Genomic DNA, 57671 nt, shown 5'->3' with positions numbered 1-57671 from the left:
TCCGGGCGGCGCCACCGCCGCCTCCGCCACCCCCGAGCCGGGCGAGCAGAGCAGCGCCGAGGACGGCAGCTGGGAGATCCCGCCGGACGGCCGCGCCCGCCGCCGCAACCCGTGGCTGCGCCGCAGCGCGTTCGGGGCGCTGGCGCTGTGCGTGCTGGGCGGTGCCGCCTACGGCGGCTGGCGCTGGACGCAGTCGCAGTACTACGTCGGCGCCGAGGACGGCCATGTGGCCATCTACCGCGGGGTCGACCAGAGCCTGCTGGGCCTCAACCTCTCCAGCGTCGAGCAGTCGTACCCGACGGCGAAGCTCTCCGACCTGCCGCAGTACAACCAGCAGGCGGTGAAGAGCACCATAGGCGTCTCCAGCCTGGCCGAGGCGAAGACCAAGGCCGGTGAGCTGGAGCACACCGCGGACGTCTGCCGCACGGCGCGCGCCGAGCAGGCCGACAAGGCCAGGCAGAAGGCCGCGGGCGGCGACAAGTCGGGCGCGTCCTCGGGGACTTCGTCCCGCAGCACCACCACGGCGAAGGGCACCAAGAGCCCCAGCCCCTCCCCTTCCGCGAGCCCGACGCTATCGTCCCAGGACCAGCAGACCGCCAACAGCTGTCTGAGCAACCAGCCGTAGGGGGCCGTCTCCACTCGTGAGTAGTTTCGGGATCGGCCGGAGTATCACCAACACCGGCGCCACCACGACCATTCAGCCGCAGGAGGCACCGAACCGCCGCAACACCGAGCTCTTCCTGCTGGTGTTCGCGGTCGCGATTCCGGTGTTCGCCTACGCCAACGTCGGCCTCGCCAAGAACGGCGCACTGCCGGGCGGGATGTTCGCGTACGGGCTGGGCCTCGGGGCGCTGGCCGCCGTCGCGCACCTGCTGGTGCGCTGGCGCGCGCCCTACGCCGACCCGATCATGCTGCCGGTGGCCACGCTCCTCAACGGCCTGGGCCTGGTGATCATCTGGCGGCTCGACAACGTCAAGTCGCTGGGTGCGGCCGGCGCGCCCAACCAGCTGATGTGGTCGGCGCTCGGCGTGATCGGCTTCGGCCTGGTGGTGTGCCTGCTGCGCGACCACCGCGTGATGCAGCGCTACACCTACATATCGATGATCGTGGCGGTGGTGCTGCTGGCCGCGCCGGCGTTCTGGCCGGCGTCGGCGGCCAACTTCGGCGCCAAGATCTGGATCCGGGTGGGCGGGTTCTCCATCCAGCCGGGCGAGTTCGGGAAGATCGTCATCGTGGTCTTCTTCGCCGGCTACCTGATGGTGAAGCGGGACGCCCTGGCGCTCGCCAGCCGCCGGATGCTCGGCGTCTACCTGCCCCGCGGCCGCGACCTGGGCCCGATCCTCGCGGTCTGGGCGATCGCGATGCTCATCCTGGTCTTCGAGAACGACCTGGGCACCTCGCTGCTGTTCTTCGGCGTCTTCGTGGTGATGCTCTACGTCGCCACCGAGCGGACCAGCTGGGTGCTGTGCGGGCTGGCGCTCACCGGCGTCGGGGTCTTCGGCATCGCCCAGATCTCGCCGCACGTCCAGGCCCGCATCACCAACTGGCTCCACCCGATGGCCTCGGTGGACGCCGGCAAGGGCGTCGACCAGACCGCGGCCGCGCTCTTCAGCTTCGGCTCCGGCGGGATCGTCGGCACCGGGCTGGGCCAGGGCCACTCCTACCTGATCGGGTTCGCCGCCAAGAGCGACTTCATCCTCACCACCATCGGCGAAGAGCTGGGCCTCACCGGGATGATGGCGCTCTTCATGCTCTACGCGCTGCTGGTGGAGCGGGGGCTGCGCACCGCGATCGCCTCCCGCGACCCGTTCGGCAAGCTGCTGGCGCTGGGCCTCTCCGCGGTGATGGCGCTGCAGGTGTTCGTGGTGGCCGGCGGTGTCACCGGGCTCATCCCGCTCACCGGCATGGTGCTGCCCTTCATCGCGCAGGGCGGCTCCTCGGTGGTCACCAACTGGGCGCTGGTGGCGATCCTGTTGAGGATCAGCCACTCGGCGCGGCGGCCGGCGCCGATGCCGGCGCCGATGGACGCGCAGGCCACCCAGGTGGTGCGGCGTCCCGACCAGCCCGAGCCGCAGCCCCGGGCCGAGCCGGTGCCGCCGACCCCGGCGCAGCCGTCGCCGTCGCCGATGCCGCCGACCTCGGAGCCGGGTCCGACGCAGACGTCCCCCACGTCACAGCCGTCGCAGCAGCCTCCCCGGCCCCAGCAGGCGCCGCCGCTCCCGCAGCAGACGCCCGGTCAGGGACAGGATCAACAAGGTCCTTACGCCGAGCCGCGTCCCCCTCAGCAATACTGAGCGGAGGGGGACGGGCCCCGGGATGACCATCACCACATTCACTCGCGGAACCGTGCGGCCCCCCAGCCACGTCCGAACCGGCGAGGAGCCCAACGCCGTCGTCCACCACCCAGCCTGAGGTACACAGACAATGAACAAGCCGCTGCGCCGGGTCTCCATCTTCTGCCTGGTCCTGGTCATGGCGCTGATGGTGCGCGCCAACTGGGTGCAGGCGGTCAAGGGCCACGCGTACGCCAGCAATGTGCACAACCAGCGGGTCGCGTACGAGCGCTACTCGCATCCGCGCGGCAACATCATCGTCGGCGGCAAGCCCATCACCGGCTCGGTCGAGGCGCACGGCAAGGACTCCATCCCGGAGTACAAGTACAAGCGGACGTACACCGACGGACCGATGTACGCGCCCATCACCGGGTACTCCTCGCAGGTGTTCGGCAGCAGCCGGCTGGAGACCCTGGAGGACCCGATCCTCTCCGGCACCGACGACCGGCTCTTCTTCCGCAACACGCTGGACGAGCTGGAGGGCAAGGAGCGGCAGGGCGGCTCGGTGGTCACCACCATCGACCCCGCGGTGCAGAAGGCCGGCTGGGACGCGCTGCAGGGCAAGAAGGGCGCGGCCGTCGCGATCGACCCGAGCACCGGCAAGATCCTCGGCCTGGTGAGCTTCCCCTCCTACGACCCGTCCTCGATCGCCGGCAGCGGCAACGAGTCGGCGAAGAACTGGAAGTCGCTCAACACCACCGAGAAGTCCCTGATGCAGGACCGCGCGATGCGCGAGCTGTACTTCCCGGGCTCCACCTTCAAGATCGTCACCGCCGCCGCGGCCCTGGAGAACGGCCTGTACACGAGCGCCGACCAGAAGACCGACACGCCGAAGAACTGGACGCTCCCGGGCACCACCACCCCGCTGCCGAACGAGTCCGAGTTCGAGCCCTGCCAGAACGCCACCCTGGCGGTCGGGCTGGCCGTCTCGTGCAACACCGTCTTCGGCAAGATGGGCTACGACATCGACCACAAGTACGGCAAGGGCACGATACTCAAGGAGGCCGAGAAGTTCGGCTTCAACCAGTCGAACCTGGACACGCCGATCGCGCCGTCCACGAGCAACTTCGACAAGAACATGAACGACTCGCAGACCGCGCTGTCGTCCATCGGGCAGTTCGACACCAAGGCCACCCCGCTGCAGATGGCCATGGTGGCCGCGGCGGTCGCCAACAACGGCACCCTGATGAAGCCGTACCTGGTGGACAAGCTGCAGGCGGCGAACCTGTCGACCGTTCAGCAGACCCAGCCGCAGGTCTACAGCCACCCGCTGAACGCCAAGAACGCCTCCGTCCTCCAGCAGATGATGGAGGGCGTGGTGAACAACCCGCTGGGCACCGGCGCCGCCGCCAAGATCTCCGGCGCGGAGGTCGGCGGCAAGACCGGTACCGCGCAGAACGGCCTCAACAACAGCGGCACCCCGTACGCCTGGTTCATCAGCTACGCCAAGGTGAACGGCAATGCCAAGGTCGCGGTGGCCGCGGTGGTCACCTCGTCCAGCACGGTCCGCGGCGATGTGGCGGGCGGCAAGCTGGCCGCCCCGGTGGCCAAGGCGATGATGGAGGCGGCCATCAACAAGTGAGGCGACGCCGCACGTCGGCGGGGGTCGGGGCCGGTACCGTGTTCCCTTGCGGGACCCAGTCCCCGGGCGGGAGCCGCGGACCGGCTTCCGCACCGCCGACGGGCAACCGCCGCCACGCCTCCGCACCCGTCCGAGCCGGCACGAGAGAGAGCAGGGAGCCATGGAAGAACCGCGTCGCCTCGGCGGCCGGTACGAGCTGGGTGCCGTGCTCGGCCGCGGTGGCATGGCCGAGGTGCACATCGGCCATGACATCCGGCTCGGCCGCACCGTCGCCGTGAAGACCCTGCGCGCCGACATGGCCAGGGACCCGGTGTTCCAGGCCCGCTTCCGGCGCGAGGCCCAGTCGGCCGCGTCGCTCAACCACCCCTCGATCGTCGCCGTCTACGACACCGGCGAGGACTACGTCGACGGGGTGTCGCTGCCGTACATCGTCATGGAGTACGTCGACGGCTCGACGCTCCGCGACCTGCTGCACTCCGGCCGCCGGCTGCTGCCGGAGCGGGCCATGGAGATGACCGCGGGCATCCTCTCGGCGCTGGAGTACAGCCACCGCAACGGGATCGTGCACCGCGACATCAAGCCCGCCAACGTGATGCTGACCCGCCAGGGCACCGTCAAGGTGATGGACTTCGGCATCGCCCGGGCCATGGCCGACACCGGCGGCATCACCATGACGCAGACCCAGTCGGTGATCGGCACCGCGCAGTACCTCTCCCCGGAGCAGGCCCGCGGCGAGACCGTGGACGCCCGCTCCGACCTGTACTCCACCGGCTGCGTGCTCTTCGAACTGCTCACCCTGCGGCCGCCGTTCGTCGGCGACACCCCGGTCTCGGTGGCCTACCAGCACGTCCGCGAGATGCCCCAGCCGCCCTCCGCGTTCGACCCGGAGATCACCCCGGCGCTGGACGCCATCGTGCTCAAGTCCCTCGCCAAGGGCGCCGACGAGCGCTACCAGTCGGCCGACGAGTTCCGCGCCGACCTCGAACGGGCGCTGGACGGCCTCCCGGTGGAGGCCGCCGCGGGCATGGGCGCCGGCGGCTACGGCGCCGAGGCGGCCACCGCGATGATGTCGCCGCAGGCGGCCACCGCGATGATGCCGCGCTCCGACGGCGGTCCGGGCACCGCCATGATGCCGCCCGTCGAGGACGACGGCGACGGCTACGGCGACGGCGGCCGCTCCTCGCGCCGCCAGCAGAAGAAGAAGGGCCGCGGCTCCACGGTGCTGCTGGTGATCGCCGCCCTCCTGGTGATCGCCGGCGCCTATCTGGTCGGCCGCACCTTCCTGTCCGGCAACAGCCCGGCGGAGAACAACGTCAAGGCGCCCAACCTGGTGGGGGAGTCGCTCTCGGACGCCCGCACCTCGGCCGTCAACACCGGCGTCAAGCTCGCCCGGGGCAGCGAGGAGTACTGCGCGCAGGACAAGGGCGCGGTGTGCCGCCAGTCCCCCGCGGCCGGCGCCGACATGAAGCGCGGCGGCACGGTCACGGTGGTGGTCTCCAAGGGCTCCCGGCCGATCTCGATGCCCGACCTCAAGGGCAAGACGGTCGACGAGGCCATGCAGATCCTCGCCGACAAGGGCTTCGACTCCGGCAGCATCACCAAGAACACCCAGGAGAACACCACCGTCCCCAACAACACGGTGCTCAGCTCCGACCCGCCGGCCGGCCAGCAGGTCCCGAAGGGCTCGAAGATCACCCTGACCGTGGCGACCCAGCCGGCCACCTCCCAGGTGCCGGACGTCACCAACCAGGACAAGGACACCGCGGCCCAGGCGATCCGCAAGGCGGGCTTCACCCCGGCCTTCGTCTACGCCCAGGCCAACGACCCGACCAAGGTCGCCAACACGGTGGTGTCGGAGAACCCGGGCCAGGGCAGCACCCAGCAGAAGGGGACGACGGTCACCCTGACGCTCAATCCGCCCGGCAACTCGCCCAACCCGACGAACCCGACGCCGTCGCCGACCCCGACGGACACCTCGGGCGACACCGGCGGCATCCTGGGCGGGCTCCCCGGCGGCAACAACGGCAACGGCAACGGGAACGGCGGCTGACGGCCGGCGTCACCGGACGAGCAGTGCGGCGCGGCCGCCGGCGGGTCTCCCGCCGGCGGCCGCGGTGCTCACTGCCGCAGCTCCGCGGGCGGCGTCCGCTGGGCGTTCACCGGGACGATGCGCGTCAACTCGCCCCACACCGCCATCCGGTAGCGCGAGGTGTACATCGGGGTGCAGGTGGTCAGCGTGATGTAGCGCCCCGGCTCGGTGAACCCGGACCACTGCGGCACCGGCTTGATCACGCCCGTCTCGTACTGCGAGAACGGCGACTTGGTGTTGGCGACCGTGTAGACGTACCAGTCGTCCCGGGTCTCCACGACCAGCTTGTCGCCCTTGCGCAGTTCGGCCATCTGATGGAACTTGGCGCCGTGCCCGTCGCGGTGCGCGGCCATGGTGACGTTGCCCTTCTTGTCCCAGGGCATCGCCGAGGGGTAGGGCTGGGTGTAGTAGCCGGCGACGCCCTGGTTGAGGACGTCGGTGGAGGTGCCCCGCTTGATCAGGACCGACCAGTCCTTGCCGAACCGCGGGATGTGCAGGAAGCCGATGCCGCCCCGGGTGTCCAGCGCGCCGGGCTTCGCGGCCGCGGGCGCCTTCCAGGCCTGCCGCAACGCGCTGCCCTCGTGGGAGGCCTGACGGTCCGCCTGGACGTTCGTCCACCACAGCTCGTAGGCGACGAAGAGCCCCAGCAGCAGGCCCACGGTGATGAGCAGCTCGCCGATGACGCTGAGGACGGCGGACACCGCCCCGCGGGCGGGCCGCCCGCGCTGTTCACTGCTCACCGTGCCGCCCCGACCCGTCGCTCTCGTTCTCCGGTGGTTCTCGTGGTGCTGGTGGTGCCTGTGGTGCTCATGCGGTGCTCAACGCCTTCTCAGCCGTGCATCAGGGCGTCCGGCTTGCCGTCCTTCCGGGGGCGGGTCTGCGTCAGGTCGCCCCAGACGATGAGCCTGTTGAGCGAGGTGAACTCGGGGGTGCAGGTGGTGAGGGTGATGTAGTGGCCCGGCTTGGTGAAGCCGGAGCCCACCGGGATCGGCTTGATGGCGCCGATGTTGGTGGGCGGGGTGACGGGCAGCGTGCTGGTGACCGTGTAGACGTAGTAGGTGGCGGCCGTCTCCACCACCACCTGGTCGCCCTTGGCGAGCTTGTTGATGTACCGGAACGGCTCGCCGTGGGTGTTGCGGTGCCCGGCGAGCGCGAAGTTGCCCGTCTGCCAGGGCATGGCGCTCTGCAGGCCGGACGGGTTGTCCGGGCTCTCGGGGCCGGAGTAGTGGCCCACCATCCCCTTGTTGAGGATGGTCTCCTTGTCGACGCCCTGCGCGATGGGCGCCTTCACGTCCAGCTTGGGGATGTAGATGATGGCGAAGCCCTGGCCGGGCTTGAACGCCCCAGGGTCGCGCGGGTCCTTCTGGGTCTTCTGCCCGTTCCAGGACTTCTCCAGGGAGTTGACGTCGTGTCCGGCCTGGGCGTGGGCGCGGATGTTCGTCCACCACATCTGGTAGGCCACGAAGAGCAGCAGGACGACGCCGAAGGTCATGAAGAGCTCGCCCGCGGTGCGCGCGGCGAGGATGCCGGCGCTCGGCTTGGGCTTCGCCCGCCGGCCGCGGCCGCCGCGGCGCGCGCCGCCCGGGGACGGCGCGGGCGACGCGGATCTGGCGGCGCGCCGCCGTCCACCGCCTCCACCGCCACCGCCGGCGGCCCGCCGGCCGTCGGCTCGGTGGCTGCCGCCGCGGGCCCGTCCCGCCTCCGCCTCGGCGCCCGCGGCGGGGGCCGGCCCGGCGGGCACGGCCATCGGATAGCGGTCCGGCTCCTCCTGGAGCTGCGCCGCATGGGCCCCGGCCGCGGGCATCGCCGCGCCGCCGGCCACCGTCGGCCATCCGCCCTGCCCCGCGGCCGGTGCCGTACCGCCCGCGCCCGCGGCCTGCGGGCCGTAGCCCGCCGGGGGCGGGCCGAAGCCCTCGGGCGCCGCGTGCCGCCCGCCCGTCGCGGGCCGCGCCGCGGCCTCGTCGTCCGCCATGGGTGTCCCCCTCCCGTCCGCGGCCTACTCCGAGACGACGGGCGCCAGGCCCGCCGAACGGGCCACGGCCCCCGTGTCCCCGCACTGCGCCAGCCAGTTGGCGAGCATCCGGTGCCCGCCCTCGGTGAGCACCGACTCCGGGTGGAACTGCACGCCCTCCACCGCGAGATCCCGATGGCGCAGCCCCATCAGCACCCCGTCCTCCGTCCAGGCCGTCCGCTCCAGCTCGTCCGGCAGCGTCCCCTCGACGACCGCCAGCGAGTGGTAGCGGGTGGCGGTCAGCGGCGAGGGCAGCCCCTCGAAGACGCCGGCGCCCTCGTGGAGGACGGACGACGTCTTGCCGTGCAGCAGTTCCGCCGCGCGCCCCACCCGGCCGCCGAAGACCACGGCCATCGCCTGCATCCCCAGGCAGACCCCGAAGACCGGCAGCCCGTTCTCCGCGCAGTGCCGGACCATCGCCGGGCACACCCCGGCGTCCTCCGGGGTGCCGGGGCCGGGCGAGAGCAGCACGCCGTCGAAGGCGGACGGGTCGGCCTCCTCGACGGCCACCGCGTCGTTGCGCCGCACCTCGCACTCCGCGCCGAGCTGCTGCAGGTACTGCACGAGGTTGTAGACGAAGCTGTCGTAGTTGTCGACGACGAGGATCCGCGTGGCCATCGCGCTGCTCAACTCCCGTTCCCGTGGCCGACCGTGCCGCCCCCGCCGTCCCCGCCGCCGCCGAACGGCACATGCGGCTCCAACCAGGGGAAGGCGTACTGGAACAGCAGGTACACCACCAGCACCACCAGCAGCACCGCGATCACGGCACGGACGGCGGTGTTGCCGGGCAGGTGCCGCCAGATCCATGCGTACAACGCCCGCTCCTCCCGATCTGCCGGTCTCCGGCCCGTGCGCCCCACCGTCCCTGCGGGGCCCCGCACCAACTCTAGACGGGCCTGACCGCATCCCGATCGTTATCCACCATTGCGCTGCGCCTTATCTCTCCACGACGATGACTGCCACTACCCTGGGCGGACACATCGAGTGCCGTCGCGGGCCGCTGCCGACCCCGCGGCCGGGCGCTCCGCAAGCCCAGACCTGGCCGACAGGAGAGACCCCTCGTGCCGAAGTCACGTGTCCGGAAGAAGGCCGATTACACCCCGCCGCCGGAGAAGAAGGCGACACCGGTCCGCATCGACAGCCTCGGGCGCCGCTGGGTCGCGCCCCTGATGCTGGCGATGTTCCTGATCGGCCTGGTGTGGATCGTCGTCTTCTACGTCACCGGTGCCGAGTGGCCGATCGGCGCGCTGCACAACTGGAACATCGTGGTGGGCTTCGGCTTCATCGCCCTGGGATTCGTGGTCTCCACCCAGTGGAAGTAGCGGGCCGCGGCTGGGGATAACCCGGCCCCAGCCTGTGGATAACCGCGCCGTCCGTCCCCGGGCCGGCGCCCCCGCTTCCCCCCTTCCCGATTCCCGTCGCCCGGGCTAATCGGCATAAAGGACGACAATCACAGGTGGCCGCCGCCCTTGTCCCAAGGGCGGCGGCCACCTGTGGATAACTCGTTCGAGGCGTCCCCGGTCCGGGGGGCGTCCTCAGGAGAAGACGGCCGCCAGCACCGCCAGCAGCAGCGCCCCGGCGAAGGTGAGCCCCTGCACCAGCGGACGCACCCGGCGCGGCGGGAACACCAGCCCGGCGGTCACCAGGATGCCGACCACCAGGCCGCCCACATGCCCGCGCCAGTCGATGGAGCTGCGGAAGCCGAAGGTGATCGCCAGGTTGATGGCGATCAGGATCAGCACCGGCTTCAGGTCGTAGTGCTGGCGCCGCGTCAGCACCAGCACCGCCCCGAAGAGCCCGAAGATGGCGCCCGAGGCGCCCAGCGAGGAGAGCCCCGGCGCGGCGGTCAGCACGAAGAGCGCCGCCCCGCCCAGCCCGCTCGCCAGGTACAGCCCCAGGAAGCGCGCCCGCCCCAGCAGCACCTCCAGCTGGGGGCCGACGGTCCACAGCGCCAGCATGTTCATGCCGATGTGCCACACCTGCTGGTGCAGGAACATCGCGGTGAGCATCCGGTACCACTGCTCCGGGCCGACCGCGGTGCCCACCACCTGGGCGCCCCCCCAGGCGTTCGGGTCCAGCGCGGGGCCGCGCACCAGCGAGAGCTCGGAGACGAAGCCGTAGCCGAAGGCGTAGGTGAGCAGCCAGACCACCGCGTTGACGGCGATCAGGGTGATCGTCACCGCACCGGGCCGGCCCAGCGGGACGCGCCCGCCGTAGACGGTGCGGGGCGCCCGCACCTCCTTGCGCCCGGCGGCCACGCAGTCGGGGCACTGGAAGCCGACCGCCGCCTGCTGCATGCACTCGTGGCAGATCGGCCGCTCGCAGCGGTTGCAACGGACCCCGGTCTCGCGGTCCGGGTGGCGGACGCACGTCGGGGGCCCCGGCTGCCCGGAGGCCGCTCCGCCGGGATCGCCCGACGGACCGTCAAACCGCTCGTACGAGGTCACAGCCCCTCCTCGGGCCCGCCGCCGGCCGCGGCCGGGGTCTCAGCGCTCGCTGATGGTGATGGTCTCGATGACGACGTCGTTGGCCGGACGGTCCTGCGGGCCCGTCGGCAGCTCGGAGATCTCCTTGGCCAGCTGCTGGCTCTTGGGGTCCTCCACCACGCCGAAGATCGAGTGACGGCGGTTGAGGTGCGGCGTCGGCGCCACGGTGACGAAGAACTGCGAGCCGTTGGTGCCCGGCCCGGCGTTCGCCATCGCCAGCAGGAACGGCTTGTCGAAGCGCAGCTCGGGGTGGAACTCGTCCTCGAACTCGTAGCCGGGGCCGCCCATGCCGTTCCCCAGCGGGTCGCCGCCCTGGATCATGAAGTTGGGGATCACCCGGTGGAAGACGGTGCCGTCGTACAGCGGGTCCTTGGACGCCTGGCCGGTGGCCGGGTTCTTCCACTCCCGCTCGCCGGTGGCCAGGCCCACGAAGTTCGCGACCGTCTTCGGCGCGTGGTTCGGCAGCAGCTTCACCTCGATGTCGCCGCGGTTGGTCTTGATGGTGGCGTACAGCTCGTTGGCCACGTCCCTCTCCTCGCTGCAGTGCGTGTGCGGGTTGCGGCCTCACATCCTCGCACGGGCCCAGGGCCGAACGGCACTGCGGCGCGAAAGGCCCCCGGTGGCATCCTCGGAGCGGTACCGCGGGCCGACCGGGCGAATCCGAACCGCCCGAACGGCCCCTAACTGGCATGGTCTGTAAATAGGTGGATAGGCGAGAGAACGAACACTGCCCACAAGGAGGTTCCCGTGACCCGCATGGACACCGTGCGCCGCACCGCACGGCAGGCCAGGAGCCAGGCCGCGCCGTACGTCCGGCGGGCCGGCGAGGAGTACCGCGCCCGCGTCGCCCCGCATCTGGAACATGCCGTCGAGGCCGTGCCGCCGCGTCTGGAGCACGCGGCCGCGCAGGTCGCCGCGCGGACCCGCGCGGCCGCCCACGACGCGGCCGTCGCCGCCCGGCCGCGGATCGACGCCGCACTGCACGAGGCCCAGGCGCGCGGCAGCGCCGCGGCCCACCACACCGCCGAGCTGGCCCGTGCCCGGGTCGAGCCGGTCCGCGAGGAGGCGATGGCCCGCGGTGCCGCCGCCGCCCAGGTGCTGCGCGGCGTCGTGCCCGCCGAGGCCGTCGAGAAGCTCGCCGTCCAGGCCGAGCGCCGGCAGCGCCGGGGCAGGACGCTGCGCCGCGTCGGCATCGCCGTGGCGGTGCTGGGCGTCGGCGCCGCGGCGTGGCAGTGGTGGCGCCGCCAGTCGACGCCCGACTGGCTGGTCGAGGAGCCGCCGGCCACCGAGGTGGCGGCGACCGGCTCGACCGCGGCCGCGGACACCGAGCCGGAGGACGCCAAACCGGCCGACGCCTTCATCGGCGAGTCGGAGGACCGCCGCGCCGAGTAGGCCGCCGCGCCCGTAGAGCCGAAGGGACCGCCCATGGGGACGGCCCCTTCGGCTTTACCCGTGTGATGCGGAACACCACGGCAAACGGAAGGTCAAAGACAACGCCTTGTGCAGGTCAGGGGTCTGATCCGGTGGCACTTCGGTCCCACCTGTCCCCCTTACCTCATGAGGTTCCCATGAAGCTTCGCTCCTCCCTGGCCGCCGTCGCCGCGACCGCGGCGCTGGTCCCGGCCGTGCTGCTGGCGGCCCCGACCGCCTTCGCGGAGGACGGCGGTCCCGCGGCGACCGCCTCGGCAACCGTCGGCACGACCCCGTCGGCCTCGCCGACCGGTACGCCCGGCTCCGGTTCGACGGAGTCCGCGTCCCCGACCGCGACGCCCGGCGGCAGCGGGACGCCGGCGCCCACCGAGGACCCGAGCACCACCCCGTCCGCGACCCCGACGAAGACCCGGGCCGGCACGCCGTCCACTTCCCCGAGCGGCTCCGCGTCCGCCAAGGCCTCCGCCAGCGCCTCGCCGTCGAAGTCGCCCCAGGAGTGCACCGACTCCGACGAGGAGAAGACCGACTCCCGGCTGCGCACCGCCCTGACCGGCCTGCCCTCGAAGATCGTGGCGGGCAGCGGCTTCCACACCTTCCGGCTGGATGTGCGCAACACCGGCGACGCCGCCTACAAGAGCGTCGACCTCGGCGTCTTCGCCGGCCGGCTCGACGCCGACTACTTCGTCGACACCCGCTACCTGACGATGCAGTTCCAGGACCCGGCGAGCGGCCGCTGGACGCCGATCTCGCTCGCCGAGTCGGACCTGTCCGCCGGCTACCTGGGCTCCACCGGCATCCGCCCGCACGAGTCGTTCTCCGTGAAGCTGCGCCTCGCGGTCTCCGCCGCCGCCCCGGCCGGCCAGGCGTTCGCCTTCACCGTCGGCATCTACGCCGACGGCGAGGGCAACTGCGTCTACACCGCCGACGAGTTCTACGAGTTCCGGATCGTGAAGGCCGGCTCGCCCACGCCCCCGAAGGACGACACCGCCAAGCCGCAGGGCGGCGCCAAGCCGCTGCCGAGCACCAAGCCGGCCGGCTCCACGAAGATCGCTCCCAAGGGCACCCTCGCCGAGACGGGATCGAACTCCGCCCTCCCGGCGATCGGCCTCTCCGCCGCCGCGGCCGTCGCCCTCGGCGCCGGCACCCTGTACACGGTCCGCCGCCGCGCCGCCCGGCGCGCCTGACGCCCCGTGACGCACGAGGGGCGTGCCCGCGGATCCTCCGCGGGCACGCCCCTCGACTGCTCTCCACCTGCTGTGGAGCCTAGGGGAGTCGAACCCCTGACATCCGCCATGCAAAGACGGCGCTCTACCAACTGAGCTAAGGCCCCTCGGCGCCCGGTGAGCGCCGCCCACAGCCTACCGGGTCACCGGGGTGATCCCTAAGCCGGTTTCACGTCAAACGGAACCGGAGCGGGCCCCGGACCGAGAGGGTCCGGGGCCCGCACCGTGCAACGTCGCCGATGCGCCGTCAGGAGTTGGAGGACGGCACCGGGTCGGTGGCCTCCGTCCACAGGTCCTGCTCGGCACGGTCCGCCTGGATCTGGCGGTACACGAGGAAACCACCGATAGCGGCCAGTGCGACCAAAAGAAGCTTCTTCACAGCGCGACCTCGTCCTTCTGCGTAGGTTCGTTCTCCCGGGCGTCCCTGCCGCTGGGGGCCAGTCCGAAAAGGCGCCTCGCGCCCGATAATACACAGCCGTCCGGCGGCGATCGGGGGCCCGTGGGCAATTCAACACGCTTGGCGGCACGGCGAGTCCGCCGCACCGCCGCGCGACCGTCAGAGCCGCTCCGGGGCCTCCACCCCGAGCAGCCCCAGCCCCAGCTCCAGCGCCCGTCCCGAGAGCCCGCAGAGGCCCAGCCGCGCCGCCCGCACCTCGGGCCGCTCGGCGCCCAGCACCGGGCAGGACTCCCAGAACCCGGAGAAGGCCTGGGCCACCTCGAACAGCTGCCGGCACAGCCGGTGCGGACGCAGCGTCTCCGCCGTCTCCAGCACCGCACCGGGCAGGCCCAGCAGGGCCAGCGCCAGCGTCCGCTCGGCCGGCTCGCCGAGCGCGTCCGCGGTGATCGGGCCCTCCGGGACGCCGGCGGCCGCGCCCCGGCGCAGCACGCTGCCCATCCGGGCCCGGGCGTACTGCAGGTACACCCCGGTGTTGCCGTCCATGGCGAGCATCCGGTCGAAGGAGAAGACCGCGTCCCGCTCCCGATCCACCGACAGGTCCGCGTACTTGACGGCGCCGATGCCCACCGCCCGCGCGATGTCCTCGATGCCGTCGGCGGTCTCCTCCCCGGTGCTCCGCCCGGCGTTCCGCTCGGCGATCATCGCCGCGGCCCGCCGCACCCCCTCGCGCAGCAGGTCCAGCATCTCCACCGTGCCGCCGGCCGACCGGGTCTTGAGCATCCGCCCGTCCGCGCCCAGCACCGAGCCGAACGACACCTGCCGGAAGTCGGCGTCCGCGGGCAGCACCCCGGCCTCCCGGGCCACCGCGAAGACGGTGGCGAAGTGCTGCTGCTGGGGCGCCCCCACCACGTAGTAGGAGCGGTCCGCCTTGAGCTCGTCCACCCGGTACTGGACGGCCGCCAGGTCCGTGGTGTCGTAGGTGTAGCCGCCGTCCCGCTTGCGCAGCATCACCGGGACGGGCGCGCCGTCCCGGCCGGCGAAGCCCGCGGGGAAGGCGCAGAGCGCCCCGTCGCTCTCCTCGGCCAGCCCGGCGGCCTCCAGCCGCTCCACCAGCGGGCCCAGCAGCGGCTGGTAGAAGCTCTCGCCCCGGACGTCCTCCGGGGTGAGCCCGACGCCCAGCAGCGCGTAGACCTCCTGGAGGTGCGCGACCGAGGCGTCCATGACGGACCGCCAGATCCGCCGGCTATCCGGATCGCCCGACTGCAGCTCCGCGGTGCGCCGCCGGGCCCGGTCGGCGAACTCCGGATCGCCGTCGAACCGCAGCCGCGCGGCCCGGTAGAACTCGGTCATGGCGCCCGGCTCCGGCCCGCCGCCGGTCTCCACCGCGTGCTCCACCAGCAGGCCCATCTGCGTGCCCCAGTCGCCGAGGTGGTTCTGCCGCACCACCTCGTGGCCGAGGAACTCCATCAGCCGGGCGATCGCGTCGCCCAGCACCGTGGACCGCAGGTGGTGCGCCTGCATCTCCTTGGCCGCGTTGGGGGCGCTGTAGTCGACCACCACCCGCTCCCGCCGCTCCGCCTCGGGCACCCCCAGCCGCGGGTCGGCGGCGAGCGCGGCGAGCCGGCCGGCGAGGAAGGCGGGCCGCAGCACCAGGTTGAGGAAGCCGGGCCCGGAGACCTCCGGCGGTTCCAGCACCCCGTCGGCGAAGAGCGCGGCCGCCACCCCCTCGGCGACCTCCCGGGGCGGCCGTCCCAGCCGCTTGGCGAGGCCCATCGCGGCATTGGACTGGAAGTCCACCCCGGCCACCTGGGAGGGCCGCAGCAGCGCCTGAGCGGGCGTCAGGGAGACGTCCCAGGCGGCCCGCACCGCGTGCGCCACCCGCTGCGCCAGCAGGCCCTCGACGGTCGCGCCGGGCAGCGCCCGGACCATCCGCGCCACCCGGACCGCCCCGGACGCGTCCGACTTCAGCGGCTCCTCGGAGCCGTCCGCGGCGAAGCCCAGCCCGGTGTAGAGCCGTTCGGCGGAGGAGTTCCCCACGGTGACCCCGAGCGTGCAGCGGACCGCCCCGTGGGCCGCCGCGTCGTCCATGGCCGCCTCGGCGAGCAGCCGGCCGGTGCCGGCGCCCCGGGCGGCGGGGGCCACCCACATCGCGAAGAGATGGGCGTTCCCCGGCTCCTCCGGGAGGACGTACCAGCCGACGGTGCCCAGCGCGGCGCCCCCGTCCGCCGGGAAGGCCGCCAGCAGCCCGTTGGCGGGCCGCGACAGCCGCTCCCGCCACTCCGCCTCGCCCAGCCGGCTCTCGTCGGCCAGGGTCCCGCCGAAGGCCGACGGGGACTCGGCGAGCGCGGCCAGCCTCAGCCCGCGGAACAGCTCCCAGTCCTCGGGCTGCAGTCGACGGACCGTCAGCGGGGCGTGGGGAGCGGTTCCGGGCGCGGGAGAAGCGGGTTCGTCTGCCATGGACGGATACTGGCGAGCCGCGCGCGCCGCAGCAAGGCATTTACCCTCCGGGGCGCCCCACCGCCCCGGCTACTCCACCGCCGCGCGCCGCCGCCCCGGCAGCACGGCCGCCGCGAACCACAGCACGACCGAGCCGGCGAGGGTCGCCCACAGCCCGGAGTCGAAGTCCGTCACATTGAGCCCGTGCGCGGAGCCGTTGGCCTTGGTGCGGAAGATCGCCCAGAGCACCACCATCGCGATGCCGGCGAGCCCGGAGAGGCCCAGCAGCATCCGCGACTGCGCCAGGATCCCGAGCACCCCCACCGCGGCCACCACCAGTGCCGCCACGAACATCGAGTGCCACAGGCTGCCCGTCGCGTACGTGCTGCCGCCGAAGAGGAACCCGACGTCGATACGGCGCTCCTCGACGCCCTTGTACCAGGGCTGCCAGACGTTGACGACGACGGCCGCGATACCGACCAGAGCCAGCAGATTCCCTATGAATCGCCTCATACCTTGAGGATTGGTGACGGAGCCGCCCCGCGCCAGGTGGCGGACCCCCCAATCTCCCCTGAGGCGCACCCCCCGAATGGGGGCGCATCGCAGCGCCGCGCGCCCGTTCTGGGATGAAAATCGCCGTTAGCGGAAAAACACCCCATGCGGGGACACACCCCTGGAACGAGGGATCGGGACCATGAACATCCTCTGGGCCGTCATCGAAGGGGCGATCATCGGCTTCCTCGCCCAACTCATCATCCCGGGCCGTTCGCAGACCAAGTGGTGGATGACGCTGATCCTCGGCATCGGCGGCGCCATCCTCGGCAACTACATCGCCGGCTGGATCGGCGTCCGCCACACCCGCGGCATCGACTGGATCCGGCACCTGCTCCAGCTCGGCTGCGCCATCGTCCTGATCGCTCTCGCCTACCCGGCCTTCGCCAAGGCCTCCGGCGGCGTCGGCACCAAGGACAAGCTCAAGGAGGGCGGCCAGCACCGCGGCTGACGCCGCGGCAGCGCGCCCCGGGAACGCCGAAGGCCCGGACGGGGATCCGTCCGGGCCTTCGCGGCGGTGGGGCTAACAGGACTTGAACCTGTGGCCTCTTCCTTATCAGGGAAGCGCTCTAACCGTCTGAGCTATAGCCCCTTGCTGGCGCGAGAAGAAGATTACCCCACCCCGCGCCGTGCGCCCAAATCGTTTGGCCGGACGCTCACTCGTCCTCGGCGAGCGTCAGCTCGACGCCGCCCACGAACGAGGACGAGATGTTGTAGATGAACGACCCGAGCGTGCACAGCGCGGTCACCAGGATCACGTCGATCACCGCGATGATCGCCGTGAAGCCCAGCACCCGGGGCAGCGACAGGAACGACTGCAGATCGAAGCCGCCGCCCGAGGAGCCCTGCGTCACCTCGACCATGGTCTTGCTCACCGTGCTGAAGACGCCGATGGCGTCGAGCACCATCCACAGCACCGCGACCGCGACCATCGTCACGACGCCCAGCGCCAGCGACAGCAGGAAGCTGATCTTCATCACCGACCACGGGTCGGCCTTCGCCACCCGCAGCCGCGCCCGGCGGGTGCGCGGCGCCGAGCGCCCCGGGAGCGGCGCGCCGCCCCGCGGCGGCGCCACGCCGGTCTGCGCGGACGGAACCTGCTGCGTCATGCCCGGCGCGCCCTCCGCGCCCTGCTGCGGATAACCCTGCATCTCCTGCTGCACCTCGGTTCGCCCCCCAGACCGCACGTCCTGCGCCGGCCGGTCGGTTGCACCGCCGACGGGACCATCCCGCCGACCGGGATCGATGGTACGGGCGGCGGCGGCACCGGTGCCGCCACCGGCCTCCGGAGCCGCCGCGTCGCCGAAACCGCCACGCGCCTCGTTCACCTCATGCCTCCCGCTGACGGTGGCTCATCGTCGCACCGCTGTTGTTGCCGCCGACCGGGGGGACGCGCGCGCCGCGGCCGCGGTTCACTCGTCCGTGTCAGGCTCGTCGGCCGCCGGAGCGCTTCCGCCCTCGGCACCGGCGTCCTGCGCGGCCTCCGCACCCTCCACCGGACCCTCGGAGTCCGCCGGACCCTCCGGGCCTTCCGGCTCATCCTCCTCGGCCTCCGCGTTGCGGGCGATACCCACGACCGCGTCCTTCTTGCCGAGATGGATCAGCTGAACGCCCATGGTGTCACGACCGGTCTCCCGGACCCCCTCGACCCGGGTGCGGATCACACCGCCGCCCAGCGTGATGGCGAGGATCTCGTCGGTCTCCTCGACGACCAGGGCGCCGACCAGCTCGCCGCGGTCCTCGACGATCTTGGCGGCCTTGATGCCCAGACCGCCGCGGCCCTGCACCCGGTACTCCTCGACGGGGGTGCGCTTGGCGTACCCGCCGTCCGTGGCGGTGAACACATAGGTGCCGGGGCGGACCACCTGCATGGACAGCAGCTCGTCGCCGTCCCGGAAGCCCATCCCCTTGACGCCCGAGGTGGCCCGGCCCATCGGCCGCAGCGCGTCGTCGGTCGCGGTGAACCGGATCGACTGCGCCTTCCTGGAGACCAGCAGCAGGTCGTCGGCGGAGGAGACCAGTTCGGCGCCGATCAGCTCGTCGCTCTGCCCGTCGCCGTCCTCGCGCAGGTTGATGGCGATCACCCCGCCGGCCCGCGGCGAGTCGTAGTCCTTCAGCGCGGTCTTCTTCACCAGGCCGGCCTTGGTGGCGAGCACCAGGTAGGGGGCCGCCTCGTAGTCGCGCACCGCCAGCACCTGGGCGATGTGCTCGTCCGGCTGGAAGGCCAGCAGGTTGGCGACGTGCTGGCCGCGGGCGTCGCGGCCGGCGTCCGGCAGCTCGTAGCCCTTGGCGCGGTAGACCCGGCCCTTGTTGGTGAAGAAGAGGATCCAGTGGTGCGTGGTGGTGACGAAGAAGTGGGAGACGATGTCGTCCTGCTTCAGCTGGGTGCCGCGCACCCCCTTGCCGCCGCGCTTCTGCGAGCGGTACAGGTCCGTCCGCGTCCGCTTGACGTAGCCGCCCCGGGTGATGGTGACGACAATGTCCTCCTCGGCGATCAGGTCCTCCATGGACATGTCGCCGTCGTGCGGGATCAGCGTGGAGCGCCGGTCGTCGCCGTGCTTCTCGACGATCGCCGCGAGCTCCTCGCCGACGATCTGCCGCTGCCGGGCCGGCGAGTCGAGGATCGCCTGGTACTCGCGGATCCGGGCCATCAGCTCGTCGTACTCCGCCGTCAGGTTCTGCCGCTCCAGGGCGGCCAGCCGGCGCAGCTGCATGTCGAGGATGGCGCGGGCCTGGATGTCGTCGATCTCCAGCAGGTCCATCAGGCCCTGGCGCGCGACGTCGACCGTGGCCGACGCCCGGATCAGGGCGATGACCTCGTCGATCGCGTCCAGCGCCTTGAGCAGCGCGCGCACGATGTGGGCGCGCTCCTCGGCCTTGCGCATCCGGAACTTGGTGCGGCGGACGATGACGTCCAGCTGGTGGTTGACCCAGTGGCGGACGAACTGGTCGATGGAGAGCGTGCGCGGCACCCCGTCGACGAGCGCCAGCATGTTGGCGCTGAAGTTGCTCTGCAGGTCGGTGTGCTTGAAGAGGTTGTTGAGGACGACCTTGGCAACGGCGTCCCGCTTCAGCACGATGACCAGGCGCTGGCCGGTGCGCGAGGAGGTCTCGTCGCGCACGTCGGCGATGCCCTGGATCTTGCCGTCCTTCACCAGGTCGGCGATCTTCAGCGCCAGGTTGTCCGGGTTGACCTGGTACGGCAGCTCGGTGACGACCAGGCACTGCCGGTTCTGGATCTCCTCGACCTCGACCACCGCGCGCATGGTGATCGAGCCGCGCCCGGTGCGGTAGGCCTCCTCGATGCCCCGGTGGCCGACGATCAGCGCGCCGGTCGGGAAGTCGGGGCCCTTGATGCGCAGCAGCAGCTCGTCGAGGAGCTGCTCGTTGGAGACGTCCGGGTTGTCCAGCAGGTACTGGGCGCCGGAGGCCACCTCCCGCAGGTTGTGCGGCGGGATGTTGGTGGCCATCCCGACCGCGATCCCGGACGAGCCGTTGACCAGCAGGTTGGGGATGCGGCTGGGCAGCACCTCCGGCTCGCTGGAGCGGCCGTCGTAGTTCGGGACGAAGGCGACGGTCTCCTCGTCGATGTCCCGCACCATCTCCATGGCGAGCGGGGTCATCTTGCACTCGGTGTACCGCATGGCGGCCGCCGGGTCGTTGCCCGGCGAGCCGAAGTTGCCGTTGCCGTCGACCAGCAGCATCCGCATCGACCACGGCTGGGCGAGCCGCACCACGGTGTCGTAGATCGACGAGTCGCCGTGCGGGTGGTAGTTGCCCATCACCTCGCCGACGACGCGGGCGCACTTGAAGAACCCGCGGTCGGGGCGGTAGCCGCCGTCGTACATCGCCCACAGCACGCGGCGCTGCACCGGCTTGAGGCCGTCCTTCACGCTGGGCAGCGCACGTGCCGTGATGACGCTCATCGCGTAGTCGAGGTACGACTGCTGCATCTGCGTCTCGAGGCCGACCGCCTCTACCCGGCCGCCGCCCAGCTGCGGCTCCTCCTCCGGGGTCGCGCCGTCGCCGGGGCCGTTCTCGTCAGCCACGTGGATTCAGGTCCTTTCACGTGCAGGGTGATGCTGCGGGGAAGATGTGCCGGAGGTGCGACGGGGTGTCAGATGTCCGGACCCCTCAGATGTCCAGGAAGCGGACGTCCTTGGCGTTGCGCTGGATGAACGTCCGGCGCGCCTCGACGTCCTCGCCCATCAGGACGGAGAACAGGTTGTCCGCCTGCGCGGCGTCGTCCAGCGACACCAGCTGCAGGACCCGGTGCTCGACGTCCATCGTGGTGACGCGCAGCTCCTCGGCGGGCATCTCGCCCAGGCCCTTGAAGCGCTGGATGTCGCCGTCCTTGAGCCGCCGGCCGGCCTGGGTGCCCAGCTCGATGAGGGCGTCCCGCTCGCGGTCGGAGTAGGCGTACTCGACGTGGTCGCGCGTCCACTTCAGCTTGTAGAGCGGCGGCTTGGCGAGGTAGACGTGGCCGGCCTCGATCAGCGGGCGCATGAAGCGGAACAGCAGGGTGAGCAGCAGCGTGTTGATGTGCGCGCCGTCGATGTCCGCGTCCGCCATCAAGATGATCTTGTTGTAGCGGAGCTTCTCGATGTCGAAGTCGTCATGGATGCCAGTGCCGAACGCCGAGATCAGCGCCTGGACCTCGTTGTTCTGCAGCACCTTGTCGATGCGCGCCTTCTCCACGTTCAGGATCTTGCCGCGGATCGGCAGGATGGCCTGGGTGAAGGGGTTGCGCCCCGCCTTGGCCGAGCCGCCGGCCGAGTCGCCCTCGACGATGAAGATCTCGCACTCGGACGGGTCCTTGGACTGGCAGTCCGAGAGCTTGCCCGGCAGCGCCGCCGTCTCCAGCAGGCCCTTGCGGCGCGTCAGGTCGCGCACCTTGCGGGCCGCGACGCGCGCGGTGGCCGCCTGGATGCCCTTGCGGACGATCGCGTTGCCCTCGTTGGGGTTGCGGTCCAGCCAGTCGACGAGGTTCTCGTAGACGACCTTCTGCACGAAGGTCTTCGCCTCGGTGTTGCCCAGCTTGGTCTTCGTCTGGCCCTCGAACTGCGGGTCGCCCAGCTTCACCGAGATGATCGCGGTGAGGCCCTCGCGGATGTCCTCGCCGGTGAGGTTCTCGTCCTTGTCGCGGAGCAGCTTCTTCTCGCGGGCGTACCGGTTGACGAGACCGGTCAGCGCGGCGCGGAAGCCCTCCTCGTGGGTGCCGCCCTCATGGGTGTGGATGACGTTGGCGAAGCTGTAGACGCTCTCCGAGTACTGCGTGTTCCACTGCATCGCGACCTCGACCGAGAGCTTGCGGACCGGGTCCTCGCCCTCGAAGTCGATCACCGAGTCGTGCACCGGCTCTCCCTTGCGGGAGTTGAGGAACGTCACGAAGTCGGTGATTCCGCCCTCGTAGTAGTACTCGACGCGGCGGGCCTCGGCGACCTCGGGCGCGGCCTCGGCGCTCTCCGCGTTGGCCGTCTCCTTGGCGGAGGGCCGCTCGTCGGTGAGCGTGATCGTCAGGCCCTTGTTGAGGAACGCCATCTCCTGGAAGCGGCGGGCCAGCGTCTCGAAGGAGTAGTCGAGGGTGTCGAAGACGTCGCCGTCGGCCCAGAAGGTGACGGTGGTGCCCGTCTCGTCGGTGGCCTCGTGGCGCTCCAGCGGCTCCACCGGCGCGCCCAGCTTGTACTGCTGGGTCCAGCGGTAGCCGTCCTTCTTGATGTCGACGTCGAGGCGCGTGGAGAGCGCGTTGACGACCGACACGCCGACGCCGTGCAGGCCGCCGGAGACCGCGTAGCCGCCGCCGCCGAACTTGCCGCCCGCGTGCAGCACGGTGAGGATCAGCTCGACCGCGGGGATCTTCTTCTCGGGGTGCAGGTCGACGGGCATGCCGCGGCCGTTGTCGACGACGCGGACGCCGCCGTCCTCCAGGATCGTGACGTCGATCCGGTCGTTGAAGCCGGCGAGGGCCTCGTCCACCGCGTTGTCCACGACCTCCTGCACCAGGTGGTGCAGGCCGCGTTCGCCGGTGGAGCCGATGTACATGCCGGGCCGCTTGCGAACGGCCTCCAGGCCCTCCAGAACGGTGATCGCGCTGGCGTCGTACGCGGGCGTGCCCGCGTCCTGGCCCGCGGGTACGGCGGAAGCAGTCTCGTTGGGGTTGCCGGAATCGGCCACGAAGCGCCCTTTCTGGCACAGCGCATCCCCCCACGCTTCTGATGCCGGGAGGCAGCTGAGTCGTTCGATGCAGCTCGACTTGAGGTCGTGTTCCGCGTCGGCCCCGCCTCTGCGCGGAACACTGCGGCCCTACATCCCCCAGTCTACCGGTACCACTGACACCAATGGGGGTTTGCCGGGCCCTGAGTCGACCGCAGAGCGATTCACACCCCCGCTCGCGACCCCCTAGGCACCCCGCAGGGGTCGATCCGCTCACATCGCCACTCAGCGGCTCCGGCGATTCGCGTGCCGTTTCGTCGGCTCCGCCCGCCCCGTCGCCCCGTCAGCCCCAGGTGTCGCGGGGGCCCCGGGAACCGGGCGCGCGGAGCCTTCCGCCGTAGCCGCGGCGCGGCCCGACCGGGCCGCGGACCGTGATGAGCCTCACCGTGCCGTGGCCCAGCTGCCGGTTGAGCGTCGCCACCAGCTGGGGGGCCATCAGCCGCAGCTGGGTGGCCCAGGCGGTGGAGTCGCACCGCACCGTGAGGACCTTCTCGTCCTCGTCGTAGGTCTCCGGGGCGCAGTGCTGGGCGATCTGCTCGCCCACGATCTCCGGCCAGCGGCCCATCACGCCGCCGACCTTGACCGGCACCTCCCAGCCGCGCTCCGCGGTGAGCCGCTCCAGGGCGGCCTTGAGCGGGAAGGGGTCGCGCCCGTCCGGCCGCGCGCCGCTGCGCAGGCCCGCGCGCCGGGGATTGCGCTTCTGGACGGCCTGCGTGCCCCGCTTGCGCGCCTCCTCGCGCGCCGCCTGCAGCGCCGCGCGCGCCAGGTCGATGCCCTTGGGCTGCCCGCCGCCCTCCGCGGGACGCTCCGGCTCCTCCGCCATCCTCAGCTCCCCACCGCGGACGGGCGCACCGCGCCGTCCGCCACCTCGAACCGGGCGCCGCTCAGCGCCGCCGGGACGTCCTCCGGGACGGCCGCCGTCACCAGCACCTGCTCGCCGTCGGCCACCAGCTCCGCCAGCCGGTCGCGGCGCCGCGCGTCCAGCTCGGCGAAGACGTCGTCCAGGATCAGCACCGGATCGCCCAGGCCCTGCCCGTCGTCCGCGCGCAGCAGGTCGTAGGAGGCGAGCCGGAGCGCCAGCGCCAGCGACCACGACTCGCCGTGGCTGGCGTAGCCCTTGGCCGGCAACCCGCCCAGCCCCAGCAGCAGTTCGTCGCGGTGCGGGCCGACCAGGGTAACGCCGCGCTCCACCTCCTGGGGACGGGACTCGGCGAGCGCCGCCGCCAGCACCGCCTCCAGCTCGGCCGGTTCGGAGCCCTCGGCGGGCAGCGCCGCGCCCACCGAGCCGCGGTACTCCAGGGACGCCTCGCCGCCGCCCGGCGCGATCCGCGCATAGGCCGCGTCGACCAGCGGGCGCAGCGCGGCCACCAGCTCCAGCCGGCGGGCCGTCAGCTCCGCGCCGGCGCGCGCCAGATGCGCGTCCCAGACGTCGAGCGTGGAGAGGTCGGGCTTGGCGCCGCGCGCCGCCCGGCGGGCCATCGCCACGGTGCGCAGCAGGGCGTTGCGCTGCTTCAGCACCCGCTCGTAGTCCTGCCGGACGCCGGCCAGCCGGGGCGCGCGCGCCACCAGCAGCTCGTCCAGGAACCGGCGGCGGTCGCCCGGGTCGCCCTTGACCAGGGTGAGGTCCTCCGGGGCGAAGAGCACGGTGCGCAGGCTGCCGAGCAGTTCGCGCGGGCGCACCGGGGCGCCGCGGTTGATGCGCGCCCGGTTGGCGCGGCCCGGGTTGATCTCCACCTCCAGGAGGGTGGAGCGGCCGCCGCCCTGCACCGCGCCGCGCACATAGGCGCGCTCGGCGCCGGAGCGCACCAGCGGCGCGTCACCGGAGACCCGGTGGCTGCCGAGCGCGGCGAGGTAGCCGACGGCCTCCACCAGGTTGGTCTTGCCCTGGCCGTTGGGCCCCGTGAACGCGACCACCCCCGGGCCGAGGGACACCTCGGCGCGGGGGTAGGAGCGGAAGTCGGCCAGCGACAGATGCGTCAGATGCATCGGCCTCGCGGTCAGCCCTTCTGGTGCTGGGTGGGGTCGGGGGCGGCCGACTTGCCGTTGGACGCCTCCACGGCGTGGCCGCCGAACTGGTTGCGGAGCGCCGCCACCATCTTCATCGCCGGGCTGTCCTCCTGGCGGGAGGCGAACCGGGCGAAGAGCGAGGCGGTGATGGCGGGCAGCGGCACCGCCAGGTCGACGGCGGCCTCCACCGTCCACCGGCCCTCGCCGCTGTCCTCGGCGTAGCCGCGCAGGTCCTCCAGGCCCGGGTCCTCCTTGAGGGCCTTGACCGCCAGGTCGAGGAGCCAGGAGCGGATGACCGTGCCCTGCTCCCAGGAGGCGAAGGTGTCGGTGACGTTCTCGACCACGTCGGAGGTCTCGAGGAGCTCCCAGCCCTCGGCGAAGGCCTGCATCATGGCGTACTCGATGCCGTTGTGGACCATCTTGGCGAAGTGCCCGGCGCCGACCTTGCCGGCGTGCACGAAGCCGGAGTCGCCCTCGGGCTTGAGCGCGTCGAAGACCGGCTGCACCTTGGCGACGTCCGCGGCGTCGCCGCCGACCATCAGGGCGTAGCCGTTCTGCAGGCCCCAGACGCCGCCGGAGACGCCGGCGTCGACGAAGCCGATGCCCTTCTTCGCCAGCGTCTCGGCGTGCTTCTTGTCGTCCGTCCACTTGGAGTTCCCGCCGTCGACGACCACGTCGCCCTCGGAGAGCAGCTCGCCCAGCTGGCCGACGGTCTGCTCGGTGGGGGCGCCCGCGGGCACCATCACCCACACCACGCGCGGCGTGGGCAGCTTGGCGACCATCTCCTCGAGGCTGGCGGCGTCGGCCAGCTGCGGGTTCCGGTCGTACCCGACCACGGTGTGGCCGGCGCGGCGGATGCGCTCGCGCATGTTGCCGCCCATTTTGCCGAGGCCGACGAGACCGAGCTCCATGTCAGGACCCTTTTCTCTGATCGTGGCGGCCGCGGGTGCCGCTTGTGGCGACCGTCGGCCGTGGTGGTGCGCGGTGGTCCCGCGCACCTGGTGAACATGTTTCGGAATCCACCGTATGCCCACGGGCGCGAGCGATCAGCAGATGCTCAGCCGGACTGGCGGACCGGCATGATCAGGTAGCGGTACGAGGTGTCGGCCTCGGCGTCGAGCGCGGTCTTGCCGGAGAGCAGGGCCGGCTTCGTCGAGGTGGTGAAGGACAGCTGGGCCACCGGGGAGTCGATCGCGCTCAGTCCGTCGAGCAGGAACGTCGGGTTGAAGGCGATCGAGATGTCGTCGCCCTCCAGGTTGGCGTCCACCCGCTCCGAGGCCTGCGCGTCGTCGCCGGAGCCGGCCTCCAGGGTGAGCACGCCCTGCTCGAAGGTGAGCCGCACCGGGGTGTTGCGCTCGGCGACCAGCGCCACGCGCTTGACGGCCTCGGTGAACGGCGCCGTCTCGATGGCGGCCACCGCGGAGAACTCGGTGGGGAAGAGCGTGCGGTACTTGGGGATGTCTCCTTCGAGGAGGCGGGTGGTGGTGCGCCGCCCGGCGCCCTCGAAGCCGATCAGGCCCTCGCCGGCGCCGCCGTCGGAGAGCGCGACGGTGACGGACTCGCCGCCGGTGAGCGAGCGGGCGGTGTCCAGCAGCGTCTTGGCGGGCACCAGGGCGACCGCGTTCAGATCGGCCTGCTCCGGCTTCCACAGCAGCTCGCGGACGGCGAACCGGTAGCGGTCGGTGGCGGCGAGGGTGAGGGTGTCGCCCTCGATCTCCAGCCGGACGCCGGTGAGCACCGGGAGCGTGTCGTCCCGGCTGGCGGCGACGGCCACCTGGGAGACGGCGGAGGCGAAGACATCACCGGGGACGGTGCCCGCGGTGGTGGGCATCTCCGGCAGGGCCGGGTACTCGTCCACAGGCAGGGTGTGGAGTGTGAATCGCGAGCTGCCGCAGACCAGGGTGGCCTTCGAGCCGTCGGTGGACAGCTCCACCGGGCGGTTGGGCAGCGAGCGGGCGATGTCGGAGAGCAGCCGGCCGGAGACCAGCACCGTGCCCTCGTCCTCGACCTCGGCCTCCACCTCGACCTTGGCGGACACCTCGTAGTCGAAGCCGGAGAGGCTGAGGCGGTCCTCTCCGGTGCGCAGCAGCAGGCCGGCCAGCACCGGGGCCGGGGGCCTGGCGGGGAGGCTGCGCGCCGCCCAGGCGACGGCCTCCGCGAGCACGTCACGCTCCACCCGGAACTTCACTTCGGTCACTCCTCGGTCTCGCTGTCGGACTGTCCGACGGGTTTGGGGGCGGAGGCCGCGGGCATCGATGACAGCGACCCGGCCCCGAGCGCCGGGCACCAGTCTGACGTACCGCACCGACAGAGCGGGCCCGGTCCCGACAACGAGTCGTCCGTCAGCCCGCGTTGACGCATCCACAGCTTGTGGGCCTCGCTGCGATTAACCGGCTCTCTCCCTAGGTATCAGTAGTCGTAGTAGTAGGGGTTGTGGATACTGTGGAAAACAGGTCCCGCCGCAGGTCGGGGCCCGTTTTTTATCCACCGGGGGCTGTGGGTGCAGCTGTGGGCAACGCACGGGGTCTGTGGACCGCGAAAAGTTTCCCACAGGCCGTCCACAAGGCACGGGGGTTTGTCCCCACCTTCGTCCACAGGATTTCCCCAGGTCTCGCCGTCAACTCCGGGTGATGTCTTTCACACCGAGGACGGATGCCGCTCCGCGTGTTGTCGAACTGTGGACAGAGCTGGGGAAAAGCTGGGGACAACCTGCATCACCCTGGGGACGGCGGTCAACCTCCCGATGCACCGTCAACTCTCCCGTGAGCGCTGTACACAGGCTGTGGACAACGCTTCTCCACAAATCCACACCCCTCTGACCTGGCCCTCCGTCAGACGGACCATCCCGACTGTGGACAGCATGGGGAAAACCTTGGGGATATGCCAACCTGTGGAGCTAGGACGCCCAACTATTCTGTGGACAACTCGGCGCCGCCGCGAGAATTCGAACAACCCAAACATCCGCGCCCCTTCCGGGGACGCCGGTGCGTGGAGATGTGGAAGGCCCGAGAAGGCCCGAGAGGGCCCCGAAGAGGGCAGGGAAGGGCCGGGAAGAGCGCGGGAGGGGAAGCCCGAAGAGGCCTAGCTCTTAATGCGGTTGGTGAGTTCGGTGACCTGGGTGTAGATCGAGCGCCGCTCCGCCATGAGCGTCCTGATCTTCTTGTCCGCGTGCATGACCGTGGTGTGGTCCTTGCCGCCGAACAGCGCGCCGATCTTCGGGAGCGACAGCTCCGTCAGCTCGCGGCACAGGTACATGGCGATCTGCCGCGCGGTCACCAGGTTGCGGTTGCGCGAGGTGCCCTTGAGGTCGTCCACCTCGACGCCGAAGTAGTCCGCGGTCTGCGCCATGATCTGCTCACCGGTGATGTCCGGCTTGTCGCTCTCGCCGGCCGGGATCAGGTCCTTGAGGACCACCTCGGTCAGCTGCAGGTCGACCGGCTGCCGGTTGAGGCTCGCGTACGCCGTCACCCGGATCAGCGCGCCCTCCAGCTCGCGGATGTTGCTGGAGATGCGCGAGGCGATGAACTCCAGCACCGCGGGCGGCGCATGGAGCTTCTCCTGGACCGCCTTCTTGCGCAGGATCGCGATCCGGGTCTCCAGCTCGGGGGGCTTGATGTCGGTCGTCAGGCCCCACTCGAAGCGGTTCCGCAGCCGGTCCTCCAGCGTCGCCAGCTGCTTGGGCGAGCGGTCGGAGGAGAGCACGATCTGCTTGTTGGAGTTGTGCAGGGTGTTGAAGGTGTGGAAGAACTCCTCCTGCGTCGACTCCTTGCTCGCGAGGAACTGGATGTCGTCGACCATCAGGATGTCCACGTCGCGGTACCGCTGCCGGAAGGCGTCCTGCTTGCCGGTCTGGATGCAGTTGATGAACTCGTTGGTGAACTCCTCGGAGCTCACGTACCGCACCCGCGTGCCCGGGTAGAGCCTGCGCGCGTAGTGGCCGATGGCATGGAGCAGATGCGTCTTCCCCAGGCCCGAGTCGCCGTAGATGAAGAGCGGGTTGTACGCCTTCGCCGGCGCCTCGGCGACGGCGACCGCGGCGGCGTGCGCGAAGCGGTTGCTGTCGCCGGTGACGAACGTCTCGAAGAGGTACTTGGGGTTGAGGCGCGCGTTGGTCTCGTCCTTGCGCGGCGCCGGGACGCCGCCCGACCCGCCGGTCGGGCCGGTGCGCGGCGGGGGCAGCACCGACTCGGTGCGGCGCGGCCCGGGCAGCGGCAGCTGGGGGCGGCCCGGCGCGGGGCGGACTGGGTGGCCGCCCTCGGCCTCTCCGTCGGAGGACGGATCGGGGTGCGGCTCCACGGTGCGCGCCGGCCGGTGCGCCTGGGGCGCGACCCGCTCCGCGGCGGGCGCCGGGGGGCGCTCGGGATGCGCCTCGGGGGGACGGGGGTACTCCACGGGCTCCGGGAAGAGGCCCTCCTGCCGCGGGGCGGGGGCCGGCTCGGCGGGCGCGTGCTCGGCACGGCCCTCGGGGGCCTCGCCGGACGACGGGTACTCCGGGGACGGGTACTCCGGCGCGGGCTGGTACTCGGGCGCGGCATGCCGCTCGGCGGCGCAGGGCGCCTGCTGCTGCGGCGCCTGCTGCCCGAACTGCTCCTGCCCGAACTGCTCCTGGCCGTACTGGTCCTTGCCGTACTGCTCTTTTCCGTACTGCTCCGGCGCGTACTGCTCGCCGCCGAACTGCTCCTGGCCGTACGGGGGCTGAGCGGACGGGCCGGGCCCGAACTGGTCGGTGTTGAACGGGGCCTGGCCGAACCGGCCGTGGCCGAAGTGCTCAGGCGCCGCGTACGGCTCCGCCCCGAACCGCTCGCCGCCGAACTGCTCCTGGCCGTACGGCGACTCGGGCCGGTACGGCTGCTGCTCCTGGCGGTACGCCTGCTCCTGGTGGAAGGAGCCGCCCGGACCGCCGTAGCCGGGCGCGGCCGCGGGGCCGGCGTCCCAGGGGGCCGGCCGCGACTCGGGCGCCTGGGACGGGGCGGGCGGGGGCGGCGCCGCGGTGGGGTCGACCGAGACGGAGATGCGCACCGGACGGCCCAGCTCGCTGCTGAGCGTCTCCGTCACCTTCTGCGCGAGCCGTCCCTCCAGGACGCGCTTGCCGTACTCGTTGGCGACCGACAGCAGCGCGATGTCCTGCAGCAGGCCCAGCGCCTGGCTGCGCTCCAACCAGTGCCGGTCCTTGTCCTGGACCGCCTCGTCCTCGTTGATGCGGGCCACCACCCGGGCCCACACCGCGGCGAGGTCACTGGTCACATCGGCCACGGTGCACGCTTTCTGGGCGGGTCGGCGCGCGACAGCGGCGGCGGTGGGGGACCGTGGGCCGGGCGCAACTCAACGGGTACAGGACGGAATACGGACGCAAGTCGGGGATCAGGACACGGTAGACACACGGGCACTGGTGTTCAAGTCGTTGTCCACAGGCTGTGGGTAACCCCTCCGTAGGATGGCACGGGAGGGGCGCTGATCGTGGGAGATGCGCCCCGTGAAGGGGGCGGTTTGACCCGCGGCCCGGCCCGCGCGTACCGTTGCGAGGTCGAGTTGTCCCTGGCCGTTGCCGCATGCCCGGACGTCGTCCGGATCTCCGGTTCGGTCGCCCCGGCCGCCGCATCCGGTCCGGTCGGCTGCTCGACGCCCCGAAGTCTCGAAATCATCTCTGGAGCCCCCGAGTGAGCAAGCGCACCTTCCAGCCGAACAACCGCCGCCGTGCCCGCACGCACGGCTTCCGGCTGCGCATGCGCACCCGCGCCGGGCGCGGGATCCTCGCGTCCCGTCGTCGCAAGGGTCGCGCCGCGCTGTCCGCCTGATACGACCGGGTCATGTCGTGCTGCCCTCCGATCAGCGGCTGAGGCGGCGCCAGGACTTCGGCACCGCGGTGCGGCGCGGCCGTCGCGCCGCGCGCCCGACCCTTGTGGTGCATCTGCACCGCGGGACGGGCGGTCCGGGTGCCGATCCAGCGACATCGACCGTTGCGGCAACGTCCGCCGGTGACCCGCGCGCGTCCGTTGCGCAGGAGTGCTCAAGCACACCTGCGCCGGCGCGTGCGGGTTTCGTCGTGAGCAAAGCGGTGGGCGTGGCCGTGGTCCGGAACCGGGTGAAGCGCCGACTGCGGCACCTGGTTCGCGACCGCTTGCCGGAGCTGCCCGCCGGTAGTCTGGTCGTGGTGCGTGCGCTGCCTCCGGCTGCGCACGCGAGCCACGATCAGCTGGCCCGGGATCTCGACGCAGCCCTGCGCCGGCTCCTGACGGGAGCGCGCTCATGAAGTACCTGCTGATGGGTCTGATCCGGCTCTACCAGTGGACGATCAGTCCGCTGCTGGGTCCCGTCTGCAAGTACTACCCCTCGTGCTCGCACTACGGGTACGAGGCCGTCCGTGTGCACGGAGCCGTGAAGGGCTCCGCGCTGGCGGGCTGGCGGATCCTGCGCTGCAACCCCTGGTCGGCCGGCGGTGTGGACCATGTCCCGCCGCGGAAGGCGCCGCCCTGGCACCGCAGGCTCCGTGATCGATTCCTTGTCGCCTCCGGCGGCGGACACTCCTTGGAGTCCGTGAGCGTTGACAGCGTGAGCGGTGCTTATGGGGAGGCCGCTAACCACTCCGGTAGCGTCCCCGATAATGCGGTGGGCCCTGACCGGCCCCGCCCGGCATCCGCGCCCAACGCCCAAGGAGCCTGACTTGTTGGACACGATCCTCGGCCCCCTCTACACGATCGTCTCGTGGGTCATCGTCCAGTTCCACAGCTTCTTCAGCCTCATGTTCAACCCGGACGGCGGGCTGGCGTGGGGCCTGTCGATCGTGCTCCTGGTGCTGGTGATCCGGGCCGCTCTGATCCCGCTCTTCGTGAAGCAGATCAAGGCGACCCGGGCGATGTCGGCGCTCCAGCCGCAGATGAAGGCGATCCAGGAGCGCTACAAGAACGACAAGCAGCGCCAGTCCGAAGAGATGATGAAGCTGTACAAGGAGGCGGGCACCAACCCGTTCTCCTCGTGCCTGCCGATCATCGTGCAGTCGCCCTTCTTCATCTCGCTGTACCAGGTGCTCAAGCACATCGCCGACAACAAGCCGGTCGGTGTGATCACGGTCTCCTCCGGTCTGCTGGCGAGCGCGGGCAAGGCGCACATCTTCGGGGCCCCGCTGGCGGCGACCTTCGTGGGCGCGGGCCACTACAGCAACTCCACGAACATCCGGATCGTCGCGGCGATCATGATCGTGATGATGTCGGCGTCCCAGTTCCTCACGCAGCGCCAGCTGATGACGAAGAACATGGACACCACGGTGAAGACGCCGTTCGGTCAGCAGCAGAAGCTGCTGATGTACGTCTTCCCGGTCATGTTCGCGGTCTTCGGCATCAACTTCCCGATCGGTGTCCTCGTCTACTGGCTGACCACCAACGTGTGGACGATGTGCCAGCAGCTGATCGTCATCCGCCGCAACCCCACCCCGAACAGCCAGGCCTGGCGCGAGCGCCAGGAGCGCCTGAAGGCGCACGGCCTGCTGGACGCCAAGGGCAACGAGATCAAGCGCTCCTTCTTCGGGTTCGGCAAGCCGAAGGCCTCCGCGCTGGCGGCCGCCGCGGTGATGGCCGAGGAGCAGGAGGAGCAGGAGGCCGCCCAGGGGCGCCGCCAGCAGCCGAAGCGGACCACCAAGTCGCAGCGCCAGGGCGGTGCCGCCGTGCAGGACACGCGTCCGCCGGAGGACGCCGCGCCGCAGGGCTCGGCGACCGGCGCCGCCAAGAAGCCGTCCGGGCAGCCGGCGCGGAAGACCGCGGCGGGCGGCAAGCCGGCCCGTCCGGCCACCGGGAGCGCGGCGGCCAAGAGCACCGCGGCCAAGGGCACCCCCGCCAAGAAGGCGCCGGCGAAGAGCGCCGCGGCGAAGAGCACGGCCGCCAAGAGCACCGCGGCCAAGAGCGCCGCGGCCAAGAAGGCGGCGCCGTCCGGGCAGGGGCAGAAGAAGCCCTCCGGGCAGGGCGGTCAGGGCGGCGGCCAGGACGGCCAGAACAACCGGCGCAAGCAGCAGCCGGGGCGCAAGAAGTAGCGGCGGCGGGCGCGTCCCGTCCCCTTCAGACCAACCGCGGGGGTTGGCCGGGTCCGCCCGGCCGGCCCCCGCGGAGACGCAAGCGAAGCACGAGAAGGAGTCCAGCCGTGACGGACGGCACCACCGCCGCGGGCCTCGCCGAAGAGGCCGCCCCGCAGGTCACTCCCGAGGTCACCGATGAGGCCACCGCCGAGGAGGAGACCCCCGCGACGCGTGAGTCGCGGCTGGCCCGCCTGGAGCGGGAGGGCGACATCGCGGCCGACTACCTCGAGGGCCTGCTCGACATCGCCGATCTGGACGGCGACATCGACATGGACGTCGAGGGCGACCGCGCCTCGGTCTCGATCATCGCGGACGACGACACCTCGGTGTCCCGCTCGCTGCAGAAGCTGGTGGGCCGGGACGGCGAGGTGCTGGAGGCCCTCCAGGAGCTGACCCGGCTGGCCGTGCACCGCGAGACCGGCGAGCGGTCCCGGCTGATGCTGGACATCGCCGGGTTCCGGGCCCGGCGCCGCGAGGAGCTCGCGGAGATCGGGCGGAAGGCCGCCGAGGAGGCACGCAGCACGGGCAAGCCGGTGCGGCTGGACCCGATGACGCCGTTCGAGCGGAAGGTCGTCCACGACGCGGTGAAGGCCGTCGGCCTCACCAGTGAGTCGGAGGGCGAGGAGCCGCAGCGCCGCGTCGTGGTGGTCCCGGCCTGACGGTCGGGCAGAATCGTCATAGGAATGCCTGTTCGAGCCGATTCGGCTTGAGTCGATGGAGTGGGGAGCTGTGGTGAGTACGCGTCAGAGGGACGGCGGTTCCGGGGACGGGCCCGCCGCCGGGGCGCGTACCGGCGAGGCGGCGCCCCCGGCCCCCGCCGAGGCGGCCGAGGTCTTCGGTGACCGGCTGCCCCAGGCGGAGCGCTATGCGGCGCTGCTGGCCGGTGAGGGTGTGGTGCGGGGCCTGATCGGGCCCCGCGAGGTGGAGCGCCTCTGGGGGCGTCACCTGCTCAACTGCGCGGTGCTGGGCGAGGCCGTCCCTCGGGACGTGGCGCTCTGCGACGTCGGCTCGGGAGCGGGCCTGCCAGGCATTCCGCTGGCCCTGGTCCGCCCGGACCTCCGCATCACCCTGCTGGAGCCGCTGCTGCGGCGGACGACCTTCCTGGAGGAGGCCGTCGAGGAGCTCGGGCTCGACAACGTCACCGTGGTGCGCGGCCGCGCCGAGGAGATGGTCGGCAAGCTCGAGATGGACGTGGTGACGGCGCGTGCCGTGGCGCCCCTGGAGCGGCTGGCCTCCTGGGGGCTGCCGCTGTTGCGTCCGCACGGCGAGATGCTGGCCCTCAAGGGCGAGTCCGCCGAGGAGGAGCTGGCGGACGGCCGTCCGGCGCTGGACGCGCTGGGGGCGGTGGACGCCGAGGTCTTCCGGGTGGGTTCCGGTGTGGTCGATCCCGAGGCCACCGTGGTGCGGGTGCTGGTGGGCGAGGAGCCGGGCGGCCGGCGCGCCGCCGAGCGCCGCGCCCGTGCCGCCAAGGCGGCGCGCCGCAAGCAGGGTCGCGCGACCGCCAAGCGCGGTGGCCGGCGCCGCTGAGGCGCCGTTGCCGCTGACGGGCCGCCGTTGCTGACGTGTCGTCCCGGCGCCGAGAGGCCCGTGGAACAGCGGCCCGTGGGTCGCTGTTCCACGTGAAACGGCTCTGCCGAATGCCTGAAAATGTGCCAATCGGTGGCGTTTCTCCGCCGTTTGGACATTCTCTCGCACCACCGTGTTTCACGTGAAACGACGGTCACTGCTACCTGGCATCCTGAGCCGGGGGCGCGCCAGCGCCGACCGGTACGCAGAACACCGCAAGTCGCGCTCGGTCGAGAGGACGCGTTCGGCCGAACCCGGCTCCTCGCTACTCACTGGCGCCTCGAACGTGGCAGGCTCTGAGTGTTCGCCCCAGCCGCACGCTGTTCCATCGGCGAATCCTGCGAACAGCACAGCCGCCGAAGCTCCGGCGGGAGAGGAGCGTGGATCTTTGCCATCCGAACCCTATTCCGTGGGGTCGCACGCCACAGGGTCTGCGGCCCCGGGATCGGCGCCCGGCACGACCGCCGATCCGGTGCCGGGGCCTCGGGTGCCCGAACGGGGCGTCAACTCCCCGGCCGAAGCCGCTGTTTCACGTGAAACAGCCGGCGAACTGGTCGACGACACGCCGATCGGCCGGGCCGCGCAGGCCGCGGTCGAGGCGATCGGACGAGCCGGCGCGGGCCTGCCCCGTCCCGAGCACACCCGCGTCATGATCGTGGCGAACCAGAAGGGCGGGGTGGGCAAGACCACCACCACGGTGAACCTCGCCGCCTCGCTGGCCATGCACGGCAACCGTGTCCTGGTGGTCGACCTCGACCCGCAGGGCAATGCCTCGACGGCCCTGGGCATCGACCACCACGCCGAAGTCCCGTCCATCTACGACGTCCTGATCGAGGGCCGGGAGCTCTCCGAGGTGGTGCAGGCGGTCCCCGATGTGGAGGGCCTCTTCTGTGCCCCCGCCACCATCGACCTGGCCGGCGCGGAGATCGAGCTGGTCTCCGTGGTGGCCCGGGAGAGCCGGCTGAAGCGGGCCCTGGAGGCCTATCAGCAGCCGCTGGACTACATCCTGGTGGACTGCCCGCCCTCGCTCGGCCTGCTCACCGTCAACGCCCTGGTGGCCGGCGCCGAGGTGCTGATCCCCATCCAGTGCGAGTACTACGCCCTGGAGGGGCTGGGGCAGCTGCTGCGCAATGTGGATCTGGTGCGCGGCCACCTCAATCCGTCCCTGCACATCTCCACCATCGTCCTCACCATGTACGACTCGCGTACGCGGCTGGCGTCCCAGGTCGCCGACGAGGTGCGCAGCCACTTCGGGGAGTCGGTGCTGAGCACCAACATCCCTCGTTCGGTGCGTGTTTCCGAAGCACCCAGCTACGGGCAGACGGTGCTGACCTATGATCCCGGTTCCACGGGGGCACTGTCGTATCTGGAGGCCGCCCGGGAGATCGCGCTGCGCGGTGCCCCGGTGCCGAATCCGGCCGCACCCGCGGAGAACAGCCACACCGGTGTCGCCGGGATGCCGCGCACCGCGAGCACGGAGGGCGAGCAGTGAAAGAACGACGCAGGGGGCTGGGGAGAGGGCTGGGGGCGCTGATCCCCTCCGCTCCACCGGCAACGGCCGAGGAGAGCGGCAAGCCCGGGGAGGGCGTCTCCGTCCTGGAGGGCGAGCGGGGCCTGGCGGCCGCCAAGGTGGTCGCGCTCGCGGAGGTGCCCGGCCCGTCCGAGGCTCCGATCGCGGACGCGGTTTCACGTGAAACGGCGTCGGCCCGGCCCGGTCCGCCGGAGGCGGAGTCCGTGGCCGGCGCCTACTTCGCCGAGGTTCCGGCGACCGCCATCCACCCCAACCCCAGGCAGCCGCGCGAGGTCTTCGACGAGGACCAGCTGGCCGAACTGGTCGCCTCCATCAAGGAGGTGGGGCTCCTCCAGCCCATCGTGGTGCGGCGCACCGGGCCGGAGCGCTACGAGCTCATCATGGGCGAGCGGCGCTGGCGGGCCTGCCGCGAGGCGGGCCTGGAGCGGATCCCCGCGATCGTCCGGGCCACCGAGGACGAGCGGCTGCTGCTCGACGCCCTGCTGGAGAACCTGCACCGCGCCGAGCTCAACCCGCTGGAGGAGGCGGCCGCCTACGACCAGCTGCTGCGCGACTTCTCCTGCACGCATGAGGAGCTCGCCGACCGCATCGGGCGCTCCCGCTCCCAGGTCTCCAACACGCTGCGGCTGCTGAAGCTCTCCGCCCGGCAGCAGCAGCGGGTGGCGGCCGGGGTGCTCTCCGCCGGGCATGCCCGGGCGCTGCTCGGCCTCGACGATCCCGACGAGCAGGATGCGCTCGCCCAGCGGATCGTCAATGAGCAGCTCTCGGTGCGCGAGGTCGAGGAGATCATCCGGGAGCGGGCGGACGGCACCGCCTCGGCGGTCCGCTCCAAGCGGCCCCGCGCCGGGCGTCGTCTCGCCCCGGAGCTGGACGAGCTCTCCACTCGGCTCTCGGACCGCTTCGAGACCCGGGTGAAGGTCGACCTCGGCCAGAAGAAGGGCAAGATCACCGTCGAGTTCGCCTCGCTGGACGATCTTGAGCGGATCCTTTCCTCGATGGCGCCCGGCGAGGGCCGCGTCCTCGCCCGCTCCACCGACGAGGAGGACGCCGAGTCCTAGGGCCGGCATCCGGCCCCCGGAGTGCGGCGCGCTCCCGGCGCGCACTGGGCGGTTCCCGTTTCACGTGAAACGGGAACCGCCCAGCTGCATGATGGAGGAGAGGGCGAGGGCGGTTCCGATGCGTCGGAGCCGCCCCGGTGCGGAGGGAGAAGGTGTGGGACGCAGGCTGGCTCCCCTGACGCTGGACAACCTCGGCGATATGCCGAGCCGGTGCCGCGGATGCGTGTTCTGGGAGCTCGATCCGGTGAGCGGCGACGCGGCGATCCGCGGCGGCCATCCCGAGCTGGAGAAGGAGGCGTGGATCTCCGGGGTCCTGCTGGAGTGGGGATCCTGCGGACGGCTGGTCTATGTGGACGAGGAGCCCGCGGGCTATGTGCTCTATGCGCCACCGGGCTTTGTGCCGCGGTCCGCGGCCTTCCCGACGAGTCCGGTCTCCCCCGATGCGGTGCTGCTGATGACGGCCCGGATCATGCCGGGGTATCAGGGGCAGGGGCTGGGTCGGGTACTGGTGCAGACCGTCGCCAAGGATCTGGTGCGGCGGAACTTCAAGGCGATCGAGGCCTTCGGCGAGGCCCGCTGGGAGAAGGCGGCCTGCGTGCTGCCGGCGGACCATCTGCGCTCGGTGGGCTTCAAGACCGTCCGCCCGCACCACCGCTATCCGCGGCTGCGGCTGGAGCTGCGCTCCACCATCTCCTGGAAGGGCGATGTCGAGGTGGCGCTGGAGCGGCTGCTGGGCGGGGCCCGCAAGGAGCCGGCGCTGCGCCCGGTGTGAGAAGACCTCGGGCCCGCGTCGTGTTTCACGTGGAACCGTGAAACACGACGCGGGCCCGAGGTGTGCGCGAGCGGCGTCAGAGCAGGATCGACGGCAGCCGCAGCATGCCCGTCGGCTCGTCGTCCTCCGGCGGCAGGAAGAGCCGCTGCACCGCCACCGCGATCGACTCCACGATCTCCTCACGGCGCGTCAGCAGCCGCCCCGCGTCGCCGTAGTGGGTGAGGTAGCCGATCTCCAGCCGCACCGCGGGCATCCGGGTGCCGCGCAGCAGGCTCCAGGTCTTGCCGTGGATGCGGTCGTCGCCGAAGCCGCAGCGGGCCACCAGCTCCCGCTGCGCCAGCCCGGCGAACTGCTGCCCGGTGGGCGAGTAGCGGGTGTCGTGCCCGTAGTAGTAGGCGGCGACGCCGTTGGCCCCCGGGTTGGCGTGCCCGTCGACATGGAGCGAGATGACGAGGTCCGCGTCCGTGGCGTTGGCGAAGGAGGCGCGCTCCTCCTCGGAGACGACGGAGCCCTGGCCGTTCTCCGGACGGGTCAGATAGGTCCGGACGCCGAGCGCGGTGAGCCGTCCCTCCAGCCGGGTGGTGAGCTGCCACACCTGGTCGGCCTCGGTCATGCCGTGGGCCTCCACACCGGTGTCGTCACCGCCGTGGCCCGGGTCGAGCACCAGCACCTTGCCGGCGAGCGCGGGTCCGGCGCGCAGCAGGTGCTCGGTCTCCCTCATCGCCTGCGGCTGGCCGCCGGTGACCGTGCGCGTCAGGTTGGCCAGGGCGCGGTAGGTGGACGGGCCGCAGGTGCCGTCGGTGACGAGCCCGATGTTGCGCTGGAACTCGCGCACCGCATGGCCCGTGCGGGCCCCGTAGATGCCGTCCACGAGCCCCGGGGTGAAGCCCATGTCCAGCAGCCGCTGCTGGAGTTCGGCGATGTCGTCCCCCACCATCGGTCGTCCGACCCAGTGGGTGAGGATGCGGTCGCCGAGCCGATGGCGGGCCTCGTCCAGATGACGGTAGGTCTCCGGGCCGACGATGCCGTCCACGATCAGGGCGCGCTGCTGCTGAAAGTGGCGGACCGCGGCATCCACCGCAGCGGTGAACGCGTCGGCGCCTTCGGCCTGCTCCTGTTCCGGGAGCAGATTGAGGCGGACGAGCTTGCGGCGGATCTCCGCGACGGCCGGGCCGGAGTCGCCGAGCCGCCACAGCGGCCGCGGCGAGGGTGGGCGCTGCTGGGTCATAGAGCGAAGTGTTTCACGTGAAACGGCAGCGGCGGGGGCCGGTGGTACCGGCCCCCGCCGCTGCCTGCGCGGAGTTGATGGACGATCAGGCCTCGAGGACGTCCGACAGGTCGCGCACCAGCGCGGACTTCGGCTTGGCGCCGACGATCGTCTTCACGACCTCGCCACCCTGGTACAGGTTGAGCATCGGGATGGACATCACGCCGTACTGCTGGGCGATGCCGGGGTTCTCGTCGACGTTGACCTTGACGATGTCGATCTTCTCGGAGTACTCCGTGGCGATCGCCTCCAGGGACGGGGCGATCTGGCGGCACGGGCCGCACCAGGAGGCCCAGAAGTCGACCAGCACGGGCTTGTCGGACTTCAGCACCTTCTCCTCGAAGGTTGCCTCGGTGACGGCGGGGGTGATCTCGGACATGGGTCGCGCTCTCCTTCGGTGTCGGTTGCGCAGCGGTGGTGCGGGTGAAGCGGGCCTGGCGTCAGACCGCCGCGGCGGCGGGCTCCTGCTCCTCGGCGTGGTCGGCCAGCGAGGCGAGGAACCGCTCCGCGTCCAGCGCCGCGGAGCAGCCGGTGCCGGCCGCGGTGATGGCCTGGCGGTAGGTGTGGTCGACGACGTCGCCGGCGGCGAAGACGCCCGTCAGGTTGGTGCGGGTGGAGGGGGCCTCCACCTTGATGTAGCCCTCGCCGTCCAGCTCCAGCTGCTCCTCGAAGAGCGCGGTCCGCGGGTCGTGGCCGACCGCGATGAAGAGGCCGGTGACGGGGAGCTCGCGGGTCTCGCCGGTGACGGTGTCGCGCAGCGTCAGGCCGCTGAGCTTGCCGTCGCCCTGGATGGTGTCGACCGCGCTGTTCCAGGCGAAGGAGATCTTCGGGTCGTCGAAGGCGCGCTGCTGCATGGTCTTGCTGGCGCGCAGCGAGTCGCGGCGGTGCACAATCGTCACGGACTTGGCGAACCGGGAGAGGAAGGTCGCCTCCTCCATGGCGGTGTCGCCGCCGCCGACCACGGCGATGTCCTGGTCCTTGAAGAAGAAGCCGTCGCAAGTGGCGCACCAGGAGACGCCGCGTCCGGAGAGGGCGTCCTCGTTGGGGAGGCCGAGCTTGCGGTGCTGGGACCCGGTGGTGACGATCACGGCGCGGGCGCGGTGCACGGTGCCGGCGGAGTCGGTGACGGTCTTGATGTCGCCGGTGAGGTCGACGGCGGTGACGTCGTCGGAGATCAGCTCGGCGCCGAACCGCTCGGCCTGGGCGCGCATCTGGTCCATCAGGTCGGGGCCCATGATGCCGTCGCGGAAGCCGGGGAAGTTCTCCACCTCGGTGGTGTTCATCAGCGCGCCGCCGGCGTCGATGCTGCCCTCGAAGACCAGGGGCTTGAGCTCGGCGCGGGCGGTGTAGAGGGCCGCGGTGTACCCGGCGGGGCCGGAACCAATGATGATCACGTTGCGGACGTCGCTCACGGGGGGCCTTCCCTGGCTTCTCTCGACTGGCTCGACTGCTCTGCTGCGGTCTGCGGCGGCGGTTTCCCGGCAGTGCCGCGCGCACCCCGCACAACGGTTGCGGACCGGTGGACATTCCCGGAGCACCGCGGTGGTTCGGCGATCGACGTTAGCAGCTTGGCGAGCCGTGGCCCGTCAGGGCAGGAGGGGGTTTCAGCGGGGGATGCTGCGCACCAGGAGCGGGTGGGCGGCGGCCGAGGTGCAGGGGTCCGGAAGGAGGTAGACGCGGAGCCGCGTCGGGCCGTCCGGGTAGACGAGCACGGTGACGGCGCGCCCTTGGTAGGTGCCGGGGCCGGAGGCGAGCGGTGCGGCCTTCGCCTGCGTCTGACCCGGTGCCTGCGGCGGGGCGCAGGAGGTGGTCGGGCGCGCGGAGTTGGGGCTGGGGGCGGACTCGGGCTGCTGCTGGGTGGTGCTGTGCCGGGTGGATCCCTGGACGAGGCGGTGGACCTGGTCGGTGAGGCCCGCATCGGTGTAGACGGGGCCGTGGTGGGGTGCGGAGGCGGAGCCGGTGTTGCTCTTCGCGCCGCTGCCGGCGCTGAGGTCGTTGTGGGACGGCGCCAGCGTACGGACGACCGCGACTGCGCCGCCGGCCACGACGGCGAGCGCGGCGGTGGCGAGCACGGCGCGCGCCAGCCAGCGCTTGCGGCGCGGTGCGCGGGCGGGAGCGCGGCGCGCGGGGGGCCGCGTCGCGTCGTCGCGCGTGGGCGGCGCGGTGCGGCGCGCGCCGGTTTCACGTGAAACAGGGGGCGCGGCGGCGGTGGCAGCGGTGCGGGCGTCGGCCTCGGCGGTGAGCGCCTCGGTGAGGCGCGCGAAGACGTCGTCCGGCATCGGCTCGGCGGTGCTCTTGCCGAGGCCGCGCAGCACGGCGGGAAGCGCCGTCAGCTCCTGGTGCGCGGCCGCGCACTCGGCACACCCCTCCAGATGCGCACGCAGCGCAGCCACCTGCGCCCCCGAGAGCCCCTCGGCCTCGTCCCGCGGCGCGGGAAGCCCGCCGTCCGCCTCGCCGTCGCGCACGGTGGATTCGGACGCGTCGGACTGCTGGGCGGCGTCGTCGGCTGTACCGGCCGGACCGGGGACGCGGACGCCGGCGTCGCCGTCTGCCCCGGAGCGCTCCGGCGCGGCCGCCGTGGGGGGCTGCTCGTCCGTGTCGACCGCTGCGGCGTGGGTGGCGAGCAGGGAGAGGTCTTCCAGGGTGGGGTGAGTGGGGTCGGGGAAGGGCTGGGCGTGGGTCATGCGCGCTGCCCTCCTTGTCCGGGGGCCGGGGTGGCCGCCGGTTCTGTGACGGACGCGGAGCCGGAGGGGTTCCCACCGCCGCCCTTGCCGTCCGGGCCGCGCAGATGGCGCAGCAGCGGCAGCAGGCGTGCGCGGCCGCGTGCGCAGCGGCTCTTGACGGTGCCCGGCGGCACCTCCAGGATCCGAGCGGCCTCGGCCACGGGATAGCCCTCCATGTCGACCAGGACCAGCGCCGCGCGCTGGTCCGCGGGGAGCGCGCGCAGCGCGTCGAGCACCTCGCGGTGCGTCTCGCCGCGCACCACCGGCGCCTCCGCGGACTCCGCGGGCGGAGTGATGCGGTCGCGCACCTCCCCGTCCGGCAGCGCCGCGGTGGGGCGCGCGGACGCGCGCCGCGCACGGTCGAGGCACGCGTTGACGACGATACGGTGCAGCCACGTGGTGACCGCCGAGCGCCCCTCGTAGCTGTGCGCCTTGCGGAAGGCGGAGACGAGCGCGTCCTGCAGCGCGTCCGCCGCCTCCTCGCGGTCGCCGCCGAGCGTGCGCACCGCGACCGCCCACAGCCGGTCGCGATGACGGCCCACCAGTTCACCGAAGGCCCGTGGGTCTCCGGCGGCATGGCGGGCCATCAGCTCGGCGTCGCTCGGTGGTCCTTCCGGCGCTGCCACCCCGTCCCCCGCTCCCCTCTGCATCGGTGCTACTGGCCCGCTCCCAGCACCGAGATCTCGTCGATCCCGCCGCGGTAGCCGTCACCGCCCTGGCTGGGCAGCGACGTGATGTGGACCAGAACATAGCGCGTCTTCACGGGCTTCGAGAGGGTTGCGTCGATCGTCGCGCGCGGACGGCCGAGCGGCGTGAGCCGCTGCGAGAAGTCCGAGAGCCGCGTGGGGTCGTTCGCATCGGCCGGCGCGGCGAGGATCTCCGCCGAGCCGCCCGCCCGGTACATCTTCACCTTCACCTCGGAGACGGGGACCGCCTTGCCGAGGTCGACGATGATGCCGCTGCCGTCCTTCCGCGTCGGCAGGTTGCCGAAGTTGGCGTAGCCGTAGAACGCGGACGTTATCCACGCGGTGTCCGGGTTCCCGTCGACGGCCTTGCCGGCGTCGCCGCCCTGTATCGGTGAGCCGAGGGGGGAGAACTCGGTGGCGCCGTCGATGTGCAGCGGCTTGGCCGCGGCCGTGGTGGGCGTCGTCTTCTTGTGCTTGGCCGCGTCGCCGGTCCCCGTGGAGTTGGACTTCTCGCCGCGGTCGATGACCGTGCGCGCCATCTGCCAGCTGCCGAGGCCCAGGGCGACGAGCACCACCACGGTGACGACCGCCTTGATGGCCCGTCCGGTGCGGCCGGGCAGCGCCGGGGGCGTCGCCGGCACCTGGGCCGTGGCGGGCCCTGTCGGGCCTGCGCCGCCCGGACGGCCGCCGTTGGGGGCGGCGCCGCGCGAGGCCGGGGCGCCGGGGTACGGCGACCAGCCGGTGGCGCTGTAGGTGGGGACGGGGTCCGGCTCCGGCGGGGCCACCTTGGGCATCGCCGAGACCGCCGCGGAGACCTCCGCCGGGGTGCCCAGCGGCTCGTCGTACTGGTGCGGCAGCACCTCCGCGCGGCCGGCGGCCAGTGCGCGCACCGCGATGTCGGCGAGCGGGCGGTTGACGCCGGCGATCACCTGGTCGGGCGGGACCAGCCCGAGGTTGGCGGGGATGCCGGGGAGGCCGTGGCCGCCGTCCGGCTCGGGCCAGTGGCCGCAGAGCGAGGCGTAGAGCATCGCGCCGAGCGCGCGGGTGTCGGAGGCCTGCTGCTCGCTCTCGCTCATCCCGGTGCCGTCGATGCCGTGCAGCGCGGCGTCCACGGCGAGGCCGTTGATGCGGTACTGGCCGCTGTCGGTGCGCAGCACGCAGGACGGGTGGAGGCGGAGGTGGGAGAGGCCGCCGCGGCGGGCGGCGGCGAGCGCCGCGGAGACCTGACGGGTCATCTGGTAGGAGTCGTACGGCTCCTGGGCGCCCTCGGAGAGCAGGGTGTCGAGGCTGGCGCCGTCCGGCAGCCACTCGCGGACCACGTACGCGGTGCCGTTCTCCTTGACGGCGTCGAGGACGTGGACGAACCGCGGGTCGGGGAGGAGGGCCGCGGAACGGGCGGCGGCGATGACGCGGTCGGCGCGGGGGTGGTCGGAGGCGAGGACATAGATGCCGACGGCGCGGCGGAGCTTCTCGTCCATGGCGCGCCAACTGCTGAAGCCGGACGCCTTGGCGACGCACTCCTCGAGCCGGTAGCGGTCGGCGAGGCGGTGGCCGCTGTGCATCTCGGGCGCGGCGGCGGGCTCCGCCGGCTCGGCCTGGTCCCCCTCGTCGCCGCCGGAACCTTCGGTGTCGTCAGCGTCGTGAGCGTCGTCAGAGCGGTCAGAGTTGTCGGTGTCGTCGGTGTCGTCGGTGTCGTCGGTGTCGTCGGCGGAATCGCGCGCCGGATCGGCTTCCGATCGTGCGGCCGGATCGGCCTCCGGATCGGACGGTGTTTCACGTGGAACCCCGTCGCCGCCCCCGGTCTCACCGACCTCGTCGGCGGGGGCCGCGTCCTGCTTCGCTCCGGGCGTCGCGCCGTCGTCGTTAAGCGGCTTCTTCGGGGCCGGGCCCCGCTCCTCCGCCACGTCGACGGCGGCCTCGCTGCGTTCCGCCACCGTCGTCCTGCCTCCCCATCGCTTGAAGTCCCGAAGGATAATTGTGCCCGCTACCCGGGGGTCTGTACGACCTGCCGAAGGTCTCTCGGGTTGCATGTTGATTCGGACAGATCCGGCGGCACCTGCCTCGGCGGAGCCGCGGATTCAGCGGCCGAGCTTGCCCCGCACCGTTGCGACGAGGGCGTTCATCTCCTCGATCCGCAGCAGCCGGGCGCCGATCACGAACATCGGGAGGAAGACCGCGGCGCCGACGGCCAGCCCGGCGATCGAGGCGAACCACGATGCGCCGATCAGGTGGGAGATGAGCCGGGCCACCAGGTAGGCGACGATCGTCGCCGGGACGCAGGCGCCGCAGAGCCGCAGATAGGTCCGCATGATCCGGGCCCCGTCCAGGTCGCCCAGCCGGCGCCGGAGCCGGCCGGAGGCCACCACGACGCCGACCAGGTAGGCGATGCCGTAGCCGGCGGCCATCCCGGCCACCGCGAAGCGGGCCGGCAGCACCAGATAGGCGATCCCGGAGAGGGCTGCGGTGCAGGCGGCCACCCAGACGGTGTTGTAGAAGGGTGTCTTGGTGTCCTCGTAGGCGTAGAAACCGCGGAGCATCACGTACTGGGCGGAGAAGGGGATCAGACCCAGCGAGAAGGCCATCAGGATGATGCCCAGCGACTGCGAGGACTGGCTGCCGGTGCCGATGCCGAAGAGCGTCCCGCCGATCTGCGGGCCGAGCGCCAGGAAGAGGAAGGCGCAGGGGACGATCGCCACCGCGGAGGTGCGCAGCCCGTAGGAGAGGTCGTCGCGGACCGCGCTGTGGTCGCCGTCGACGGCGGCCCGGGAGATCCGCGGCAGCACCGCCGTCATGATCGAGACGGTGATGGCGGCCTGCGGCAGCTGCCAGATCTGCAGGGCGTTCTGATAGGCCGCCAGGCCCGCCCCGCCGAAGCCCTGGTGGACTGCGGCGGAACCGGCGGCGGTGGCCAGCTGGGTCGTCACCAGCAGCCCGGCCTGGTTGGCGAGGACGAAGAGGAAGGTCCAGCGGGCGAGCCGGGCGGCGTGGCCGAGGCCGTGCCCGCGCCAGTCGAAGCGCGGACGGAACCTCAGGCCCGCGTCCCGGACGTAGGGGATCATCGCCAGCGCCTGCACCACCAGGCCCAGCAGGGTCCCGATGCCCAGCAGCCGGACGCCCGCGTCGGGAACCGTCGCCGGGTCGAAGTGGGTGGAGCGGAACGGGCCGTAGACCCAGATGAAGAGGCCGCAGGAGGTGATGATGACGATGTTGTTGAGGACCGGCGTCCACATCATCGCCCCGAACCGGTTGCGGGCGTTGAGGATCTGACCGAGCACCACGTGCAGGCCCATGAAGAAGATGGTCGGCAGGCAGTAGCGGGCGAAGGCGACGGTGACCCGGAAGTTGTCCGGGTTGCTGGCCATCGGCTCCGAGACGAGGCGGACGAAGAACGGCGCCGCCGCCACGGCGATCACCACCAGCACCAGCAGGATGCAGCCCACCAGGGTCAGCAGCCGGTTGGCGTAGGCCTCGCCGCCGTCCTTGTCGTTCTTCATGGAGCGCACCAGCTGCGGCACGAAGACCGCGTTGAGGGCGCCGCCGGCGATGAGGATGTAGAGCAGCGTCGGCAGTGTGTTGGCGGTGCCGTAGGAGTCGCCCAGCACGTTGATGCCGATCGCCGAGGCGAGCACCAGGTTGCGGACGAAGCCGAGCAGCCGGGAGACCAGGGTGCCGGAGGCCATCACCGCGCTGGAGCGCATCAGCCCGCCGACCCGGCCGCCGCCGGTCGCCGGGGCGGCCTCGCCCTGTTGCGGCTGCGGCTGTTCGCCCTGGGGCGGCTGCGGGTACTGCTGGGGGTGCGGCGCGTAGGGCTGCGGTGCCCCGGCCGGCGGGACCGGCGGCAGCGGCGGGCCCGGCTGCGGCGGGTTGTCGTAGTCGTAGGGCGGGGCGGTCTCCTCGAATTGCCCGGCCATGAACTGGGCGGTGGTGTAGCCGCCGGCGCGCGGGTCGTAGGGGGCGGGGCCCTGCTCCGGGGGGACGGCCGCGTAGGCGCCGTGCGCCCCGTAGGCGTCGTACCCGGGCTGCTGGGGCTGCTGCTGGTCGTAGGGCTGCTGCGGCTGCTGCCCGTACTGCTGCTGGCCGCCGTACTGCTGGGGTTGCGGTTGCTGCTGCGGGTACGGCTGCTGGGGGTACTGGCCCTGCGCCGGGTCACCGCCGTACGGCTGCTGCGGGGGCTGCGGGGCCCGTGGATCCTGCGGGGTCCGGGGATCCTGAGGGGGCTGCGGAGGCTGTTGCGAGTACTGCGGGTACTGCTGGCCCTGCGGCGGCAGCGGGTGCTGCTGCTGCCGGCGGCGCTCCTCGTTCTCCTCGGCGCCCGAGATCAGGTCGTCGACACCGGTATAGGGGTCGTCCTCGCCGTAGCCCGAGTACTGCCGGTAGGTGTCGCGGGTGTAGGCGTCGTCCCGGCGCCCGCCCTCGCCCGGAGAGCCCGAGCCCGGCTCGCTGTCGTACGGCGCGTTCATCCCTCAACCTTCTCATCCGCACCGGATCCTTCGGCACCATCGGCGGCCGTGTCCGCGCCCTCGTCCGGACCCTCGCCGGGGCCCTCCTGGGGTGCGTCGCCCTGCGGGCCGCCGTCGGCCTGGCGCCGGGCCCGCTTCCGGTACATCCGGATGATCGCCACCACCACGATGAGCAGCCCGAGCCCGACGACGATCAGCACGCTGTTGCCGGCCGAGGTGACGTTGATGGTGATGCGCTGGGTGGGCCCGTAGGCCTTGCCCTGGAGGTCGTAGAGCCGCACGGTGACCACGGCCCGCCCGTTGGTGGTGGCGGTGGTCGGGAACTCCACCTGGCGGTTGGTGCGCGGCGGGATGTTGAGCCGGTGCCCGTCGCCGACCGTGACGCGGGTCGGCTGGTCGGACTGCATCCGCACCACCACCTGGACGGTCTGCTCCAGGTTGTTCAGCACCGTCACCGGGATGGTGGCGCTCTGCCCGGAGAGCGTGATGGTGCTGCTCTTGGGCGCGATGCGGACCGCCCCGGCGAGGTCGTCGAGGTAGTCGTTGGTCTCCTTCTCGAAGGCCCGCTCGCCGCTGGGGTCCTCCCGCCAGGCGGTGGAGACGGTGCGCATCATGGCGCCGTTGAAGGGGCCGGTGACGCGCTGCGGAGCGGTCAGGATCCGCACCATGTCCTGGAGTTGGGCGTTGACGGTGGCGACCTGGCCCAGGGTGGCGGAGGAGAGCTCGGTGGCGCGCAGCGAGGACGGGTAGGCGGAGGCGGACGGGACGCGACCGGGCGCGCTCGGGTCCGGGGCGGTCTGCTGCAGCTGCTTCAGCGAGATCGGGTCGATCCAGCCGCCCTTGTCCGCCGCCTTCAGCGCCTCGGCGAGGACCGTGGCCTGATCGGTCGTCATCCGCCGCGGCGGGACGATCAGCAGGGTGCGCTGCTTGCTCGGCGCCTCCATGGTGACCATCAGCGTCTGGGCGAGGATCTCCTGGACGGCCTCGGCCCGGGAGGCGGGCGTCGACAGGTCGCGGGAGAGGATCGAGCCGATCGCCGAGTCTGCGACGTCCTCGTGCAGCCCGCCGGCCAGGTTCCGCCGCGCGGACGGGGTGTAGGGCAGGCCGGAGCGGCCGATGCTGTCGCTGTTGGCGATGAAGGAGCTGGCCTTGGCCTGCTTGCCGGTGGCGATGATCGAGGAGTCCAGCCAGCCCTGGACCGGCCAGGCCACATCGGTGCGCGGCTGGACGCCGAGCTTGAGCGCGGTGCTGGCGTTGGCGCTGAGCTCCTGGGCGTTGGACAGCAGCGTCGACAGCTGCGCGGAGCCGTGCCCCCGGTGCGCGATGGAGGCGAGGTCGGGGTCGCCGACGGGCAGCCCCACCACGTCGTCGTGCGGGTAGTCGGCGGGGTTGGGCTGGGTGCCCCCGGAGCCGGACGCGCCGGCGGAGGCCGAGGGCGAGGGCGAGCCGGTGTCGCTGGGCGAGGCGGTCGCGGACGGCGAGGCGGTGGACGAGGGCGTGGACGAGCCGCCGTTCTCGGCGAGCTGCTTGCGGGCCTGGGCGGCGTCCTTGTAGTCGACCATCGCCCACTGCAGCTCCGTCAGCCACTGCTTGGCGGCGGTGCCGCCGGAGCCGGCCTTGGTGCCGCTGCCGCTCGCCACCCGGTAGCCGCCGGCCATGGCGTCCGCGGTGATGGCGAGGTCGGGGTCGACGACCCAGGTGACCGGGAGCGAGTCGCCGAGCTTGACGATCCGGTCGAGCCGGCCGCCGGAGCGCATCTCGGAGGTGAGGCCGTCGTTGCGGAGCACCGGGGTCTGCCGGACGTCGGCCATGGTGCGGGCGGTGACCCGGGGCTCGTCGACCACCGGCCAGAGCGCGGCGGTACGGGTCGGCTGCACCCCGGAGTCGGACGGGAACCACGGCAGGAAGGTGCGGTCGATGCCGAGCGAGGCGCCGTTCTCCGCGGTCAGCTCGACGGCCAGCTCGTAGACGCCGTCGCCGGTGAGCCGCAGCTTGGAGACCGGCACCTTGAGGGTGAAGGTGGCGCTGCCGCCGGCGGTGATGTCCGGCATCGGATGGTCGGCGCCGTCCACCGGGGTGCCGTCGGCCGCGGTGGCCGTGGTGCGCTTGCTCACCTCGTTGATCGTGCTGCGCGAGCCGAGCGCACCGGTGCCGGTGCGCAGCCGCACCTTGGCGTTGTGCCAGGTGTGGCCGGTGCTGTTGCGGACCGTGCCGGCGAGGGTGAGGGTGTCGCCCTTCACCGGCGCCGTCGGCGACAGGTTGTCCAGCGTGATGGGGGCCCGGTCGGCGGCCGCCTCGACGGCGAGCGCGGACGCGGCCGCGGGCCGCGCCGCGGCGGATGCCGCGGTGGCCGGGGCGCCGAGCAGCAGCAGTGCGGCGGCGCCGGCGAGGGCTCTGCGGACGGGCTGCTCGAGCCGTCCTCGCCGCGGCGGAGTTGTCCGTGTCCGTGCCGGCTCGCCCACGCGTGATTCCGCCCTCGGGTGTGTCGTCGGATGTGCGTCCAGGAAGGTGCGTCCTGGAATGGTAACGACGGCGGGTTCCGCGAGTGCCGGGGCTCCGGCCGTCATGGTGAACCGCCTGCTCCCGGAGGGGGTTCGATCCTCCGCGGGCCGCGGTTCCCCCGCTCCTCCGGACGCGTCCGGAGGCCCTGCCGGTTCCGCTTGTCGCGACCGTCCGGGGCGGGTCGGGACGGACGTTACCCTTGTTGGTCGTGCCGAACGCCGAGAACACCCCCGAGATCGAGACCGCTCCCGCTGCGCCGCCCGCCGGCGGCGCCCTCAGCCAGGCGCAGCGCCGGGCCGTGGGCGAGCTGCTGCGGGTCTCCTCGGTCGCCGAGGACCTCGCCCACCGCTTCTCCGCAGCCGGCCACCGGCTGGCGCTGGTCGGCGGTTCGGTGCGGGACGCGCTGCTCGGCCGGCTCGGCAACGACCTCGACTTCACCACCGACGCCCGCCCCGAGCAGATCCTCGCGCTGGTGCGCGGCTGGGCCGACGCGGTGTGGGACGTCGGCATCGCCTTCGGCACGGTCGGCTGCCAGAAGGCCGGCGCGGACGGCGAGCCGCTCCAGCTGGAGATCACCACCTACCGCTCCGAGGCGTACGACCGCACCTCGCGCAAGCCCCAGGTCTCCTACGGCGACACCCTCGAGGGCGACCTGGTGCGCCGCGACTTCACCGTCAACGCGATGGCGGTGGAGCTGCCCGGCATCCAGTTCGTCGATCCGCACCACGGGCTGGAGGACCTCGCCGCGGGCGTGCTGCGCACGCCGGCCGCGCCGGAGGACTCCTTCTCCGACGACCCGCTGCGCATGATGCGCGCCGCGCGCTTCGCCGCGCAGCTGGGCTTCGAGGTGGCGCCCGAGGTGCGCGCCGCGATGACCGGCATGGCGGACCGGATCGACATCGTCTCGGCGGAGCGCGTCCAGGCCGAGCTCAACAAGCTGCTGCTGGCGCCGCATCCGCGCGCCGGGCTGACGCTGCTGGTGGAGACCGGCATCGCCGAGCGGGTGCTGCCGGAGCTGCCGGCGCTGCGGCTGACCCATGACGAGCACCACCGCCACAAGGACGTCTACGAGCACACCCTGACGGTGCTGGAGCAGGCGATCGACCTGGAGGAGGACGGGCCGGACCTGGTGCTGCGCCTCTCCGCGCTGCTCCACGACATCGGGAAGCCGCGCACCCGCCGCTTCGAGTCCGACGGCCGGGTCTCCTTCCACCACCACGAGGTGGTGGGCGCCAAGATGACGCGCTCCCGGATGCGGAAGCTGAAGTACTCCAAGGAGATGGTGGAGGAGGTGTCGCGGCTGGTGGAGCTGCACCTGCGCTTCCACGGCTATGGCACCGGCGAGTGGACGGACTCCGCGGTGCGCCGCTATGTGCGCGACGCCGGGCCGCTGCTCTCCCGGCTGCACAAGCTGACGCGCTCCGACTGCACCACGCGCAACCGGCGCAAGGCGCAGGCGCTCTCGCGCGCCTACGACGCGCTGGAGGAGCGCATCGCGCAGCTGCAGGAGCAGGAGGAGCTGGACTCGATCCGTCCGGATCTGGACGGCAACGAGATCATGACGATCCTCGGCATCGCGCCGGGCCCGGAGGTCGGGCAGGCCTACAAGCACCTGCTGGAACTGCGCCTGGAGAACGGCCCGATGGAGCACGGGGCTGCGGTGGAGGCGCTCAAGGAGTGGTGGGCGAACCGCTCCTGACGGACTGTTTCACGTGAAACGGCGCGGACGGACTGTTTCACGTGAAACCGGACCGATCCGGCTCAGCGCTCCTTGAGGCAGAGCAGCAGCTCGTCGCTGGAGCTGCCGGAGCGGTGCTGGGTGTAGACGCGGTCGGCGCCGGTCCCGTCGCACTGGGAGTCGTCGTTGCTGTCCTTGACCACCTTCTCGACCGTGAACTGGGCGTCCGGGTCGGAGCACTTGGTGATCTTCAGCTCGCTGGCGGTGGAGCCCGTCATGCAGTCGCCGGCCTTGGCGTGGTCGGGGTCGCTCTGCGACAGGACGAAGCCGGCGATGACGAGGCCGAGGACGACCACGCCGCCGATCACCCGCGCGATGATGCGCCCCCGGCCGGGCCCGCTCGGCGGACGCTGCCCGTAGTAGGGCGGACCGGGGACCTGGCCCTGGCCCTGCCCGGGTATCGGCCCCGGCACCGGGCCGGGCTGCGGCATCCCCTGGGCGTAGGGCTGCTGCGGGCCTCCGGCGTACGGCCCCGGCGCGGGGTTCGGCACCGGGCCGGGCTGCGCTCCGTAGGGCTGCTGCGGCGGCTGACCATAGGGCGGCTGCGGCGCCTGCCCGCCGTAGGGCGGCTGCTGCGGACCGTTCGGCTGCTGGCCCCCATAGGGCTGCTGAGGTCCGTAGGGGCTGCTCATGCTGCTCCCCCTCCACATACATGAGGTGTGTCGTCACGGGACAACGACTGCGCAACGGCTGCGCAGGGGAAGACTGTCAGGCGCGGGGCGCGGCGTCAGCTGCCTTTTGAGGACTGTGGCACTCGCGTGACATTGAGCCGTGCCCGGCGCCGCCGCCCCAGCGCATGGCCGGCGGCGACCAGCGCGTAGAGCACCGCCAGCGCGGCGAGGACGTGCGGGGCGCGCCCGTCCGCGGGCAGCACCAGCGCGGCGAGCGCGGCAGCGGCCACGTAGGCGCCGTTGAAGAGCATGTCGTAGAGGGCGAAGACGCGCCCCCGGTAGGCGTCGTCGACACCGCTCTGCACCGCGGTGTCGGTGGCTATCTTGACGCCCTGGGTGGCTATTCCGACGAAGAACGCCGCGGCGAGCACCGGAGCCTGACGGAAGGTGAGGCCCAGCAGCGGCTCCAGCACGGCGGCGGCGGCCGCGCAGGCGACGATCCAGCCGTCCACCCCGAGGCGCCGCACCGCGCTCGGGGTGATCAGCGCGGCGACGAAGAACCCGGCTCCGGAGAGGCCCACCGCCAGCCCCAGGGTGCGCAGCCCGGCCGCGGTGTCCGAGGGGTCGTTGAAGGCGTAGCGGCAGAGCATCAGCATCGTCACCGTCAGCACGCCGTAGCAGAAGCGCATCGCGGTGACCGCGGCCAGTGCGTCGGCGGCGGCGCGGCGCGCGGCGAGGTGGCGCAGCCCGTCGCGCAGCCCGCGCGCGGTGTCGGCGACCGCCGCGCGCAGCGGAATGCGGCGCACCCGGGCGGGGCCGAGCAGCGCGACGGGCATGGTGGCCGCGCAGCCCGCGGAGACCAGGTAGAGCGCGCCGGCGATGGCCACCACGGCGGCGTCCGCGCCGGAGCCGGGCGGCACCACCAGCTGGACGACGAGGGCGGCGCCGCCGCCGAGGGTGGCGGCCACCGTCCCGGCGGTCGGGGCGACGGCGTTGGCGGTGATCAGCTTCTCCGCGGGGACGGTGTGCGGCAGCGAGGCGGAGAGCCCGGCGAGGACGAACCGGTTGACGGCGGTGACCAGCAGCGCGGCCGCGTAGAAGGACCAGTCGGCGCGGGAGGTGAGCAGCAGCGCGGCGGTGGCCGCGGCGAGGCCGGCGCGCAGCAGGTTGGCGCGCAGCAGCACCTGGCGGCGGCGCCAGCGGTCCAGCAGCACCCCGGTGAAGGGGCCGAGCAGCGAGTACGGCAGCAGCAGCACGGCGAGCGCCGAGGCGATCTTGGCAGGGGTGGCCTGCCGCTCCGGGGAGAACACCACGTAGGAGGCGAGGGCCACCTGGAAGGCGCCGTCGGCGAGTTGCGAGGTGAGGCGGGTCGCCATCAGCCGGCGGAACTGGGGGTGGGAGAGCAGGGACCGGGTCACCGGGACAGTCTGCCGCCCCGCCGCCTCGGCGCCGAAGCCGTCCCGGGGCGGGCTATCTCACAACCGCGCGGCGCAGGCGCTCGACGCCCTCGGCGAGTTGGGCGGTGCCGGCGGCGCTGATGTGGGTGAGGCGCAGGTGCGGCGCGGGCGGTTCGGCCGGGTAGTAGGCGCGGCCCGGGGTGACGGCGACGCCCTCGGCGAGCGCCGCCGCGGCCAGCGCGGCCTCGTCGGTGCCGTCGGGCAGCCGCAGCCACAGGTGGTAGCCGCCGTGCGGGATCCGGGTGCGCAGCTCCGGGAGCGCACCGTGCAGCGCCGCCGCCAGCGCGCTGCGCCGCTCCCGCAATCCCTCGGCCAGCCTGCGCAGATGGGTGCGCCAGGCCGGCGACCCGACCAGTTCCAGCGCGGTCTCCTGGAGCGGCCGGGGGACGAAGAAGCTGTCGACGACCTGGGTGGTGCGCAGCCGCTCCAGCGCGGGCCCGCGCGCGGTGAGCGCGCCGATGCGCAGGCTCGGCGAGGTGGCCTTGGTGAGCGACCGGATGTGCACCACCACCCCGTCCGGGTCGTCGGCCGCCAGCGGCCGCGGCGAGGGCGGGGCGTCGGAGTGCGCCAGCAGCCGCGCGAAGTCGTCCTCCACCACGAACGCCCCGGCCTCGCGGGCGATCCGCAGCACCTCGTGGCGCCGCTCGGGGGCGAGCACCGCCCCGGTGGGGTTGTGGAAGAGCGGCTGGCAGACCAGCACCCGCGCCCCGGTGGCCCGGAAGGCGTCCGCCAGCAGCCCGGGGCGCAGCCCGTCGCCGTCCACCGGCACCGGGACGGGACGCAGCCCGGCGGCCCGCGCCACCGCGAGGGCGCCGGGATAGGTGGGGGACTCCACGAGCACCGGCGCGCCCGGCGCGGCGAGCGCGCGCAGCGCGGTGGTCAGCGCGCTCTGCCCGCCGCCGGTGATCAGTACGTCGGCGGCGGTGAGCGCGCCGTCCGGGCCGCCGATGTCGCGGGCGAACCAGGCGCGCAGCTCGGGCAGGCCCTCGACGGGCGGCCGCTCCCAGGTGCCGGGCCGCCGTCCGGCGCGGGCCAGCGCCCCGGCGAGCGCCCGCTCGGGCTGCAGCGAGGGGTGCGGGTAGCCGCCGTTGAGGTCGATCACCCCGGCGGCCGGGACGGCGAGCGTGCCTAGCACCCCGGAGGCGTCCGCGCGGCCGCGGCCGGCCGGGCCGTCGGCGGCGAGCGCCACCTCCTGCCAGGAGACGTCGCCGCCCGGTCGGGGCGCGGCCCGCAGCCGGGCGCGGAAGACGCCCGCGCCGGGCCGGGAGACCACCGAGCCCTCGGCGACCAGCGCGGCGATGGCCCGGGAGACCGTCACCGGGCTCACCCGGTGGCGCTCCATCAGGGTGCGGCTGGAGGGCAGTCGGCCGCCTTCCGGGTAGCGCTCCAGCTCGGCCCGGAGCACCGAGGCCAGCTGGTCCACACTGCTACCATGATTCATGTCAGGACACGATAGCGCTACTACGGAACCGCCGATAGCGCCGATAGCGCCGATAGCCGCATCCCGCGGAACCGCCCTCGCGGCCCTGGGAGTGCTCGGCTTCTCGCTCAGCTTCCCCGGCACGGCCTGGTCGCTGGCGGGCTTCGGCCCCTGGACGTCCACCGGGCTGCGCGGGGTGATCGCCGCGCTGCTCGCCGGGGCGGCGCTGGCCGCGGCGCGGGTGCCGCTCCCCGCCCGGCAGGACCGGCCCGGCCTGCTGGTCGTCGCGGGCGGCTGCGTGCTCGGCTTCCCGCTGCTCACCACATTGGCGCTGCAGACCTCCTCGACCGCGCACTCGGCGATCGTCATCGGGGTGCTGCCGCTGGCCACCGCGGTCGTCGCGACGCTGCGCACCCGGGTGCGGCAGCCCGCGCCGTTCTGGTGGGGCGCGGTCGCCGGCGCGGCGGTGGTGCTCGCCTTCACCCTGCTGCAGAGCCACGGCCGGCCGACGCTCGCCGATCTGTACCTGCTGGCCGCGCTGCTGGTGTGCGCGGCCGGGTACGCGGAGGGCGGCCGGCTGGCCCGCCGGATGCCGGGCTGGCAGGTGATCGCCTGGGCGGTGGTCGCCGCGCTGCCGGTCACCGCCGCCACCGCGGTGGCGGCCCTGGCGGTCGAGCCGGTGCACCCCACCGCCGAGGCGGTGGCCGGGCTCCTGTACATCGCCGCGGTCTCGCAGTTCGGCGCGTTCGTCGTCTGGTACCGCGGGATGGCCGGCATCGGGGTGGCGCGGGCCGGCCAGCTCCAGCTCGCCCAGCCGCTGCTCACCCTGGTGTGGTCGGTGCTGCTGCTGGGCGAGCACCTCCCTCCGGCGGCGCCGCCGACCGCGGCCGCCGTGCTGGTGTGCATCGCCGTCACGCAGCGCGCACGCGCCTGAGCCGGGGAGGCGTCAGCGCGCCTCCCCGGCCCGGGTGTTGATCCGGCGTCGGATCAGCGGTCGACCTCGCCGCGGATGAACTTCTCGACGGCCTCGCGGGCCTCGTCGTCGAAGTACTGGACCGGCGGGGACTTCATGAAGTAGCTGGAGGCGCTGAGGATCGGGCCGCCGATGCCGCGGTCCTTGGCAATCTTCGCGGCGCGCAGCGCGTCGATGATGACGCCGGCCGAGTTCGGGGAGTCCCACACCTCGAGCTTGTACTCCAGGTTCAGCGGGACGTCGCCGAACGCACGGCCCTCCAGGCGGACATAGGCCCACTTGCGGTCGTCCAGCCAGGCCACGTAGTCCGACGGGCCGATGTGCACGTTGTCGGCACCCAGGTCGCGGTCGACCTGGGAGGTGACGGCCTGGGTCTTGGAGATCTTCTTGGACTCCAGCCGGTCGCGCTCCAGCATGTTCTTGAAGTCCATGTTGCCGCCGACGTTCAGCTGCATGGTGCGGTCCAGGACGACGCCGCGGTCCTCGAAGAGCTTGGCCATCACGCGGTGCGTGATGGTGGCGCCCACCTGGGACTTGATGTCGTCGCCGACGATCGGCAGGCCGGCGGCCTCGAACTTGTCGGCCCACTCCTTGGTGCCGGCGATGAACACCGGGAGGGCGTTGACGAAGGCGCAGCCCGCGTCGATGGCGCACTGGGCGTAGAACTTGGCGGCGGTGTCGGAGCCCACCGGCAGGTAGCAGACCACCACGTCGACCTGGGCGTCCTTGAGGGCGCGCACCACGTCCACCGGGGCCTCGGCGGACTCCTCGATGGTCTCGCGGTAGTAGCGGCCCAGGCCGTCGAGGGTGTGGCCGCGCTGCACGGTGACGCCGGTCGGCGGCACGTCAGCGATCTTGATGGTGTTGTTCTCGCTGGCCCCGATGGCCTCCGAGAGGTCCGTGCCGACCTTCTTGGCGTCCACGTCGAAGGCGGCCACGAACTGGATGTCGCGGACGTGGTACTCGCCGAAGCGGACATGCATCAGGCCGGGCACGCGGGTGTCGTCCGGGGCGTCCTTGTAGTACTCGACACCCTGCACCAGCGACGCGGCGCAGTTGCCGACGCCCACGACGGCCACGCGGATCGGAGTGGTCCCCATCTCGGCTGCTCCTTCTACTCGTTCTCTTCGTCGAGGTGCCGGCGCGGGAAGCGCCGGCATGACCCGTGTCCGCCCGTCGATCGGGCGGTCACGAACCCCCGAGCGCATCGTCGTGGCGGGGCCGGCCGGCGCGCTCGGTCTCGATGAGCTCGTTGAGCCACCGGACCTCCCGCTCCACCGACTCCACGCCGTGGCGCTGCAGTTCGAAGGTGTAGTCGTCGAGCCGCTCCCGGCTGCGCGAAAGCGCGGTGCGCATCCGGTCCAGGCGCTCCTGGAGGCGGGCCAGCCGGCCCTCCAGGATCCGCATGCGAACGGCTCGATCGGTCTTGGCGAAGAACGCGAAGTGCACGCCGAAGTGGTCGTCCTCCCAGGCATCCGGCCCGGAGTCGGCGAGCAGCTCCTCGAAGTGCTGCCGTCCGGCCTCCGTGACGTGGTAGACGATCCGGGCCCGTTTTCCGGTGAGCCCCCGCGGGGGGAGCGCCGGGCCGTGGTCGTCCTCCTCCACCAGCAGCCCCTCGGCGACGAGCGCCTTGAGGCACGGGTAGAGGGATCCGTAGGAGAACGCCCGCAGGGTGCCGAGCAGGATGTTGAGCCGCTTGCGCAGCTCGTACCCGTGCATCGGGGCGTCGTTCAGCAGTCCGAGGACGGCGAACTCCAGGACTCCTGAACGTCGTCCCATGGCTCGCCCCTCCTCCGCAGCTGATCGTGTGCTTCGCCAGGTTACTGCCCAGGACGGGATGCGGTGTGCGCCCCGGCCTGTATCGGCACGATATACCGAGCCGATGTATCGGCGCGATACATACGGGGGTCATAAGGCCCGAACGAGCCCTTCCGTGCACCGCTGTGCCCCGGTTCGTCCGCACATGCGAGCGGCGCAGCGCACAGAAAACCGGCCCGGAATCGCGCGGAGGCGACGCCGGGCCGGTGTGGAGGACCGTGGAAAGGACTACAAAGAGATCCCTACCTTGTTCGTGCGGGGTCGGTC

The 57671-nt window shown here is 72.3% G+C and carries 48 protein-coding genes, 2 tRNA genes and 1 pseudogene (1 of these 51 running past the window's edge); 19 read left to right on the top strand and 32 right to left on the bottom strand.

The features are described 5' to 3' along the window. The 4 genes and pseudogenes from BIV57_RS12420 to pknB form a co-directional block, all read left to right on the top strand. Positions 1-625, top strand: the end of a protein-coding gene (locus BIV57_RS12420) for a PP2C family protein-serine/threonine phosphatase (protein ID WP_071656809.1). The gene continues 917 nt to the left of window position 1, outside the view; 625 of the gene's 1542 nt are visible here — the last part of the coding sequence; the start codon falls outside the window, past its left edge; its stop codon occupies positions 623-625. Between the two features lie 31 nt (positions 626-656). Next, a pseudogene (locus tag BIV57_RS12415) lies at positions 657-2051 on the top strand (FtsW/RodA/SpoVE family cell cycle protein); the annotation flags it as partial. A gap of 373 nt (positions 2052-2424) precedes the next feature. Then, the gene (locus BIV57_RS12410) at positions 2425-3915 is read left to right on the top strand and encodes a penicillin-binding transpeptidase domain-containing protein (protein WP_071656808.1); all 1491 of its coding nucleotides are present in this window, start codon (positions 2425-2427) and stop codon (positions 3913-3915) included. A 160-nt stretch (positions 3916-4075) separates the two neighbouring features. Further along, the gene (gene pknB / locus BIV57_RS12405; protein WP_071656807.1) at positions 4076-5965 is read left to right on the top strand and encodes a Stk1 family PASTA domain-containing Ser/Thr kinase; all 1890 of its coding nucleotides are present in this window, start codon (positions 4076-4078) and stop codon (positions 5963-5965) included. A gap of 68 nt (positions 5966-6033) precedes the next feature. Here the strand turns inward: pknB and BIV57_RS12400 are convergent, their stop codons facing one another. The 4 genes from BIV57_RS12400 to BIV57_RS12385 form a co-directional block, all read right to left on the bottom strand. Then, positions 6034-6744 carry a class E sortase gene (locus BIV57_RS12400; protein WP_071656806.1) on the bottom strand — a complete coding sequence of 237 codons (711 nt, stop codon included), beginning with the start codon at positions 6742-6744 and terminating at the stop codon, positions 6034-6036. 89 nt (positions 6745-6833) lie between these two features. After that, positions 6834-7976, bottom strand: coding sequence for a class E sortase (locus BIV57_RS12395; protein ID WP_071656805.1), 1143 nt, complete (start codon positions 7974-7976; stop codon positions 6834-6836). 24 nt (positions 7977-8000) lie between these two features. Then, on the bottom strand, positions 8001-8633 hold the full coding sequence (locus BIV57_RS12390) for an aminodeoxychorismate/anthranilate synthase component II (RefSeq protein ID WP_071656804.1): 633 nt from the start codon (positions 8631-8633) through the stop codon (positions 8001-8003). A gap of 8 nt (positions 8634-8641) precedes the next feature. Then, positions 8642-8830 carry a hypothetical protein gene (locus BIV57_RS12385; protein WP_071656803.1) on the bottom strand — a complete coding sequence of 63 codons (189 nt, stop codon included), beginning with the start codon at positions 8828-8830 and terminating at the stop codon, positions 8642-8644. A gap of 246 nt (positions 8831-9076) precedes the next feature. On the opposite strand from BIV57_RS12385, the gene crgA reads away from it, so the two are divergent. Then, positions 9077-9337, top strand: a complete 261-nt coding sequence (crgA, locus tag BIV57_RS12380) for a cell division protein CrgA (protein WP_071656802.1) — start codon at positions 9077-9079, stop codon at positions 9335-9337. 213 nt (positions 9338-9550) lie between these two features. Here crgA and BIV57_RS12375 read toward each other — a convergent pair whose 3' ends face one another. Both BIV57_RS12375 and BIV57_RS12370 read right to left on the bottom strand, forming a co-directional pair. Next, a complete protein-coding gene (locus tag BIV57_RS12375; RefSeq protein ID WP_071656801.1) occupies positions 9551-10462 on the bottom strand; it encodes a rhomboid family intramembrane serine protease in 912 nt (303 codons plus the stop codon). A gap of 39 nt (positions 10463-10501) precedes the next feature. Beyond that, positions 10502-11026 (bottom strand): peptidylprolyl isomerase, encoded by a 525-nt coding sequence (locus tag BIV57_RS12370; protein WP_071656800.1) that lies wholly within the window; start codon positions 11024-11026, stop codon positions 10502-10504. 231 nt (positions 11027-11257) lie between these two features. Between BIV57_RS12370 and BIV57_RS12365 the strand changes: the two genes are divergently transcribed. Together BIV57_RS12365 and BIV57_RS26555 are read left to right on the top strand one after the other, a co-directional pair. Continuing rightward, complete coding sequence (locus BIV57_RS12365; protein WP_245797599.1) at positions 11258-11893, top strand: DUF5324 family protein; 636 nt, start codon at positions 11258-11260, stop codon at positions 11891-11893. Between the two features lie 176 nt (positions 11894-12069). Beyond that, positions 12070-13116, top strand: a complete 1047-nt coding sequence (locus tag BIV57_RS26555; protein WP_272868242.1) for a hypothetical protein — start codon at positions 12070-12072, stop codon at positions 13114-13116. A gap of 73 nt (positions 13117-13189) precedes the next feature. Here BIV57_RS26555 and BIV57_RS12355 read toward each other — a convergent pair. The 4 genes from BIV57_RS12355 to BIV57_RS12340 all read right to left on the bottom strand — a co-directional run bounded on the left by BIV57_RS12355 (position 13190) and on the right by BIV57_RS12340 (position 16501). After that, a tRNA-Ala gene (locus BIV57_RS12355) sits at positions 13190-13262 on the bottom strand. Between the two features lie 140 nt (positions 13263-13402). Continuing rightward, on the bottom strand, positions 13403-13534 hold the full coding sequence (locus BIV57_RS25590) for a DLW-39 family protein (protein ID WP_217651724.1): 132 nt from the start codon (positions 13532-13534) through the stop codon (positions 13403-13405). Positions 13535-13711: 177 nt separating this feature from the next. Further along, complete coding sequence (argS, locus tag BIV57_RS12350; RefSeq protein ID WP_079170259.1) at positions 13712-16009, bottom strand: arginine--tRNA ligase; 2298 nt, start codon at positions 16007-16009, stop codon at positions 13712-13714. A 69-nt stretch (positions 16010-16078) separates the two neighbouring features. After that, entirely contained in the window at positions 16079-16501 is a 423-nt protein-coding gene (locus BIV57_RS12340) for a hypothetical protein (RefSeq protein WP_071656798.1), read from the bottom strand. A gap of 181 nt (positions 16502-16682) precedes the next feature. Here BIV57_RS12340 and BIV57_RS12335 point away from each other — a divergent pair, with 181 nt between their 5' ends. After that, complete coding sequence (locus BIV57_RS12335) at positions 16683-16991, top strand: GlsB/YeaQ/YmgE family stress response membrane protein (protein ID WP_071656797.1); 309 nt, start codon at positions 16683-16685, stop codon at positions 16989-16991. 67 nt (positions 16992-17058) lie between these two features. Here BIV57_RS12335 and BIV57_RS12330 read toward each other — a convergent pair. The 9 genes from BIV57_RS12330 to dnaA form a co-directional block, all read right to left on the bottom strand. Further along, positions 17059-17132, bottom strand: a tRNA-Ile gene (locus BIV57_RS12330). Between the two features lie 64 nt (positions 17133-17196). Then, positions 17197-17691: a DUF3566 domain-containing protein gene (locus BIV57_RS12325; protein ID WP_079170262.1), complete on the bottom strand. Its 495-nt coding sequence runs from the start codon at positions 17689-17691 to the stop codon at positions 17197-17199. Positions 17692-17952: 261 nt separating this feature from the next. Continuing rightward, the gene (gene gyrA / locus BIV57_RS12320; RefSeq protein ID WP_071656796.1) at positions 17953-20589 is read right to left on the bottom strand and encodes a DNA gyrase subunit A; all 2637 of its coding nucleotides are present in this window, start codon (positions 20587-20589) and stop codon (positions 17953-17955) included. An 85-nt stretch (positions 20590-20674) separates the two neighbouring features. After that, positions 20675-22735, bottom strand: coding sequence for a DNA topoisomerase (ATP-hydrolyzing) subunit B (gyrB, locus tag BIV57_RS12315; protein WP_071656795.1), 2061 nt, complete (start codon positions 22733-22735; stop codon positions 20675-20677). A gap of 301 nt (positions 22736-23036) precedes the next feature. Next, positions 23037-23576 (bottom strand): DciA family protein, encoded by a 540-nt coding sequence (locus BIV57_RS12310; RefSeq protein WP_071656794.1) that lies wholly within the window; start codon positions 23574-23576, stop codon positions 23037-23039. A 2-nt stretch (positions 23577-23578) separates the two neighbouring features. Next, positions 23579-24739, bottom strand: coding sequence for a DNA replication/repair protein RecF (recF, locus tag BIV57_RS12305; RefSeq protein ID WP_071656793.1), 1161 nt, complete (start codon positions 24737-24739; stop codon positions 23579-23581). 11 nt (positions 24740-24750) lie between these two features. Then, positions 24751-25671 carry a phosphogluconate dehydrogenase (NAD(+)-dependent, decarboxylating) gene (gnd, locus tag BIV57_RS12300; RefSeq protein WP_071656792.1) on the bottom strand — a complete coding sequence of 307 codons (921 nt, stop codon included), beginning with the start codon at positions 25669-25671 and terminating at the stop codon, positions 24751-24753. A 146-nt stretch (positions 25672-25817) separates the two neighbouring features. Continuing rightward, positions 25818-26948 (bottom strand): DNA polymerase III subunit beta, encoded by a 1131-nt coding sequence (gene dnaN, locus BIV57_RS12295; RefSeq protein ID WP_071656791.1) that lies wholly within the window; start codon positions 26946-26948, stop codon positions 25818-25820. An 893-nt stretch (positions 26949-27841) separates the two neighbouring features. Further along, on the bottom strand, positions 27842-30004 hold the full coding sequence (dnaA, locus tag BIV57_RS12290; protein WP_419185705.1) for a chromosomal replication initiator protein DnaA: 2163 nt from the start codon (positions 30002-30004) through the stop codon (positions 27842-27844). A 413-nt stretch (positions 30005-30417) separates the two neighbouring features. On the opposite strand from dnaA, the gene rpmH reads away from it, so the two are divergent. The 9 genes from rpmH to BIV57_RS12245 all read left to right on the top strand — a co-directional run bounded on the left by rpmH (position 30418) and on the right by BIV57_RS12245 (position 37749). Continuing rightward, complete coding sequence (gene rpmH / locus BIV57_RS12285; protein WP_071656789.1) at positions 30418-30555, top strand: 50S ribosomal protein L34; 138 nt, start codon at positions 30418-30420, stop codon at positions 30553-30555. A gap of 17 nt (positions 30556-30572) precedes the next feature. After that, on the top strand, positions 30573-31010 hold the full coding sequence (gene rnpA, locus BIV57_RS12280; protein ID WP_071656788.1) for a ribonuclease P protein component: 438 nt from the start codon (positions 30573-30575) through the stop codon (positions 31008-31010). Further along, positions 31007-31420: a membrane protein insertion efficiency factor YidD gene (yidD, locus tag BIV57_RS12275; RefSeq protein ID WP_071656787.1), complete on the top strand. Its 414-nt coding sequence runs from the start codon at positions 31007-31009 to the stop codon at positions 31418-31420. The genes rnpA and yidD overlap by 4 nt, the downstream gene beginning before the upstream one ends. A gap of 4 nt (positions 31421-31424) precedes the next feature. Next, positions 31425-32780, top strand: coding sequence for a membrane protein insertase YidC (yidC, locus tag BIV57_RS12270; protein WP_079170261.1), 1356 nt, complete (start codon positions 31425-31427; stop codon positions 32778-32780). A 224-nt stretch (positions 32781-33004) separates the two neighbouring features. Next, positions 33005-33481, top strand: a complete 477-nt coding sequence (locus tag BIV57_RS12265) for a Jag family protein (protein WP_071656816.1) — start codon at positions 33005-33007, stop codon at positions 33479-33481. Between the two features lie 73 nt (positions 33482-33554). Continuing rightward, on the top strand, positions 33555-34349 hold the full coding sequence (gene rsmG / locus BIV57_RS12260) for a 16S rRNA (guanine(527)-N(7))-methyltransferase RsmG (protein WP_071656815.1): 795 nt from the start codon (positions 33555-33557) through the stop codon (positions 34347-34349). 448 nt (positions 34350-34797) lie between these two features. Beyond that, entirely contained in the window at positions 34798-35880 is a 1083-nt protein-coding gene (locus tag BIV57_RS12255; RefSeq protein WP_107409551.1) for an AAA family ATPase, read from the top strand. Continuing rightward, a complete protein-coding gene (locus tag BIV57_RS12250; protein WP_071656786.1) occupies positions 35877-36977 on the top strand; it encodes a ParB/RepB/Spo0J family partition protein in 1101 nt (366 codons plus the stop codon). The genes BIV57_RS12255 and BIV57_RS12250 overlap by 4 nt, the downstream gene beginning before the upstream one ends. Before the next feature lie 154 nt (positions 36978-37131). Beyond that, positions 37132-37749 carry a GNAT family N-acetyltransferase gene (locus tag BIV57_RS12245; protein WP_071656785.1) on the top strand — a complete coding sequence of 206 codons (618 nt, stop codon included), beginning with the start codon at positions 37132-37134 and terminating at the stop codon, positions 37747-37749. A gap of 76 nt (positions 37750-37825) precedes the next feature. Here BIV57_RS12245 and BIV57_RS12240 read toward each other — a convergent pair whose 3' ends face one another. The 8 genes from BIV57_RS12240 to BIV57_RS12205 form a co-directional block, all read right to left on the bottom strand. After that, the gene (locus BIV57_RS12240) at positions 37826-38977 is read right to left on the bottom strand and encodes an N-acetylmuramoyl-L-alanine amidase (protein WP_071656784.1); all 1152 of its coding nucleotides are present in this window, start codon (positions 38975-38977) and stop codon (positions 37826-37828) included. An 85-nt stretch (positions 38978-39062) separates the two neighbouring features. Continuing rightward, positions 39063-39395 carry a thioredoxin gene (gene trxA / locus BIV57_RS12235; protein WP_071656783.1) on the bottom strand — a complete coding sequence of 111 codons (333 nt, stop codon included), beginning with the start codon at positions 39393-39395 and terminating at the stop codon, positions 39063-39065. Positions 39396-39456: 61 nt separating this feature from the next. Continuing rightward, positions 39457-40428 carry a thioredoxin-disulfide reductase gene (trxB, locus tag BIV57_RS12230; RefSeq protein WP_071656782.1) on the bottom strand — a complete coding sequence of 324 codons (972 nt, stop codon included), beginning with the start codon at positions 40426-40428 and terminating at the stop codon, positions 39457-39459. 192 nt (positions 40429-40620) lie between these two features. Beyond that, entirely contained in the window at positions 40621-41700 is a 1080-nt protein-coding gene (locus tag BIV57_RS12225; protein ID WP_071656781.1) for an anti-sigma factor family protein, read from the bottom strand. Further along, on the bottom strand, positions 41697-42389 hold the full coding sequence (sigM, locus tag BIV57_RS12220; RefSeq protein WP_071656780.1) for an RNA polymerase sigma factor SigM: 693 nt from the start codon (positions 42387-42389) through the stop codon (positions 41697-41699). Before sigM ends, BIV57_RS12225 begins: the two co-directional genes overlap by 4 nt. 5 nt (positions 42390-42394) lie before the next feature. Then, positions 42395-44359, bottom strand: coding sequence for a protein kinase family protein (locus tag BIV57_RS12215; RefSeq protein WP_245797591.1), 1965 nt, complete (start codon positions 44357-44359; stop codon positions 42395-42397). A gap of 144 nt (positions 44360-44503) precedes the next feature. Beyond that, positions 44504-46885 carry a murein biosynthesis integral membrane protein MurJ gene (gene murJ / locus BIV57_RS12210; RefSeq protein ID WP_071656779.1) on the bottom strand — a complete coding sequence of 794 codons (2382 nt, stop codon included), beginning with the start codon at positions 46883-46885 and terminating at the stop codon, positions 44504-44506. Next, entirely contained in the window at positions 46882-49347 is a 2466-nt protein-coding gene (locus BIV57_RS12205; RefSeq protein ID WP_071656778.1) for a DUF6049 family protein, read from the bottom strand. The genes murJ and BIV57_RS12205 overlap by 4 nt, the downstream gene beginning before the upstream one ends. Positions 49348-49622: 275 nt before the next feature. On the opposite strand from BIV57_RS12205, the gene BIV57_RS12200 reads away from it, so the two are divergent. After that, positions 49623-51086, top strand: coding sequence for a CCA tRNA nucleotidyltransferase (locus tag BIV57_RS12200; protein WP_071656813.1), 1464 nt, complete (start codon positions 49623-49625; stop codon positions 51084-51086). A gap of 62 nt (positions 51087-51148) precedes the next feature. On the opposite strand, the gene BIV57_RS12195 is transcribed toward BIV57_RS12200, so the two are convergent. From BIV57_RS12195 to BIV57_RS12185, 3 genes are all read right to left on the bottom strand, one after another. Next, complete coding sequence (locus tag BIV57_RS12195; RefSeq protein WP_139275627.1) at positions 51149-51757, bottom strand: LppU/SCO3897 family protein; 609 nt, start codon at positions 51755-51757, stop codon at positions 51149-51151. Between the two features lie 95 nt (positions 51758-51852). Then, positions 51853-53112, bottom strand: a complete 1260-nt coding sequence (locus BIV57_RS12190) for an MFS transporter (protein ID WP_071656812.1) — start codon at positions 53110-53112, stop codon at positions 51853-51855. A 94-nt stretch (positions 53113-53206) separates the two neighbouring features. Beyond that, positions 53207-54634, bottom strand: a complete 1428-nt coding sequence (locus BIV57_RS12185) for an aminotransferase-like domain-containing protein (RefSeq protein ID WP_071656776.1) — start codon at positions 54632-54634, stop codon at positions 53207-53209. On the opposite strand from BIV57_RS12185, the gene BIV57_RS12180 reads away from it, so the two are divergent. After that, the gene (locus tag BIV57_RS12180; protein ID WP_071656775.1) at positions 54633-55547 is read left to right on the top strand and encodes a DMT family transporter; all 915 of its coding nucleotides are present in this window, start codon (positions 54633-54635) and stop codon (positions 55545-55547) included. The genes BIV57_RS12185 and BIV57_RS12180 overlap by 2 nt on opposite strands. A 53-nt stretch (positions 55548-55600) precedes the next feature. On the opposite strand, the gene BIV57_RS12175 is transcribed toward BIV57_RS12180, so the two are convergent. Both BIV57_RS12175 and BIV57_RS12170 read right to left on the bottom strand, forming a co-directional pair. Further along, the gene (locus BIV57_RS12175) at positions 55601-56686 is read right to left on the bottom strand and encodes an inositol-3-phosphate synthase (protein ID WP_071656774.1); all 1086 of its coding nucleotides are present in this window, start codon (positions 56684-56686) and stop codon (positions 55601-55603) included. A gap of 88 nt (positions 56687-56774) precedes the next feature. Continuing rightward, the gene (locus tag BIV57_RS12170; RefSeq protein ID WP_071656773.1) at positions 56775-57365 is read right to left on the bottom strand and encodes a PadR family transcriptional regulator; all 591 of its coding nucleotides are present in this window, start codon (positions 57363-57365) and stop codon (positions 56775-56777) included. Positions 57366-57671: the final 306 nt, after the last annotated feature.

This window comes from Mangrovactinospora gilvigrisea, assembly GCF_001879105.1.
Classification (GTDB): domain Bacteria; phylum Actinomycetota; class Actinomycetes; order Streptomycetales; family Streptomycetaceae; genus Mangrovactinospora; species Mangrovactinospora gilvigrisea.
The sequence above is the reverse complement of the archived record's forward strand: the minus strand, read 5'-3'. Positions and strand labels throughout refer to the sequence as shown.

What these genes read in the sequence shown, in the direction of transcription:
- BIV57_RS12410 (WP_071656808.1), top strand. Translation starts at nt 2,425, where the DNA reads ATGAACAAGCCGCTGCGCCGGGTCTCCATCTTCTGCCTGGTCCTGGTC.
- pknB (WP_071656807.1), top strand. Translation starts at nt 4,076, where the DNA reads ATGGAAGAACCGCGTCGCCTCGGCGGCCGGTACGAGCTGGGTGCCGTG.
- BIV57_RS12395 (WP_071656805.1), bottom strand. Translation starts at nt 7,976, where the DNA reads ATGGCGGACGACGAGGCCGCGGCGCGGCCCGCGACGGGCGGGCGGCAC.
- BIV57_RS12390 (WP_071656804.1), bottom strand. Translation starts at nt 8,633, where the DNA reads ATGGCCACGCGGATCCTCGTCGTCGACAACTACGACAGCTTCGTCTAC.
- BIV57_RS12365 (WP_245797599.1), top strand. Translation starts at nt 11,258, where the DNA reads ATGGACACCGTGCGCCGCACCGCACGGCAGGCCAGGAGCCAGGCCGCG.
- BIV57_RS26555 (WP_272868242.1), top strand. Translation starts at nt 12,070, where the DNA reads ATGAAGCTTCGCTCCTCCCTGGCCGCCGTCGCCGCGACCGCGGCGCTG.
- argS (WP_079170259.1), bottom strand. Translation starts at nt 16,009, where the DNA reads ATGGCAGACGAACCCGCTTCTCCCGCGCCCGGAACCGCTCCCCACGCC.
- BIV57_RS12340 (WP_071656798.1), bottom strand. Translation starts at nt 16,501, where the DNA reads ATGAGGCGATTCATAGGGAATCTGCTGGCTCTGGTCGGTATCGCGGCC.
- BIV57_RS12335 (WP_071656797.1), top strand. Translation starts at nt 16,683, where the DNA reads ATGAACATCCTCTGGGCCGTCATCGAAGGGGCGATCATCGGCTTCCTC.
- BIV57_RS12325 (WP_079170262.1), bottom strand. Translation starts at nt 17,691, where the DNA reads ATGCAGGGTTATCCGCAGCAGGGCGCGGAGGGCGCGCCGGGCATGACG.
- BIV57_RS12310 (WP_071656794.1), bottom strand. Translation starts at nt 23,576, where the DNA reads ATGGCGGAGGAGCCGGAGCGTCCCGCGGAGGGCGGCGGGCAGCCCAAG.
- recF (WP_071656793.1), bottom strand. Translation starts at nt 24,739, where the DNA reads ATGCATCTGACGCATCTGTCGCTGGCCGACTTCCGCTCCTACCCCCGC.
- gnd (WP_071656792.1), bottom strand. Translation starts at nt 25,671, where the DNA reads ATGGAGCTCGGTCTCGTCGGCCTCGGCAAAATGGGCGGCAACATGCGC.
- yidD (WP_071656787.1), top strand. Translation starts at nt 31,007, where the DNA reads ATGAAGTACCTGCTGATGGGTCTGATCCGGCTCTACCAGTGGACGATC.
- BIV57_RS12240 (WP_071656784.1), bottom strand. Translation starts at nt 38,977, where the DNA reads ATGACCCAGCAGCGCCCACCCTCGCCGCGGCCGCTGTGGCGGCTCGGC.
- trxA (WP_071656783.1), bottom strand. Translation starts at nt 39,395, where the DNA reads ATGTCCGAGATCACCCCCGCCGTCACCGAGGCAACCTTCGAGGAGAAG.
- BIV57_RS12225 (WP_071656781.1), bottom strand. Translation starts at nt 41,700, where the DNA reads ATGACCCACGCCCAGCCCTTCCCCGACCCCACTCACCCCACCCTGGAA.
- sigM (WP_071656780.1), bottom strand. Translation starts at nt 42,389, where the DNA reads ATGCAGAGGGGAGCGGGGGACGGGGTGGCAGCGCCGGAAGGACCACCG.
- murJ (WP_071656779.1), bottom strand. Translation starts at nt 46,885, where the DNA reads ATGAACGCGCCGTACGACAGCGAGCCGGGCTCGGGCTCTCCGGGCGAG.
- BIV57_RS12195 (WP_139275627.1), bottom strand. Translation starts at nt 51,757, where the DNA reads ATGAGCAGCCCCTACGGACCTCAGCAGCCCTATGGGGGCCAGCAGCCG.
- BIV57_RS12190 (WP_071656812.1), bottom strand. Translation starts at nt 53,112, where the DNA reads ATGGCGACCCGCCTCACCTCGCAACTCGCCGACGGCGCCTTCCAGGTG.
- BIV57_RS12180 (WP_071656775.1), top strand. Translation starts at nt 54,633, where the DNA reads ATGTCAGGACACGATAGCGCTACTACGGAACCGCCGATAGCGCCGATA.
- BIV57_RS12185 (WP_071656776.1), bottom strand. Translation starts at nt 54,634, where the DNA reads ATGAATCATGGTAGCAGTGTGGACCAGCTGGCCTCGGTGCTCCGGGCC.
- BIV57_RS12175 (WP_071656774.1), bottom strand. Translation starts at nt 56,686, where the DNA reads ATGGGGACCACTCCGATCCGCGTGGCCGTCGTGGGCGTCGGCAACTGC.
- BIV57_RS12170 (WP_071656773.1), bottom strand. Translation starts at nt 57,365, where the DNA reads ATGGGACGACGTTCAGGAGTCCTGGAGTTCGCCGTCCTCGGACTGCTG.